This is a genomic window from Brevibacillus centrosporus (assembly GCF_003710815.1).
GTDB lineage: Bacteria > Bacillota > Bacilli > Brevibacillales > Brevibacillaceae > Brevibacillus > Brevibacillus centrosporus.
In genome coordinates this window covers 1-57,671 of record NZ_RHHP01000037.1, presented here as the reverse complement: position 1 = coordinate 57,671, position 57,671 = coordinate 1, and the positions used below count along the sequence as shown (strand labels likewise).

55 protein-coding genes and 2 pseudogenes (1 of these 57 running past the window's edge) are annotated in these 57,671 nt (G+C 49.7%); 9 read left to right on the top strand and 48 right to left on the bottom strand.

Annotated elements, in window-relative coordinates; genetic code table 11:
* The 3 genes and pseudogenes from tnpB to EDM55_RS24420 all read right to left on the bottom strand — a co-directional run.
* Positions 1–732 carry the 5' portion of an IS200/IS605 family element RNA-guided endonuclease TnpB gene (gene tnpB, locus EDM55_RS24430; protein ID WP_174769261.1) on the bottom strand. It extends 369 nt beyond the left edge of the window, so 732 of the gene's 1,101 nt are visible here — the first part of the coding sequence; its start codon is at positions 730–732; the stop codon falls past the left edge of the window.
* Positions 733–851: 119 nt separating this feature from the next.
* Complete coding sequence (locus EDM55_RS24425) at positions 852–1,145, bottom strand: DUF4180 domain-containing protein (RefSeq protein ID WP_122961590.1); 294 nt, start codon at positions 1,143–1,145, stop codon at positions 852–854.
* Between the two features lie 27 nt (positions 1,146–1,172).
* A pseudogene (locus EDM55_RS24420) lies at positions 1,173–1,358 on the bottom strand (response regulator transcription factor); the annotation flags it as partial.
* Positions 1,359–1,508: 150 nt separating this feature from the next.
* On the opposite strand from EDM55_RS24420, the gene EDM55_RS24415 reads away from it, so the two are divergent.
* On the top strand, positions 1,509–1,940 hold the full coding sequence (locus EDM55_RS24415; protein WP_246070837.1) for an SDR family oxidoreductase: 432 nt from the start codon (positions 1,509–1,511) through the stop codon (positions 1,938–1,940).
* Between the two features lie 79 nt (positions 1,941–2,019).
* Here the strand turns inward: EDM55_RS24415 and EDM55_RS24410 are convergent, their stop codons facing one another.
* The 45 genes from EDM55_RS24410 to EDM55_RS24190 all read right to left on the bottom strand — a co-directional run bounded on the left by EDM55_RS24410 (position 2,020) and on the right by EDM55_RS24190 (position 51,175).
* The gene (locus EDM55_RS24410; RefSeq protein ID WP_246070838.1) at positions 2,020–3,168 is read right to left on the bottom strand and encodes a Gfo/Idh/MocA family protein; all 1,149 of its coding nucleotides are present in this window, start codon (positions 3,166–3,168) and stop codon (positions 2,020–2,022) included.
* A gap of 10 nt (positions 3,169–3,178) precedes the next feature.
* Positions 3,179–4,009, bottom strand: a complete 831-nt coding sequence (locus EDM55_RS24405) for a sugar phosphate isomerase/epimerase family protein (protein WP_122961589.1) — start codon at positions 4,007–4,009, stop codon at positions 3,179–3,181.
* Positions 4,010–4,238: 229 nt separating this feature from the next.
* The gene (locus EDM55_RS24400) at positions 4,239–5,408 is read right to left on the bottom strand and encodes an MFS transporter (protein WP_122961588.1); all 1,170 of its coding nucleotides are present in this window, start codon (positions 5,406–5,408) and stop codon (positions 4,239–4,241) included.
* Positions 5,409–5,414: 6 nt separating this feature from the next.
* On the bottom strand, positions 5,415–6,434 hold the full coding sequence (locus EDM55_RS24395; RefSeq protein ID WP_122961587.1) for a LacI family DNA-binding transcriptional regulator: 1,020 nt from the start codon (positions 6,432–6,434) through the stop codon (positions 5,415–5,417).
* 177 nt (positions 6,435–6,611) lie between these two features.
* Positions 6,612–7,610, bottom strand: coding sequence for a sugar ABC transporter substrate-binding protein (locus tag EDM55_RS24390; RefSeq protein WP_122961586.1), 999 nt, complete (start codon positions 7,608–7,610; stop codon positions 6,612–6,614).
* A gap of 70 nt (positions 7,611–7,680) precedes the next feature.
* Positions 7,681–8,718 (bottom strand): inositol 2-dehydrogenase, encoded by a 1,038-nt coding sequence (iolG, locus tag EDM55_RS24385; RefSeq protein WP_122961585.1) that lies wholly within the window; start codon positions 8,716–8,718, stop codon positions 7,681–7,683.
* Between the two features lie 34 nt (positions 8,719–8,752).
* Positions 8,753–9,751 (bottom strand): ABC transporter permease, encoded by a 999-nt coding sequence (locus tag EDM55_RS24380; RefSeq protein WP_092267257.1) that lies wholly within the window; start codon positions 9,749–9,751, stop codon positions 8,753–8,755.
* 1 nt (position 9,752) lies between these two features.
* On the bottom strand, positions 9,753–11,243 hold the full coding sequence (locus tag EDM55_RS24375; RefSeq protein WP_092267259.1) for a sugar ABC transporter ATP-binding protein: 1,491 nt from the start codon (positions 11,241–11,243) through the stop codon (positions 9,753–9,755).
* Between the two features lie 153 nt (positions 11,244–11,396).
* Positions 11,397–12,275: a class II fructose-1,6-bisphosphate aldolase gene (gene fba / locus EDM55_RS24370; protein ID WP_122961584.1), complete on the bottom strand. Its 879-nt coding sequence runs from the start codon at positions 12,273–12,275 to the stop codon at positions 11,397–11,399.
* Positions 12,276–12,289: 14 nt separating this feature from the next.
* Positions 12,290–13,750 (bottom strand): CoA-acylating methylmalonate-semialdehyde dehydrogenase, encoded by a 1,461-nt coding sequence (locus tag EDM55_RS24365; protein ID WP_092267262.1) that lies wholly within the window; start codon positions 13,748–13,750, stop codon positions 12,290–12,292.
* 49 nt (positions 13,751–13,799) lie between these two features.
* Positions 13,800–14,801 carry a 5-dehydro-2-deoxygluconokinase gene (gene iolC, locus EDM55_RS24360; protein ID WP_092267264.1) on the bottom strand — a complete coding sequence of 334 codons (1,002 nt, stop codon included), beginning with the start codon at positions 14,799–14,801 and terminating at the stop codon, positions 13,800–13,802.
* Positions 14,802–14,805: 4 nt separating this feature from the next.
* Positions 14,806–15,615, bottom strand: a complete 810-nt coding sequence (gene iolB, locus EDM55_RS24355) for a 5-deoxy-glucuronate isomerase (protein ID WP_092267266.1) — start codon at positions 15,613–15,615, stop codon at positions 14,806–14,808.
* A 32-nt stretch (positions 15,616–15,647) separates the two neighbouring features.
* Positions 15,648–16,547 (bottom strand): myo-inosose-2 dehydratase, encoded by a 900-nt coding sequence (gene iolE / locus EDM55_RS24350; protein ID WP_122961583.1) that lies wholly within the window; start codon positions 16,545–16,547, stop codon positions 15,648–15,650.
* Positions 16,548–16,561: 14 nt separating this feature from the next.
* Positions 16,562–17,569, bottom strand: coding sequence for an inositol 2-dehydrogenase (gene iolG / locus EDM55_RS24345; RefSeq protein ID WP_092267269.1), 1,008 nt, complete (start codon positions 17,567–17,569; stop codon positions 16,562–16,564).
* Positions 17,570–17,620: 51 nt separating this feature from the next.
* Entirely contained in the window at positions 17,621–19,489 is a 1,869-nt protein-coding gene (iolD, locus tag EDM55_RS24340) for a 3D-(3,5/4)-trihydroxycyclohexane-1,2-dione acylhydrolase (decyclizing) (RefSeq protein WP_122961582.1), read from the bottom strand.
* A 247-nt stretch (positions 19,490–19,736) separates the two neighbouring features.
* Positions 19,737–20,120, bottom strand: a complete 384-nt coding sequence (locus EDM55_RS24335; RefSeq protein WP_092267272.1) for a Rid family detoxifying hydrolase — start codon at positions 20,118–20,120, stop codon at positions 19,737–19,739.
* Positions 20,121–20,152: 32 nt separating this feature from the next.
* Positions 20,153–21,424 carry an MFS transporter gene (locus tag EDM55_RS24330; protein ID WP_122961581.1) on the bottom strand — a complete coding sequence of 424 codons (1,272 nt, stop codon included), beginning with the start codon at positions 21,422–21,424 and terminating at the stop codon, positions 20,153–20,155.
* 19 nt (positions 21,425–21,443) lie between these two features.
* The gene (locus tag EDM55_RS24325; protein WP_122961580.1) at positions 21,444–22,100 is read right to left on the bottom strand and encodes a carboxymuconolactone decarboxylase family protein; all 657 of its coding nucleotides are present in this window, start codon (positions 22,098–22,100) and stop codon (positions 21,444–21,446) included.
* A gap of 22 nt (positions 22,101–22,122) precedes the next feature.
* Positions 22,123–23,310 carry a MalY/PatB family protein gene (locus EDM55_RS24320; protein WP_092267277.1) on the bottom strand — a complete coding sequence of 396 codons (1,188 nt, stop codon included), beginning with the start codon at positions 23,308–23,310 and terminating at the stop codon, positions 22,123–22,125.
* 364 nt (positions 23,311–23,674) lie between these two features.
* A complete protein-coding gene (locus EDM55_RS24315; protein ID WP_092267494.1) occupies positions 23,675–24,361 on the bottom strand; it encodes a helix-turn-helix transcriptional regulator in 687 nt (228 codons plus the stop codon).
* Positions 24,362–24,483: 122 nt separating this feature from the next.
* A complete protein-coding gene (locus EDM55_RS24310; protein WP_122961579.1) occupies positions 24,484–26,511 on the bottom strand; it encodes a dipeptide ABC transporter ATP-binding protein in 2,028 nt (675 codons plus the stop codon).
* Between the two features lie 54 nt (positions 26,512–26,565).
* Positions 26,566–27,459 (bottom strand): ABC transporter permease, encoded by an 894-nt coding sequence (locus tag EDM55_RS24305; protein WP_246070840.1) that lies wholly within the window; start codon positions 27,457–27,459, stop codon positions 26,566–26,568.
* 34 nt (positions 27,460–27,493) lie between these two features.
* The gene (locus tag EDM55_RS24300; RefSeq protein ID WP_122961577.1) at positions 27,494–28,672 is read right to left on the bottom strand and encodes an amidohydrolase family protein; all 1,179 of its coding nucleotides are present in this window, start codon (positions 28,670–28,672) and stop codon (positions 27,494–27,496) included.
* Positions 28,673–28,687: 15 nt separating this feature from the next.
* A complete protein-coding gene (locus tag EDM55_RS24295; protein ID WP_122961576.1) occupies positions 28,688–29,614 on the bottom strand; it encodes an ABC transporter permease in 927 nt (308 codons plus the stop codon).
* Positions 29,615–29,651: 37 nt separating this feature from the next.
* Positions 29,652–31,304 carry an ABC transporter substrate-binding protein gene (locus EDM55_RS24290; protein ID WP_122961575.1) on the bottom strand — a complete coding sequence of 551 codons (1,653 nt, stop codon included), beginning with the start codon at positions 31,302–31,304 and terminating at the stop codon, positions 29,652–29,654.
* A 298-nt stretch (positions 31,305–31,602) separates the two neighbouring features.
* Entirely contained in the window at positions 31,603–32,055 is a 453-nt protein-coding gene (locus tag EDM55_RS24285) for a GNAT family N-acetyltransferase (protein ID WP_092267287.1), read from the bottom strand.
* A gap of 68 nt (positions 32,056–32,123) precedes the next feature.
* Positions 32,124–33,425: an FtsW/RodA/SpoVE family cell cycle protein gene (locus EDM55_RS24280; RefSeq protein ID WP_170184326.1), complete on the bottom strand. Its 1,302-nt coding sequence runs from the start codon at positions 33,423–33,425 to the stop codon at positions 32,124–32,126.
* Positions 33,422–33,757, bottom strand: a complete 336-nt coding sequence (locus tag EDM55_RS24275; protein ID WP_092267291.1) for a PadR family transcriptional regulator — start codon at positions 33,755–33,757, stop codon at positions 33,422–33,424. The genes EDM55_RS24280 and EDM55_RS24275 overlap by 4 nt, the downstream gene beginning before the upstream one ends.
* 163 nt (positions 33,758–33,920) lie before the next feature.
* The gene (locus EDM55_RS24270; protein ID WP_122961573.1) at positions 33,921–34,706 is read right to left on the bottom strand and encodes an inositol monophosphatase family protein; all 786 of its coding nucleotides are present in this window, start codon (positions 34,704–34,706) and stop codon (positions 33,921–33,923) included.
* A 16-nt stretch (positions 34,707–34,722) separates the two neighbouring features.
* Positions 34,723–35,844 (bottom strand): ABC transporter ATP-binding protein, encoded by a 1,122-nt coding sequence (locus EDM55_RS24265; RefSeq protein ID WP_122961572.1) that lies wholly within the window; start codon positions 35,842–35,844, stop codon positions 34,723–34,725.
* On the bottom strand, positions 35,844–37,544 hold the full coding sequence (locus EDM55_RS24260) for an ABC transporter permease (protein ID WP_218033683.1): 1,701 nt from the start codon (positions 37,542–37,544) through the stop codon (positions 35,844–35,846). The genes EDM55_RS24265 and EDM55_RS24260 overlap by 1 nt, the downstream gene beginning before the upstream one ends.
* Before the next feature lie 63 nt (positions 37,545–37,607).
* Positions 37,608–38,723 (bottom strand): ABC transporter substrate-binding protein, encoded by a 1,116-nt coding sequence (locus tag EDM55_RS24255; RefSeq protein ID WP_218033684.1) that lies wholly within the window; start codon positions 38,721–38,723, stop codon positions 37,608–37,610.
* A 38-nt stretch (positions 38,724–38,761) separates the two neighbouring features.
* A complete protein-coding gene (locus tag EDM55_RS24250; protein ID WP_122961571.1) occupies positions 38,762–39,577 on the bottom strand; it encodes a Cof-type HAD-IIB family hydrolase in 816 nt (271 codons plus the stop codon).
* Between the two features lie 7 nt (positions 39,578–39,584).
* Positions 39,585–40,586, bottom strand: a complete 1,002-nt coding sequence (locus EDM55_RS24245) for a LacI family DNA-binding transcriptional regulator (RefSeq protein WP_170184327.1) — start codon at positions 40,584–40,586, stop codon at positions 39,585–39,587.
* A gap of 176 nt (positions 40,587–40,762) precedes the next feature.
* Positions 40,763–41,209 carry a HEAT repeat domain-containing protein gene (locus tag EDM55_RS24240; protein WP_122961569.1) on the bottom strand — a complete coding sequence of 149 codons (447 nt, stop codon included), beginning with the start codon at positions 41,207–41,209 and terminating at the stop codon, positions 40,763–40,765.
* A gap of 60 nt (positions 41,210–41,269) precedes the next feature.
* Entirely contained in the window at positions 41,270–42,145 is an 876-nt protein-coding gene (locus EDM55_RS24235) for a radical SAM/SPASM domain-containing protein (RefSeq protein WP_092267497.1), read from the bottom strand.
* Between the two features lie 175 nt (positions 42,146–42,320).
* Positions 42,321–42,668 carry a hypothetical protein gene (locus tag EDM55_RS24230; protein ID WP_092267301.1) on the bottom strand — a complete coding sequence of 116 codons (348 nt, stop codon included), beginning with the start codon at positions 42,666–42,668 and terminating at the stop codon, positions 42,321–42,323.
* Positions 42,625–45,039 (bottom strand): hypothetical protein, encoded by a 2,415-nt coding sequence (locus EDM55_RS24225; protein WP_122961568.1) that lies wholly within the window; start codon positions 45,037–45,039, stop codon positions 42,625–42,627. The genes EDM55_RS24230 and EDM55_RS24225 overlap by 44 nt, the downstream gene beginning before the upstream one ends.
* A gap of 176 nt (positions 45,040–45,215) precedes the next feature.
* A complete protein-coding gene (locus tag EDM55_RS24220) occupies positions 45,216–45,764 on the bottom strand; it encodes an NADPH-dependent FMN reductase (protein ID WP_122961567.1) in 549 nt (182 codons plus the stop codon).
* 161 nt (positions 45,765–45,925) lie between these two features.
* Positions 45,926–47,281 carry an MFS transporter gene (locus EDM55_RS24215; RefSeq protein ID WP_122961566.1) on the bottom strand — a complete coding sequence of 452 codons (1,356 nt, stop codon included), beginning with the start codon at positions 47,279–47,281 and terminating at the stop codon, positions 45,926–45,928.
* Positions 47,282–47,314: 33 nt separating this feature from the next.
* The gene (locus EDM55_RS31495; RefSeq protein WP_373863269.1) at positions 47,315–47,626 is read right to left on the bottom strand and encodes a RidA family protein; all 312 of its coding nucleotides are present in this window, start codon (positions 47,624–47,626) and stop codon (positions 47,315–47,317) included.
* Positions 47,627–48,049: a Rieske (2Fe-2S) protein gene (locus EDM55_RS24205; RefSeq protein WP_170184328.1), complete on the bottom strand. Its 423-nt coding sequence runs from the start codon at positions 48,047–48,049 to the stop codon at positions 47,627–47,629.
* Positions 48,050–48,069: 20 nt separating this feature from the next.
* A complete protein-coding gene (locus EDM55_RS24200) occupies positions 48,070–49,170 on the bottom strand; it encodes an amidohydrolase family protein (protein WP_092267311.1) in 1,101 nt (366 codons plus the stop codon).
* A 287-nt stretch (positions 49,171–49,457) separates the two neighbouring features.
* Positions 49,458–50,126 carry a TetR/AcrR family transcriptional regulator gene (locus tag EDM55_RS24195; RefSeq protein WP_122961564.1) on the bottom strand — a complete coding sequence of 223 codons (669 nt, stop codon included), beginning with the start codon at positions 50,124–50,126 and terminating at the stop codon, positions 49,458–49,460.
* A 188-nt stretch (positions 50,127–50,314) separates the two neighbouring features.
* Complete coding sequence (locus EDM55_RS24190; protein ID WP_259676106.1) at positions 50,315–51,175, bottom strand: sigma-54 interaction domain-containing protein; 861 nt, start codon at positions 51,173–51,175, stop codon at positions 50,315–50,317.
* On the opposite strand from EDM55_RS24190, the gene EDM55_RS24185 reads away from it, so the two are divergent.
* From EDM55_RS24185 to EDM55_RS24160, 8 genes and pseudogenes are all read left to right on the top strand, one after another.
* Positions 51,105–51,347, top strand: a complete 243-nt coding sequence (locus EDM55_RS24185) for a DUF3311 domain-containing protein (protein ID WP_122961592.1) — start codon at positions 51,105–51,107, stop codon at positions 51,345–51,347. The two genes, EDM55_RS24190 and EDM55_RS24185, sit on opposite strands and share 71 nt — an antisense overlap.
* A pseudogene (locus tag EDM55_RS31330) lies at positions 51,344–52,192 on the top strand (sodium:solute symporter family transporter); the annotation flags it as partial. The gene EDM55_RS24185 and the pseudogene EDM55_RS31330, both read left to right, overlap by 4 nt.
* Before the next feature lie 67 nt (positions 52,193–52,259).
* Entirely contained in the window at positions 52,260–52,517 is a 258-nt protein-coding gene (locus tag EDM55_RS31325) for a sodium:solute symporter family transporter (RefSeq protein ID WP_311133302.1), read from the top strand.
* Between the two features lie 2 nt (positions 52,518–52,519).
* Positions 52,520–52,666 carry a hypothetical protein gene (locus EDM55_RS31320; RefSeq protein WP_258957618.1) on the top strand — a complete coding sequence of 49 codons (147 nt, stop codon included), beginning with the start codon at positions 52,520–52,522 and terminating at the stop codon, positions 52,664–52,666.
* Positions 52,667–52,799: 133 nt separating this feature from the next.
* Entirely contained in the window at positions 52,800–53,915 is a 1,116-nt protein-coding gene (locus tag EDM55_RS24175) for a M20 metallopeptidase family protein (protein ID WP_122961563.1), read from the top strand.
* 147 nt (positions 53,916–54,062) lie between these two features.
* On the top strand, positions 54,063–55,382 hold the full coding sequence (locus tag EDM55_RS24170) for a spore germination protein (protein WP_170184330.1): 1,320 nt from the start codon (positions 54,063–54,065) through the stop codon (positions 55,380–55,382).
* Positions 55,383–55,385: 3 nt separating this feature from the next.
* Positions 55,386–56,450, top strand: a complete 1,065-nt coding sequence (locus EDM55_RS24165) for a GerAB/ArcD/ProY family transporter (RefSeq protein WP_122961561.1) — start codon at positions 55,386–55,388, stop codon at positions 56,448–56,450.
* Positions 56,447–57,517, top strand: coding sequence for a Ger(x)C family spore germination protein (locus EDM55_RS24160; protein ID WP_122961560.1), 1,071 nt, complete (start codon positions 56,447–56,449; stop codon positions 57,515–57,517). The genes EDM55_RS24165 and EDM55_RS24160 overlap by 4 nt, the downstream gene beginning before the upstream one ends.
* Positions 57,518–57,671: the final 154 nt, after the last annotated feature.

The window sequence follows — 57,671 nt, the reverse complement described above, 5'->3', positions numbered from 1 at the left end:
GTTGGCTATTTTTTCGTGAATCTTCGCAACCTTTTGTTTAGCACGATGCCAGTTTGAGCCTCCTGGTTTACGGCGAGACAAGATGCGTTGCCAACGAGCTAGTTGCTTCTCATATTTTCGTAGGGGCTTCGGATTGGCAATGACTTCACCGTTGGAGCACACCGCAAACGATTTGATGCCGAGATCAATACCGATCGCATTGTTGATTTGCGGAAGGCTTTGGATGTCCACTTCACAGAGGATGGAGACAAAGAATTTGCCCGTCCCGTTGCGTCTAACGGTAGCTGAAAGGATACGTCCTTCTATGTCGCGGGATTTGGCAAAACGGATCCATCCAAGTTTCGGCAACTTGAGTTGGTTACCATCAATGGCAATGTTGCCGTTTGTATATTTCGTCGTGTACGACTGCACAGGGTTTTTCCGACTTTTGAAGCGTGGTAGATTGTTTAGCTTCCGAAAGAAACGATCAAAGGCATCGGCTACGTGTCTCACGGAAGACTGCAACGCGATGCTATCCACTTCTTTCAGCCAACCAAAGGTTTGTTTTAACGCAGGCAATTGAGTGGCACAGGTGTTATAGGATAAGCCTTTTTCCGTTTCTTCATAAGTCTCTTGCCACTTTGCTAAGAAATGGTTGAAGACAAAGCGAGAGCATCCCAACATCTTTTGAATGAGTACGGCTTGCTCCAAAGTAGGAAAGATGCGAAAACGAAAGGCTTTGTGGTGCAACACGAGAAGCGTCACCTCCGATTTGGAAAGATTCCCCTTCATGATAGCACACTTGTTCGCATTCATGCACGACAAAAAGCATTCATCTCCCCCTGGCTTCGCTGAAGAGGGAATCTTCACGGCTAGATAATAAAGTCGTGTAAGCTTTTGCTGTTATAGCTGCCAAACTCTCCTACGATCGCCAGCTTTACCTGGTAGTTCGTATATTTTTGCAGGATTTCCCCAGCCAGCTTCGTCTTGAGCTCGAAGAAGTCGTCCACAATCTGTTCCTTTTTTAAAATGATCTTATCGCAGCCCTCGTTGTACTGGACGCTCACCATCAAGTCCAGCGCATCTTGAACATTTTGGATCACCATCTCCTCACTCACCACGACTGCTACCTTTGAGTCGTTTCTTTGATCGACTCTGATTTCCATGGAAGGCTCCTCCCTGTGCTGGCTTGCCTAGATCCACCCTCTGCGATACATTTCCCCGATCGCGTGCGAGCGGTTTTGCGCACCCAGCTTCTTGATGGCCGATTTGATGTACTGCTTCACTGTAAACTCACTGATGCTCATCGAGTCCGCCATCTCCATTGTATTTTCACCCCAAGCTATTCTGCGCATAACCTCCAGTTCCCTTTTGCTCAGTACCTGCAACTGGACCTTAGCAGATCGGTACAACAAGCAAGGTCTGGATGGTGGATGTAATGCCGACACCACCCTCTATCCCAGAGCCGATTCATGGTACACCGGCGACAAAGGGCAAGCCTCGCAGCTTTTTGATCTATCTCGGCGGCTTTGGCGTCTACCGCAACATCTGTTTGGACGTCGCAAGCAAAGGATACGAGGGCTTCTCGGACTCAAGCACGTGCTCAAGGTCATGGAGCAGCAGCAATCCGGTTCATCGTCAATACCTCCTCGGCTGCCGGAATCGAGAGGTGCCCTCATCTCGGCGTCTATGCTGCGAGCAAGCATGGCGTAGTCGGCTTGACGCGTACGGCAGCAGTTGAGTATGGCCCGAAAGGCATCCGAATCAATGCCATCTGTCCTGGAGGTGTCGTGACGAATATGACCAAAGGGATGGACATGATCAATCCCGAGCAGAACGGACCTGCCCGCCGCCCGGCTTCCCCGGATGAGATCGCCAATGTCGTCCGATTCCTGGCCTCTGATGAAGCCAGCTACATGAATGGCGCGATTATTCCGGTCGATGGCGGATTGACGAGCTAAGTCGAAAAGGAAACGGGCATGATCGCCACGCTACGGAAAGCGCACGCCATCATGCCCGTCATCCATCGTCCCTCCCTGATCACATGGACTGCACTGACGCCCACTGCCTCGACAGGATCGACTGCTCCACTGCCTCTAATACGTATTGATTGCGCAGGCCGTCCTCGAAGCTCGGACTAGGACTGACGCCTGTCGAAATCCCTTGCATGAAGTTGACCATCAGGTTGATAAACGTATGCTCATAGCCGATGCTGTGACCCGTTGGCCAGTAAGCGCTCGTGTAGGGATGGTGCTCTCCTGTGCAGTGAATCGTCCGGAAGCCTTGCAAGGCGGGCTCATCATCCTGAAAATAAACCTGCAGGCTGTTCATGTTCTCCAAATCCCAGCGGATCGAGCCCTTCTCCCCGTTTATTTCAAAACGGTTGCCAGCGCGGTTTCCCCCGGCAAATCGGGTAGCTTCGAAAACGCCCATCGCTCCGTTATGGAAACGGGCAAGGAAGGAGCATGCATCATCAACGGTGACCTCGCCCATCTCCGTGCTGTTTTCCCCGAGTGGCCGCTGCTTTACAATCATATCCCACATCCCTACGACTTCGCTGAATTCTCCGACCAGGAACCGCGCTAAGTCAATAATGTGGGAGCCGATATCTCCCAGCGTGCCTGTGCCTGTCACGTCCTTTTGCAGACGCCAGGTAAGGGGGGTATTCGGATCCATCAACCAATCCTGTATGTACTGCGCGCGAATGTGACGGATTTGTCCGATTCTCCCTTCCTCGATCAGCTTTTTGGCAAATTGAACAGCAGGAGCGAATCGGTAGTTATGGCACACCATGTGCACGACCCCTGCTTTTTGTACGGCATCAAGCATCTGCCTGCCCTGCTCTGTCGTCATCGCCAGCGGCTTCTCACTAATGACGTGCTTGCCTGCCTCTGCGGCCGCGATCGCGATATCCGCATGCATGTGATTAGGAGTCACGATGTCGATCACGTCGATGTCGTCACGCTCGATCAGTCTTCGCCAATCGGTTTCATACGTAGCAAAGCCCAGTATCTGTGCCTCGCGCTTGACTGCGTCTTCATCCCTTCCCGCAATTCCTTGCAGGATCGGAACAACCTCCGTATCAAAGAAAAAGGGCACGCCCCGGTACGCATTGCTATGCACCTTCCCCATGAACCTGTAGCCCACCATGCCCACACGCACGGTTTTCTTCCCTGCCTGTCTCATCATCTGCCGCCCCCTATTTTGGTGAATGCATTTGTCTTAGCACGGCTTCCGTCGCCGCCCTCGCTTTGATCGCCAGCTCCAACGGCTCCCACGCATAATACTCTTCGCGAAACAACTCCACACTGGCTATTTTGTCATACCCCGTTGCCAAGAGCGTCTCAATAAACGCTGCAAGCCCGATGACTCCGAGCCCAGGCAATACGCGGTCTGCATCCGTAAGCTGATCCTTCGGCACATCGTCAGCATCATTGATATGGAAGAGAAAGATTTTTTCTTTATCGACTCCTCTCAAATCCTCCAGCCGCGAGCATTCATAAAAATGAAAGGTATCCACAGAAAGACCGACGTTCTCTCTGTCTACCTCCTTCACGATTTCATAGGCTTGAGCCAGCTCGTTTACCGTACAATTTTGAAAGCCGAGAAACTCCAGGGCCAGACCTAGCTGGTACTTCGCCGCTACCTCCGACATCCTGCACAGCACCCGAACTGTCTCCTCGTGAATCTGCTGCCGGCTGACTCCGGGAACATTTGTACTTGGGCAAATGACCAGATATGGAATTCGGAGGGCTCGCGCCATTCTTCCCATTTCGTGGAGCGTCTCCAGCATCTGCTCCTCTTCTTTTTCCGAGAGAAAGGAAAACATCGTCAGCGCATTGAGGGAATAAGGCTCTAACGGACTGCGGTCAAAATAAGCCCTCAGCTCCCCCAAGGAATGGGCTTGTTCGTATTCTTTTAATTTGGCAAACGGGACCTCGTAGTAATGAAATCCCGCTTCTTCTGCGACCTGCAAATCCATTTCCAGTGGGGCGCGCGTACTTTGTCCATTCAGTCCAAGTCTCATCATTAGGCAGAACCTCTTTTCTCATGGATTCGTCGACCAGATGATCATAAGAAGAACAGGGTAATCGGTTAACCAAATATAAATAAAATTTGAGGCCGAATGTCGTGACGTGTGTAGGGTAACCGCTTTCCTTATCTATCTCTAATGTTATTTTACTATTCTTAATTATTCAACATATTTTCTTGAACCAGCCCATACAAAAAAGCCCAGTATTTGACGTCACAGCCAATACTCAAGCTTTTTGTGCCAGATTCTTCTTCGTTTTTTGAAAGACCAGCGTAAGAGCCGCTCCCAGTACACTAATGCCCGCCGCCAGTACGAACCCACTCGAGAGACCGAGCGAATTGCTGATCACTCCTGCAGTAAGAGGCCCAACAAACATCCCCACCGCGTAAACAGCTTGGTAAAAGCCCATAGCCGTTGCCCGCTGACCGTGCGCTACGTTTTGGATGGACATTGCGGACAGCAAAGGAAAGGTCAGCCCCAAAGCAAAGCCATTCAAAGCTTGTGTCAGACAAAGCCACTCGATCCGTTCAAGAAAAGGAATCAGAAACGTGAAAAGTCCGCTCCCGATAAAGCCAACCAGCAGCGTCCTCCACTCCCCCAGCCGCACCGCCAGCACTCTGACCGACAAGAACGCAGCCAGCGCATGCGGGATCATAAAGGACAAGACGAGATAGGTCAGCTCCCTCTCCGTTCCTCCCAAGCTCTGTGCGTAGGCAGGGGTAAATCCGAACATCGTGGCAAACAGCACCATATGGGCGAAAATCGATAGAACGGATGCCTTCAGAAGCAGCGGTTCTTTGACCACTATCGAAATATCCGCCAATCGCATGGAAGTTTGCGTACCTCCCTGTTCCTTCCCATCACGGATGAAAAGCGTCAGAAGCACCCCAGCCGCCCCGAGAAGAGCTGAGAACCAAAACGGACTCTTGATCCCCCATTGATCCACCAACAGAGCGCTCAGACTCATCCCGCACAGCTGCGCCGTTACGGTCACCAGCTGCAGATTGCTCATCGCCTGCGCGCTTTTGCCTTGATAATAGCTCGCATACATAACCGTGAAAATCACCCAAGTAGACGCAGTAACCCCGGAGAGAGCACGAAAAAGCAGCGTCCATTCCAGCTGCTCGGTGAGGGCAAATCCAGCACTGCTGATGAGCAGAGCAAGCATTCCAAACGTCAGGAATGGCCGCCGAATCCGCAGATAATCAGAGAGAATCCCGAGCGGCAAACGTACGATCACCTGCATCAAGCCATAGCTGCCCAAAACAATGCCCATAAAGCTATAGGACGCCTGCATGGTATCGAGATAAGCAGGCAGTATGGGCACATACAAAAACAAAGAGAACCAGAAGAGAAACGCCACCCACAGAAACAGCCTCTGCTTGTGCTTTTCCATTTCTTGCTATAGCGGCCGGGTAGAGTCGCGTTTGATCAATTCCGGTGGCAAAATGATGCGGCTGCTCATCCGATCTTTATCCTGCATCCGATTCAACAGCAGCTCCATTGCATTGCGAGCCATCTCTGCCATCGGATGGGCCACAGTTGTCAGTCGCGGATCCACAATGGTGGACAGCAGCGTATTATCAAACCCCACGATGGACACATCTTCCGGCAGCTTCTTTTTGTGCTCTCTGGCCGCCTGCACCACACCGATGGCCAGGACATCGTTCGTCGCAAAAATGGCGGTGGGACCGCTTTTGCCTTCAAAAAACTTCGCGCTGGACGCTCGACCGGACTCGACGGAGGAATCGCAAATCACGAGATGCTCTTCGTGAAAGGGAACCTGTGCCTCCGCCATCGCCTGGCGTATGCCCCGTAGCCGTTCGATACTGCTCCATCGCAGCTCCAAGGTACCCGCTTTCCAGTTTTCAGCCAGAACCCCGATCGATTTATGTCCCAGCTCAAGCAAGTGCTTTCCTACGATATATCCGCCAAAAAAGTCATCCGTCGATACACTGTCCATCGTGCGTGTCGGAAAATCCTGCGCCACCATGACGACCGGAAACTTTTCTTCAATCAATTCCTTTAAAATTTCATCATTGATAAATCCAGATGCCAAAATAAAGCCGTCCACCCGCTTCTGACGCAGCAGCTCAATGTACTTGGATTCCTTTTCGATATTGTGATCGGTACTGCACATCACGACACTAAAGCCGTTCTCCTGAGCCCGATCCTCGACATAGCGGGCGATCTCCGCAAAAAATGGGTTCGCCAAATCCGGAATGAACAAACCGATGGTAAACGTCTGCTTACCGGTCAGAGCTGATGCGACAACGCTAGGCTGGTATTTCATTTTCTCCATGATGGCAATGACACGCTGCTTGGTTTTGTCGCTGATCCGCCCTGAGTCATTGATTACTTTGGAGACGGTTGCTATGGAAACCTGCGCTTCCCGTGCCACATCGTATATCGTCGGTTTCATAAAAACACATCCCATTTTCATAAATTTCACTTAATTCATTATACATTAAGCGCTTAACCGTGCAAGGCACGAAAAGCTCCACCATGGCCCCCTGATTGACGGGCAATCGCCAGCTTTAGCTGCTCTGTAAAAAAACAGGGTAAGAGTTAATCGATACTCTTACCCTCCCTCTGTTTTCTATTTGGAAAGACCGTTCAGGAACTCGATTTTCTTTTGCGCATTATCTTTCCCAATAAATTCTGCACCCGAGTCGATGCGTTTTTCGATTTGCTCGCCTTTGATCATCTTCACGGCGTTCTCAACGCCTTTGTATCCCATGTCATACGGGCTTTGGGCTACCGAGCCGAACAGCTTTCCTGCAATGACCTGCTCGAGCGCATCGATGTTTCCGTCGGTACCGATGATTTTTACAGCTGCACCTTTTGCTTCGATCGCACGGAGAGCTCCCAGCGCCATGTCATCGTTGGCGGAAAACAAGCCTTTCACATCCGGGTTTGTTTGGAGAATATTCTCCATGACAGACATCGCCTTTTCCTTGTCACTGTCAGCTGGCTGCTCTGCAACCACGTTCATGCCAGCAGCGATCAGCGCCTCTTTCGCCCCTTTGATCCGATCATCTGTCGCATTGTTACCCAGAGCACCTGCAATCAAAGCCACTTTGTCGCCCTTCGTCAGCTGCTTGGCCAGCTCCTCCCCGCCAAGCTTGCCTGCTGTGTAGTTATCCGTTCCGATGAAGGTCGCTTTTCCATCCCAGTTCGCGTCCGTATCGACGAGCAGAACGGGAATATTCGCTGCCTTGTATTTGTCAAACACAGGGATCGCGGTATCAGGCTGGGACGGAGACACAACCAAGGCTTGCGGTTTTTGGTTGAGTGCATCCTCCATCATGTTGATCTGCTCCATGACTTGTGATTCGGCTGCCGGACCGATGACCTTGCCGTCCACCCCGAGATCCTCGAATGCTTTTTTCGCGCCTGCCTCTACGTACTTCCAGTATTGACTGCTCAAGGTCTTCAGAACGACAGTCACTTTTGGCTTTTGACCGCTGTCCGGCGCTGCTGCCTGTGGTGCAGCTTCCTGCTTCGGTTGGTTGGTTGGAGCCGCGTTTCCTCCGCACCCTGCCACAACTGCCATTAACGTACACAAAATGATAGAATGTACAGCCAGCTTTTTCATTAAAGCTTTCCCCCTCTTATTTTGTAAGCTATTAAATGCTACCCGCTGTTAGGGATAGCGCTTAACCTAGTTACACAACGGAGCTGTCCTCAGGTTTGGTAGGAGTATGTAATGACACAGCTGCACCTGCTTCAAACGATTGTCTGGCAGCAATGGCGATAGCAAGCGCCGCCCTGCCATCCTGCTGTGTAACGGAAGGCTTCTGCCCTTTGCGAAGACTCTCAATAAAATGCTCCATTTCCAGCAAATACGATTCACGAAAACGCTGTGGAAAGGCGGGAACGATACTGTGCGTCTTGCCCTGCGCATTGAGAATGTGCACATCATGGTACTTGTGCGAGCCGATCATCAAAGTGCCTTCTGTTCCGACTACTTCTCCGCGAATGTCGTAGCCGTAGCTGGCGTTGCGGCTCGCTTCGATGTCACCAGCTGCTCCCGAATCAAATGTGAGGTACGTGATCGCTTGATCCACATCGCCGAATTCCTGCATGAAATCATGAAGGAGAATCCGACCGTGCGCAGACACACTCTCCACTTCCGCATCCAGCAAGAATCGGGCGATGTCGTAATCGTGGATCGACAAGTCCAGAAAAATGCCGCCGCTGTGCCGGATAAATTCCGCAGGCGGTGAGCCAGGATCCCTGGAGATGCCCTTGTAGTAGATGGGCTTGCCAATGTCTCCTGCAAAAATCCTTCTCTTTGCCTCTGCATACGCGGGGTCGAATCGTCGCATGAAGCCGACCATGCAATGCACGCCTTGCCTTTCAATAACCTCGATCAATTCGTCAGCCAAATCCAGACGGGACGTAATCGGTTTTTCTACGAAAATATGCTTTCCATGCGTGGCCGCCAGCTTGATCATCTCGGCGTGCGTGCTGGTAGGGGTCGCGATGATCACCGCGTCAATCGCAGGATCTGCCATGACTTCCTCAGGAAATTGGCTAAAGGCAGCGACCCCGAGCTCCCTCGCGACCTTTTCTGCCTGCCCTGCTAGTGGATCGACGACTGAAGCCAGCTTTGCCCCTTTTACTTTCGCCGCCAGATTTTCTGCGTGCCAGTATCCCAATCTGCCCAGCCCCAGTACGGCACAACGGATTTTTTCCTTCACGTCTTTTTCCCCCTCGCCTGCCTGGAGTATTCGTTTATTTGTTCTTCTTGGCTCCCCTTTGACGCAGAACATCCACGTAAACAGCTGCGATAATCACGATACCGATGACCGTCATTTGAAAATCAGCCGGAACATTCAGTAAATTTAGCCCATTACGAAGCACGGCGATAATGAGAGCACCGATCAGCGTTCCCCAAACGGTACCGACTCCACCGAAGAAGCTCGCTCCACCAATGATGCACGCCGCGATCGCGTCCAGCTCATAACCCAGACCTGCGAGTGGAAAAGCGGAGTTCACACGACCTACCAGCACCAGCCCCGCTATCCCTGCCATCAGTCCGCTGATCGAGTAGACCAATACCAGGACTTTGTTGACATTGATTCCTGACAGCCTCGCCGCTTCCTTGTTACCACCGATCGCATAGATGTAGCGGCCTGTTGCCGTTTTGGTCAGGAAGTAATGAAAGCCGATGTACAGGACGAGCACGAGCAGAAAGCTGACCGGGATAGGGCCGACAAATTCGTTCCCTACAAACTGCACGGCAACAGGAAATCCAGAGATAGGTGCCGCCGCTGTGACGATCAGCGCGATCCCCCGAGCCACGTTCATCATCCCGAGCGTCGAAATAAACGGATGCGGCAGCTTCAGCTTGGTCAACAGAATCCCATTCAACCATCCGCACAGAAGCCCGACACCGATACAAACGAGAATGCCGACGATCGCTCCCAGCTTCATTTTGACGGCAAAAACGCCCATGATCATGATGGAGATGCCTAGTATGGAGCCGACAGACAGGTCAATCCCGGAGGTCAGGATCGGCAGCAGCATGCCCAGGGCCAGGATGGCGTTGATCGAGGATTGACGAGCTACGTTCATTAAATTATTGACGGTCGCAAAATTTTCCGAGAGGATAGATAAAATGGCACATAAAAGAAACAGTCCGATCAGAGGTCCAAACTTGCTGGAGAGCTTTTTCAGCGTCCCTTTTCGCTTCAGCTCCTCTTCCTTTTCCTGTAGCGCGATTTCTGACATGTTACATCCCTCCTGTAGCAGCCTTCATGATCCCTTCCTGGGTGGCGTGATCACGCAAAATGTCCGCTGTTATTTGCCCTTCATGCATGACGAGGATCCGGTCGCATATCCCTAGAATTTCCGGCAGCTCCGAGGAGATCACGATCACGATCGCCCCGTTTTTCACCAGCGTATTCAGCAGGCGATACACCTCGACTTTTGCCCCTACATCGATGCCGCGAGTCGGCTCATCAAAGATAAAAACTTTCGCGTGGGTAGACAGCCACTTCGCTATGACGACCTTTTGCTGATTGCCGCCGCTCAGCTTCCTCGCATGCTTCTGCACATCTCCGGGCTTGACCTGAAGCTCGGTTATGTACTCCTTGGCAATTTGCGTCAGCTGCTCCAGTTGAAGGAGGGAGCCTTTCCGAAAGTTTTTCAGGCTGGCGATCGTCATATTGAATTCGAGCGTCTGATCGAGAATCAGCCCTTCTGCCTTGCGATCTTCGGTAATAAACGCGAGCCCCGCTGCGATCGCATCCTGTGGTGATTGGATCCGAACTTCTTTCCCTTCCACGTACACCTTTCCTGATTTCACCTGATCGACTCCGAATATGCCACGAGCAATCTCCGTTCTACCAGCGCCTACCAGACCGGCAATCCCTAGTATTTGCCCCTGATAAGCTGCAAAGCTGACTTCCTTTTCCGAGCCCTGCAAGCAGATTCCTTCGACGCGAAAGCCCTCTGCCCCCAGCTGGAACTGTTCCTTTGGGTACTTCTGGTCCAGATTGCGCCCTACCATGTACTGGATCATTTCATCGGTACTGGTTTCTTTCACAGGAAGTGTGGCAATCTTGGCGCCGTCGCGCAAGATCGTGATGCGGTCGCCAATCTGCTTCAGCTCCTCCAGTCGATGAGAGATATACACGATGGCAATCCCTTGCTTGCGAAGCTCCATGATGGTCTCCAGAAGCTGGGCTGCCTCACTCGCACTTAGGCTGGACGTCGGCTCATCGAGAATGATCATTTTCGCGTTTATGGTAAACGCTTTCGCAATTTCAACCAGCTGCTGCTTGCCGATACCGAGATTGCACACCAGCTCCTCGACTGAAATGTCTTGTCCGAGCCTTTGCAAATATTCCTTTGCTTTCCTTTTCATTTCCTGATGATCAAGGAATCGGAATGGCGGACCTTTCCTGATTTCACGTCCCAGGAAAATATTTTCGTAAACAGACAGCTGTGGGATCAGATTCAGCTCCTGATAGATCGTGGCGATCCCCAGGTTCATCGCATCAACGGGACTTTGGATCTCGATCCTTTGATTTTCCCAATAGATCTCCCCTTCGTCCTTGGAATACGCTCCCGTCATGATCTTGATCAGGGTCGACTTTCCCGCCCCATTTTCCCCTAGCAGGACGTGCACCTCGCCAGGCTCGATATCCAGGCTGACGTTTTTCAAGACGGGAATGCCGGAGAATCCCTTCTGTATATGGCGAAGTTCAAGAAGACTCACTTCTTTATCCCCCCTTGCATGGCAATGGATCGTTTGTCCACCTAATTGATTCCATTTTTGTCAATGAAAGCGCTTAACCACCTTATTACCGATTATATTTACGCCCGGACGAAAAAGAAAGCGTTTTTTTCTAATTTTCCGATAAATTTCTCCTTACCTATTTTCCCTGCTTACTCTATTTATGCTGCCAAATTCCCTCATCTTTCTCTTTACGCTTTCCCTCACAGCATCTCTGCCAGGTCCGAGGTAGCGGCGTGGATCCCATTCACTCGGATTGGCCTTAAGGTACTCTCTCACGGCTGTCGTGCAGGCCATCTGGTTTTCCGTGTTCACATTGATTTTAGCGGTACCGAGCAGGATCGCTTTTTGAATATCCGCGTTCGGTATGCCTGTTCCCCCGTGTAAAACGAGTGGAACCCCAGTACGCTCCTGAATCTCTTGCATGCGCTCAAATCCCAGCTTGGGCTTCGCTTTATATGGACCGTGCACGGAGCCCAAGGCAGGAGCCAAAAAATCTACAGACGTCTCTCTCACCAGTCTTACGCACTCGTCCACAATGGCATACATCGCTTCCGCTTCCTCGACGACCAGGTCATCTTCCCGTCCGCTAATGCGCCCAAGCTCGGCCTCTACCGTAACGCCATGCTCGTGAGCGAGTGCTGCCACTCGCCCCGTCATGGCAATATTCTCGTCAAGCGGATGATGCGACCCATCGATCATGACAGAGGTAAAGCCGGCTTTGATCGCTTTTTGGCATGCTTCAAAAGAGGAACCGTGATCCAGATGCAGCGCTACCGGAACGGCAATCTCGTATTCTTCCATCAGTGCTTTTACCATCGCGACAACCAGTGTATACCCGCCCAGATATGAGATGTAGCTCTCACTCACGCCGAGAATGACGGGAGACTGCTCTTCCTGAGCGGCTAGTAGAATAGCCTGGGTAAATTCCAGATTGTTCACATTGAACTGACCGACAGCATAGCGATGCTCAAGGGCATGGCTCAGCATCTGCTTCATGGATTCAAGTGCCAAAAGGATCGCTCCCTTTACAAAAATCGAGAAGTAATCATTTTCTTGCGCGTATAGAACTCAACGCCGTCAGCGCCGTTGGCATGCAGATCGCCATAGAAGGATTTTTTCCAGCCTGAGAACGGGAAGAATGCCATCGGAGCAGGTACTCCTACGTTCACACCCAGCATCCCGGCATCCATATTTTCGCGGAATTCCCGAATCGCTTTGGCGCTGTCCGTATAGAGGCAGGCGCCGTTGGCAAAATCGGATTGATTCGCCAGCTCGATCGCTTCCTCCAATGTGTTCACCCGCGCGATTGATAGTACTGGTGCGAAGATCTCATCCTGCCAAATCTTCATCTCCGTGGAGACTCTATCAAAAATGGTGGGCCCGACAAAATAGCCTTTTCCCTCTGCTTCCGGATCACGGCGTCCGTCGCGCAGCAAAATCGCGCCCTCTTTTTCTCCCGTTTCGATGTATGTGACCGTGCGCTCTTTATGTGGTCCGCGAATGACCGGTCCCAGGAAAGTGTTCGGGTCCAATCCATTTCCAATGGTCAGATTGTTGGCTGCTTCCACGAGCTTTTGGACCAGCTCATCGCCAATTTCTCCGACCGCTACGACGACCGAGCACGCCATGCAACGCTCGCCTGCTGAACCGAAAGCCGCTCCGATGATTTGCTGAACCGCATTTTCGATATCGGCATCCGGCATGACGATCGAATGGTTTTTCGCACCCGCCAAAGCTTGAACACGCTTGCCATGAGCTGCACCGCTGCGATAGACATACTCGGCAACAGGCTGCGAGCCGACAAAGGAAATCGCTTTGACATCCTTGTGTTCCAAAAGGCCGTTTACGACTTCGTGCGCACCGTGGACGATATTGAGAACACCGTCAGGAAGGCCCGCTTCCTGCATCAGCTCCGCCAGTCGATTCGCCAAAAGAGGGGTGCGTTCAGAAGGCTTCAGGATAAACGTATTGCCGCATGCAATCGCTAATGGGAACATCCAACACGGCACCATCATCGGAAAATTGAACGGCGTAATCCCACCTACTACCCCAATCGGGTAACGGAACATGCCTGACTCGATGTTGGTCGCGATGTCTGGCAGTTGTTTGCCCATCATCAAGGTCGGCGCACCAGCGGCGAATTCGACACACTCGATCCCCCTCTGCACCTCTCCGTACGCCTCTGTATAGCTCTTGCCGTTTTCAAGCGTAATCAGCTTGGCCAGCTCTTCCCATTTCTCCACCAAAAGCTGCTGATAGCGGAACAAAATGCGGGCGCGGCGCGGCACCGCTACCTTGCTCCACACTTTGAAGGCTTCCCGCGAATTTTGGACAGCCAGCTCAAGATCTGCCGCATCGGACAACGGAACATGGGCCAGTATCTCTTCTGTAGCCGGGTTGTATACAGGTGCAAATGTGGTGGAGCTGGACTCTACCCAGACTCCCCCGATAAAATTTTTAAGGGTTTGAACGTTGGTCTCAGACATACAGCAAGCTCCTCTCCCTTTCCCTATTGCCTCGCAATTCTTTGATGAATCAAACAATTATACCCTTTTCACATTGGTCGATATAGTCCGTGATTTCCTGCACAGTCGGCATGGCCTCCGAGCAGCTGTGCCTAGAAATTACGATCGATGCGGCAGCACCGCCGAAGGACATGCAGCGATCGATCTCCCAGCCTTGCAGCAAGCCGTAAATAAAGCCAGCAGCGTAGGAATCTCCCGCTCCGAATGTTTTGAGCACTTTGGATGGGTACGCTTTTCCTTTGTAAGAGGCGTCCCGGGTATAGGCAATCGAGCCTTCCTTCCCGTGCTTGATGACGACGATTTTCGCATGATAGCCAAACCATTTTTGCGCGGTAATCCGATCGTCCCGCTCTAGATTTTGCTCGAAGCACTCCATCCTGTCGAACTCTTCCCGGGTCCCAATGATGACGTCGCATTTTTCGGCAGCCAGATTGTAGTAAATCGCCGTTTCCTCCGGTGATGCCCACGTGTAGGGACGATAGTCGATGTCAAACACGACAATGACGTTATGCTTGCGGGCGTATTCCAAGGCGATGAACACGGCTTCCCGCGACGGGCTTTTTGCCAGTGCCGTTCCTGAAATCAGCAGAACCTTGAATTGCTTGATGTACTCCTCGTTGACCTCACTTGGCTGCAGCAGCAAATCGGCTACGTTGTCGCGGTACATAAGAATACTGCAGTCGGTCGGGCTTTTGATCTCCGTAAAGGCAAGCCCCGTCATCGCACCAGTCTGATCCACGACGATGCTGCTCGTATCGATTTGATTTTCCTCGAGATAGCCCTGTATGTAGCGGCCCATCTGGTCATTGGCGACTTTGCCGATAAAGCCCGTCTTTTGCCCAAGCCGGCTCATCCCGATCGCGATATTGGCCGGAGAACCACCGACGTATTTGGTAAAGGACCTCGTCTCTTCCATCGGTCGGTTGAACTCGTTGGCATTCAAGTCGATGCAAAGTCTGCCGATCGCAGCAAAATCCTTGGCTTTTGTCCTGTCAAACAGAATTGGATTCATCGTCTTATCCCCTTTTCTGCATGAGCCATTCATGGTCTGCATCATTGTGAAACTTCCAGGTTCGCACAGGTCCAGCCATTACATTCAAATAATAGAGCTGATAGCCTGGAGGGGCCGAGCAGGGATGATACCCTCTGGGCACGAGGACAGCGTCACCATCCTGCAAGACAATCGTTTCATCCAACGTGCGATCATCCGAATAGACGCGCTGTATGGCAAAGCCCTGGGCAGGCTCAATGCGATGATAATAGGTTTCTTCCAGGTAGGACTCATGCGGCAAGTTGTCCTCGTCATGCTTGTGGGGCGGATAGCTGGACCAGTGCCCGTCCGGGGTAAACACTTCTACGACCAGGAGACTATCCGCGTCCTTTTGTTCCGGTAATATGTTGTGCACGAGCCTTTCGATGTTGCCGTACCCACGCACCTCGACGCCTACCTCCTCAGGAGTAATCAGGCGTGCAGGGTACCTTCCTTTTCCCGGCGCTTTGCAAACGGCTACCTCCAGCTTTGTTTCCGCCAAAACGGAGTACTGATCAAAGGCTGGAACGTACACGGAAAAGGGCGGCGTTTTTTCAAATACACTCTTCCGCTTGCCGATCCCCACAAAGGCTTCTTTGCTGGTCTGTACCGTAGCCACCCCTGCCAAAAGGACGAGACAAACCTCCATGCCCTCCGTATCCGCGCGCAGCTCTTGCCCTGCTTCAAGTGTATAGACCTCAAATCCGACATACGTCCAGCCCGCGCTTTGCGGCGTAACGCAGAGGACATTCCCGTCTTCACATGGCTCTCTTCTGCTCGGTACACGCAAATCCATCCGAATCATCTCCCTTCCTGATTCATGCTCTCTTACAAATTTCCCCAAGTGGACGCAATATACGTTTTTGCCCTTTCTGCATAGATGACAGGGTCTGCCAGCGTCGGGTCCTGCTCAGCTTCGAGGATGATCCAGCCCTGGTAGTGACGATCCCGGATTTCCCGAAAGATCGGGGCAAAATCGATGCAGCCATCGCCGGGTACGGTGAACAGGCCTTTCACGACCGCTTCCGTAAAGGAAATGTTGTTTTCTCTTTTCCAGTCGAGAACTTCTTGGCGAACGCTTTTGATGTGCATGTAGGCGATGCGGTCAAAATGCGTCTGCAACAGCTCGAGTGGATCTTCGCCTCCATAATAGGCGTGACCGGTATCATAGAGCAGACCGACCAGCAGAGGATCTGTGAGCTTTAGCAGCTTCTCTATTTCTCTCGGTCCTTCGACCACCGTACCTGCGTGGTAGTGGTAGACGAGCTGCAGCCCTTTGGAGTGGCTATAGGCGCCTGCCTGATTCAATCCCTCCACCAGATGCCCCCACTCTTCCTCGGTGAGCGGCTCTACCTGGACAGACGTGGCTTTGCGATAATCCTGAAAGGAATTGGTAATCTCGCAAACAACCACATGCTTGCAGCCCATCTCCTCCAGAAAATCCACATGGGCACGAAATGCCTGCATTTCCTGCTCGCGTACGCGCGGGTCTGTAAACAAGATTGACTTCCACTGACTGGTTAAGCGCATATCGTAAGCCCGCAAAACTTCCTGCAGAGCTTTGGTGTCTTTCGGGAACTTCCGGCAGTTCTCCGTCCCGTGAAAGCCGAGCCTCTGCATATCCGCGAGAACCTGCTCTCCCGTGTAGTGATCGCCGACCGTCCATACATCCTCGTTTACCCAGTTGATCGCAGAAATCCCCAATTGAAATGGATACTCGTGGCTCATCCTATCTCTCCCTCTCACAGCTCCGAAAGCTTCACTGGACGTCTCTCGCGATAGGATTTGTCGCATGCCCTGGCGATCAGCTCCGCCGCAAGCCCGTCGTATCCGTTTACCGCCACAGGTTTGTCTTCGAGAATGCATTCGATAAACTCGTTTGTTTCTTCTACATAGGCTTGGTTGTACCGGTCCAAAAAGAAATAGTGAGGCTTATCCCGGTAGATTCCTTCGCTCGTCATCAGCTCTGCCGAGTTGGGGAATTCATTTTGAACCGAGATCGCGCCACCCGAGCCAAACACTTCTACGCGCTGGTCGTAGCCATAGACGGCGCGGCGGCTGTTGTCGATGACCCCGAGTGCGCCATTGCTGAATTTCAATGTCACGAGTGCCGTATCGATATCTCCGCATTCCTCGAAAACTGGATCAACCAGCACCGCTCCCTGCACGTACACCTCTTCTACCTCTGCCCCTGTCAGGTAACGAGCCATGTCAAAATCGTGGATGCTCATGTCCATGAACAATCCGCCCGAATGGAGAATGTATGGTTTCGGTGGTGCGTCAGGGTCGCGTGACGTGATTTTAACGATGTGCGTATCCCCGATCTTCCCTGCGCGAATGGCCTGGGCGACATGCTTGAAATTACGGTCAAATCGCCGATTAAAGCCGGTTTGGAACTTCACGCCCGCGGCCTCTACTACGCGCAGCGCTTCTCGTGTCTGCTCTGGATCAAAGCTGACGGGCTTTTCGCAGAAAATATGCTTCTTTGCTTTTGCTGCCTCTATGATGAGCTGCGCATGCGTAGTGGTAGGTGAACAAATAAATATCGCGTCTACCTCGGGATCCTGTATCAGCTCGAGCGGCTCCGAGATCACTTTGGAAATACCGAGCTTCGCCGCCCATTCCTCCATTTGAGCGGCAAACGGGTCCGCGATCCCTGCGATTTGTACCTGGCCGTTTCGCACCAGATTTTCCGCATGCAGCTTCCCGATCCGGCCAGCTCCGATGATTCCGATTCGCACTTTTCTCATAGTGAGTACCTCCGTTGTTTAGGTTAAGCGCTTACTTTATCAACAAAAAAATTACATCCTGCCCTTCACTTGATCGATCTTACTCTGCATCTCGGCGTAAGCCCTTTGCACTTTTTCGCTCGTAGAGACTTCTGCCACCCCTACCTGCCACCACGATTCGTACCCATGTGTGTTGGTCCCCGGCAGAACCTTGATATCGATCAGCGTGGAGCCTTTTTCTTTTTTCACGGCTTTTAGCGCTTCCTGCAGCTCCGCAAGCGTGCTTGCCCGATACGTTTTCACTCCGAGCGCTCCCGCATAAGCGGCAAAGTCGATGGAGAGGAAATCACCGTTCAATCGCCCTGTCTCAGCCGAACGCTTGCGGAACTCGTTGCCGAAACCTTCGCTGCCGTTTTCTCTCTGCAGGTTGTGGATGCACTGGAATCCGTGATTGTCGAAGAGCAGCACGTTGATTTTTTGGCCTTCCTGTATGCTGGTCAAAAGCTCTGAATGCAGCATCACGAAGCTGCCATCGCCTACCAGGGCGTATACCTCCTGTTCGGGATTTGCGAGCTTGATGCCGAGCGCTCCTGCTACTTCATACCCCATGCAGGAAAAGCCGTACTCCATGTGATACGTCCTCGGCAGCTTGCTTCTCCACAATCGATGAAGATCCCCTGGCAAGCTCCCTGCAGCACAAACGATCACATCGCCCTCCCCCAGCGCGCGATTGATTTCTCCCAGCACGCGCGTCTGGGAGAGACCTTCCGAGCGCTCCTCGCTGTACAGCCGATCGACTTCCTCCTCCCATTCCTTGCGCAGAGCCTGTATTTGTGCATCCTCATAACTGGATTTGTACTCTTTTTGCGTCAGCTCCGCTTGCAGGGAGTTAAGCGCTTTCTTCGCATCCGCCAAAACGGCCGTCGCATCGAGCTTGATCGCATCGATCGGACTTACGTTTATCGCCAGAAACTCGACTTCCTCGTGCTGAAAAGCATACTTGGAAGCCGTCGTAAAATCGCTGAATCGCGTACCGACCCCGATGATCAAGTCCGCTTCCTTTGCGACCCGATTGGCTGCCAAACTGCCAGTTACCCCGATGGCCCCCAGATTCAACGGATGATCCCAAGGAACGGCGCTCTTGCCAGCCTGTGTCTCCACCACCGGGATCTGAAAGGCTTCTGCAAACGCAATCACATCCTGGGTCGCCAGCGAATAGTGGACACCGCCGCCCACTACGAGCAGTGGCTTTTCCTTTCGCAAAATCAGCTCCAGCGCACGTGCTTTTGTACTGTCCGTCAGCTCGCGGCGCTCGATCAGATGGATGCGCTTTCTAAAAAAGGAAGCCGGATAATCGTACGCTTCCGCCTGGACATCCTGCGGCAGGCACAGCGTCACCGCACCCGTTTCTACGGGGTCCGTCAGCACTCTCATCGCATTTACCGCTGCCGTCATCAGCTGCTCAGGACGACTGATCCGATCCCAATATTTACTGACGGGCCGAAAAGCGTCATTAGCCGATAGGGTGTAGTCCCCGGGAATTTCGATTTGCTGCAGCACGGGATCAGGCTGGCGGCTGGCGAAAATATCCCCCGGCAAAAGCAGCACTGGAATGCGGTTCACCGTCGCTGTCGCTGCTGCCGTCACCATATTTAAAGCCCCCGGTCCAATCGATGTCGTGCACGCGAAGATTTGCAGCCGATTCTTTTGCTTGGCAAAGGCAGCAGCTGCATGCACCATCCCCTGCTCATTCTTTCCCTGAATGAAGGGCAGACCGTCTTTGTCCTGCTCCAGAGCCTGACCTATGCCGGTAACGTTGCCGTGCCCAAAGATGCCCATCACGCCTTTGACGAACTTGATTTCTTTCCCATCTATTTCGACGTACTGATTGTCTAAAAACTTCAGTAAGGCTTGTGCTAAGGTTAAGCGGATCGTACGCAAGCTCCTTACCTCCTTCGTTTTAGGCTAAAGTTAAGTTAAGCGCTTTACTAAACAGAATTATACAAGGAGCCCCTATTAAATGCTACAAAATTCTAATAATTTTTAACATTTTATTTATTCATCACCAGGCAGCAGCACACTTTGGTGGGAGAGACTTTCTCACTTCTGCCCTCCCACCTTTCCCCAAATAAAAAATGGAGGACGGTTCGCCTCCATTTCCATTCCTTGCTCTCCATTTGTGTATTCCTTATGCCCAGTTAGCAACCGCTTCGATTTCTACCTTTGCCCCTTTTGGCAGTTTGGACACTTCCACCACAGCTCTGGCAGGGATTGCTCCCTCCTGAAAGAAGGACGCATATATTTTGTTGATCCCGTCAAAGCAATCCATATCGGTGACGTAGATCGTCGTTTTCACGAGATTTTCAAAGCTAAGGTCTGCTTCTTTTAAAATCGCACCAACGTTTTTCAGAGATTGCTCGGTCTGCTCGTAAATGTCCTGAGATACCATTTCATTGGTCTTGGGATCGATGGGAAGCTGTCCGGATATGTACAAGAACGCCCCCCTTGCCGCGACTGCCTGTACGTATGGACCTACTGCCTTTGGTGCTTCCGTGGTTGCTATTCTTTTCATCAGAATGGCTCCTTTTCTTCCTACCGTTTTATTCACATCACACTGGACATTTGATTTTCCTTTGGCTGTGCCGGTTTCTGGTAAAAGGATCGCAATGTCGGGGAGAAAATCAGCATCAAGACTACGAGAATGACAAAGCTGCCGCCTGTTGTCAGCATGTTCATCTTGGGTGGGATCATCTGGCTTAGGGATCCGTACAAGAAGTTGCCGAATGCCATCGCGCCGGAAGCAAGGATGAAGTTGACACTCGCCACCCGTCCGCGGTATTCGTCGCTCGTCCTCTGCAAGAGAAAGGACAGGTTGATTGCCATGAAAACGGCCTGGGAAGCTCCTACTGTGAGACCGACGATAAACGCAAGCACAGGCGTATAGGTGAAGCCGAGAGCAAACAGCGAGAGTCCGCTTGCCACTGCCATCGTCAAGTAGAGGATTCCCTGTCCCCGTGGTGTCGAAATGGAAGCGGTGCTCAAGTTTCCAATAATCGCTCCAAGCCCGATCAGCATCATGAGCGTACCGTAGATCCCACCGTCTGCTGCCAAGTCATCGCGAATGAACTGCGGCAAAAGCGACGTATAGGCCATCGTCAGCAGACAGTGCAGCCCGACCATGACAATCAAAAGATTCAATATGGGTGTCTGGCGAATATAGCGGATGCCCTCCAGAATCGGGTGAAACAAATTACCGGACAGAGGTGCGGCACTGTAGGTGCGAATCGCTGGACGAAACGAAATCGCCTGGGACTGCACACATGCCGCTGTGTACAACAAAAAGCACAAGGTAAAAACAGCTGCCGGCCCTACCCACACGAGCAGCGGACTGGCTAATGCGGATCCCAGGAAACCCGCTCCATGCTGCACACTTCCTTGCAGGGCAGTGGCATTAAACAGCGATTGTTTCGGGATCAGATCCGGCATGATCGCGTTGGTGCAAGTCATTTGCAGGTTGAAGAAAACACCCAAGAAAAACGCGCTGGTAATGACGACAAACGGGTTGATGACTCCTAGTCCACTCAGGATCGCCAAGCACCCGGTATTGCAGGCATTGCACAAGAGAGCAATCGACAGCAGCCTTTTCCGATCAAAGCGGTCAACCATCACACCAATGACAGGCCCGAACAGGACTCCTGGGATCATGGTGGCAAATACAGCTGCTCCAACGAGCGCAGTCGAATGGGAGAGCGAAAAAATCAGCCAGCTGGCGGCGACGGTAAACGCGTATTGACCGGAATTGGCCATCGCTGTACTCAGCCACAAAAAACGGAAATCGCGAATCCCCAGCGAAGCAAACATTTTAGGAGTTGTCATCTCGCATCCCCTTTAGGGCCTATTCATCGTACGCCACGAGTGCATTGATGCTATGTGCGAGCGCTGCCCCCGCTTTCAACGCGGTTGCAACCAGAATGGTCTCTGCCAGCTCTTCTTTTGTCATTCCCAATTTTTTCGCCTTTTTGGTATGCGCATCGATGCAGTACGCACATCCTGTGACATGTGCGACAGCAACTGCAATGCATTCTTTCTCTTTTTCACCTAATTTCCCCGCCTTCATCGCTTGGCTGGAAAACTGTACATACGCCCGGAACAGCTCTGCGTTTTCTTTGCGGAACTCATTGTAGTGCGTCATGCTTGCCAGTGTGTAAAGATCGTCCTCGCCCGTTTCGTCGTAGGATGCAAGGGCATTGGCTCCATGGGCCATCGCCGAGCCTGCCTTCAGCGCCGTTGCGACCAAAATCGCCTCTGCCATCTCTTCCTTCGTCGCTTCCAGGCGCTTACCTTTTTTGACGTGAGCATCAATGCAATACGGGCAGCCGGTTACGTGTGCGACTGCCACAGCAATCAGCTCTTTCAGCTTGACGGGCAGCACTCCCTCCGCCATCGCCTGTTGATTAAAGGTGTTGAATGCCTGAAACGTGGTCGGTGCCAATTTTCCTAACTCTGCGAGTCTGCGACTGTTCGAACGTTTGTACAAGCTATCGTTGCTCATGAGTATTCCTCCACTCCTCTTTTTAATTGGCGACACTTCGGCAGCTGCTTACCGCCTTCGCAATTCGCTCCAGTCCTTCTTCGATCAACGAACGCGGGCAGGCCATATTCAACCGGATAAACTGCTCTCCACCCGGACCGAAGACATGCCCCTGATTCACGGCTACCTTCGCCTGCTTCCCCATAAATTCCTGAAGGCCTTTTGTGTCCATGCCCAGCTCTCGGCAGTCCAGCCAGACGAGGTAGGTGCCTTCCGGTTGAATCACCTTGATTCCTTTGATATGGGTCTCGATATACTCCGTTAAAAAGTCGAGGTTGCCCTGCAAATACACGAGCAGCTGATCCAGCCATTCGTCGCCATGCCGGTACGCCGCCTCAGTCGCGACGACCCCGAACGTATTGGTCATTCTCAGTACCAGCGTGCTCATCATTTTTTGGAAAGCTTCGCGATACTCTTGATTCGGGATAATGATGTTGGAGGTTTGCATGCCTGCCATGTTAAAGGTTTTGCTCGGAGCTGTGCAGATGATGCTGTTTTGGGCAAACTCCTCGGAAATAGCTGCAAACGGGATGTGCTTGTGCCCTTTCAATATCAGGTCGCCATGAATCTCGTCAGAAATGACCATGACGTTATTTTCGAGGCAAATATTCCCGAGCTCCGTCAGCTCCTCCTTCGTCCACACTCTACCACCAGGATTGTGCGGGTTGCACAGGATGAGCAGTTTGACGCTCGGGTCCATCTTCTGGCGCAGATCCTCGAAATCCATAAAATAGCGTCCCTCTTCGTATTTCAGAGGATTGTGGACGACCTCCCGTCCGTTATCGGCGACCACGCTGGTAAACGGATGGTAGACAGGCGGCTGGATGATGACCTTGTCTCCCGGCTGGGTAAAGACTTGAACCAGATAGCTCAAGGCGGGCACTACGCCCGGACAGTGACAAATCCATTCCTTTTGCACGGACCATTGATGTCTTCTCTCCATCCATCCGATCACGGCCTCATAGTAGCTCTCCGGCCTTTCCGTGTAGCCGAAAATCCCGTGCTCTACGCGCGCTCTCAGGGCATCTGTGACCGGAGCCGGAACTTGAAAATCCATGTCGGCCACCCAAAGCGGCAGAAGATCTTTATCGCCAAAAATCCGATCTACTTCGTCCCATTTGACCGAGGCGGTATTCAATCGATTGATTACTTTGTCAAAATCGTAGCGCATTCGGCGCCCTCCTCTTTTCTACTCCGCTTTTCTACGAAAGGTTACGAACAGCCCCGCGAACAAAACAAGAACCATACCGCTAGCTACCCATCCTGCAACCGACCCACTTCCAAAAGTACTCGCAAAGAACGCGGCTAAAGATGCTGCATCATGAATACAAGTGGGCATGCGTGATCACCTCCTTTAATAATAATTTATTTCCATGATAAAATATTATCAAACAATAGTCAATCAACCTTTTTAAATTTTCAGACACTTACGAAAACGACCCTTTTCCAGCCAGTGAACTTCCTCTCCTTACTCCATGCGGATGGATGTTTCTCTGATCTAGTTAGGGTCCCTGCGATCCTGTCTGGCTGTCGCTTTACTGATCAATTTTACTGTTGTACCTGTACACCGTCGCTTCGGATGTCTTCAGATGCTTGGCGACCTCAGCAACAGCGCCTTTGATTAAAAATACACCCTTTTCAGACAAGCGTTGTACGACTCTCATCTTCTCTTCGGGCGACATTCTGTCTGGTGGAACCTCTACCTCAGAAAGCGTTTTCATGATGATCGAAGTAGTAAGATCTTCAATCGAGGTGTGCAGATCTTCAATCGGTTTCACAACCGCATCCAGACACTTCCCTTCCAGATTTAAACCGCCAGGAGCCGCGATACTTACCCCTTGAATCAGTTCCTCCAGATGATTTCGCGTCTCTACCAGCGAGCTGACATCCATATTGATGCAAAGCATACCAGCTACATTGCCCGACTCGTCCTTAATGAAAAACGTGGAAGAACGGACTACCTTGCCATCCTTTGTCTTACCGGAGTAGTTGATCAGAAAGTCTTTTTCCAGATACGATTTTTCCTTCAGAATTTGCAAAGCCAAATCCGTCAAAGACCCTCCGACTTTCCTGCTGCTTACATGACTGTTTTTGATCGCTACAATGGAGCTTTCAATATTGCTGACATCATGAAGAACTACTTCGCAATGGCTCCCTAGCACACTTCCCAAAAATTCTACCAGGGGCACGTAGTTGCTGAGCTTTGATTCCAAACCTTTCACCTCGTGAGAATAATTTATTTCAATAATAATTTGTTTTCTATGTGAGGTCAATCATCCTGCCTTTTCAAGCAAAGGAAAGGAAGCCCCCAGTTGCATACCGAGGGCAGCTAGGTGTATGCCTTCTACATGGCGAAGTGACAGGAAACCCAATGTCCCTTGCCCACTTCTTTTAGCTCTGGTATCTCGGACTTGCAGCGTTCTGTCGCCGCAGGACAACGCGTCCGAAAACGGCAGCCCGAAGGAGGATTGGCAGGAGAGGGAATCTCCCCTTCCAGCTTGATCGAGCTCCGCCTCCTCTCCGGGTTCGGCACAGGAATCGCGGAGAGGAGTGCTTTTGTGTACGGATGCGTGGGGTGAGTGAACAGCTCGTCGGTCGGAGCTACCTCCACGAGCTTTCCTAAGTACATCACTCCGATTCGGTCGGAGATATGCCGGACAACATCGAGACCGTGGGCAATAAACAGGTAGGTCAGGCCCAGCTTGCTCTGCAGGTCGCAAAGCAAATTAATGACCTGCGATTGAACAGAGACGTCCAGCGCCGACACGGCTTCGTCGCCCACAATGAATTTGGGCTGTAAGGCAATGGCTCGGGCGATACCGATTCTTTGGCGCTGTCCCCCTGAGAATTCATGAGGGTAGCGCTTATACCAGGCCGGGTCCAGACCAACCCACTCCAGCAGCTCCTGCACGCGATATTTCAGGTCTTGCCCTTGCAAAGAGCCATGTGCGCGCAGCGGTTCCTCGATAATATCGCCGATTGTCCAGCGTGGATTCAGCGAGCCATACGGGTCCTGAAAAATAATTTGCATCTCTCTGCGCGCCTCACGCATCTCCTTCCCATTCATCTGAAATAGATCGCGGTCTTCAAATAAAACGCGCCCGCTTGTCGCCTGTTGCAGGCGAAGCAAGGTACGGCCGAGGGTGGTCTTGCCGCAGCCCGATTCCCCGACAAGCCCAAAGGTCTCTCCTTGGAAAATTTGAAAAGTCACGCCATCGACCGCCTTGATTTGCCCGGTTACGCGGTTCAGGATTCCTTTTTTAATCGGGAAGTACTTCTTCAAATCCTGGACGTCGATCAGCACTTTTCTGTTAGGATCCTCTTGAGTACCTGCCTCCGCTCGTTGTTTCTCTCCGCTTGCCGGCTTTGCCTGAAAGAGAAGCCCGTCTTTGTCTCTTTCCGCGATTTCCTTTGCATGCCAGCAGGCTACCTGCCGCCCGTCCAGCTCTGCCAGCATGGGCTCGTGGGACTCGCAATGCAGGGTTGCATGCGGACAGCGAGGCTGGAAGCGACAGCCAGAGGGAAGATTCGTCAGGCTGGGAATCGTCCCCTTGATGGAGTGCAATCTGCCTCCTCTTTCTACATCAATAGAAGGAATCGATTGCAGCAAGCCCTGGGTATACGGATGATAGGGCTGCTCAAACAGCTGATGGACAGTGGCTTGCTCCACGACCCTCCCTGTGTACATCACGATGATCCGGTCTGCCATTTCCGCCGCTACTCCCAAATCATGCGTTATCAACAAAATGGACATTTGAAACTCGTCTTTTAGCTCCCGCAGCAGGTCGAGTATTTGCGATTGAATCGTGACATCCAGCGCCGTCGTCGGTTCATCCGCAATCAGCAGCTCAGGATTGCACGCCAAGGCGATGGCAATCATGGCTCTTTGGCGCATGCCGCCCGACAGCTCGTGCGGATACTGGTTCATCCGAATCTTTGGCTCAGGAATCCCGACGCGCTGGAGCAAATAGACGGCACGCTTCCAGGCGTCCTCCTTGCTCACGGGCTCATGGCGGAGAATGACCTCCATAATCTGAAAGCCAATCGTGAAAACCGGGTCCAGGGCTGTCATTGGCTCCTGAAAAATCATCGCAATCTTCTTCCCGCGTATTTTGCGGATTTCCTCTTGCTGCATTTGTGCGATATCCTGCTGGGCAAACCGTATCGTGCCGTCCGCGATTTGCCCGTTTGCGTGCTCGATCAGACGCATAATCGACAGCGAAGTGATGGTCTTACCGCTCCCCGATTCGCCTACCAGACAGACGATTTCTCCTTTTTTGATGTGAAAGGATACTTCGTTTATCGCGGTCAACAAGCCGGTTTTCGTCATAAAGTCAACAGTCAGGTCCCTCACATCTAAAAGTTCTTCCACGCGGCTTCTTCCTTTCCGAAAAGATCAGATCGAACGACCGGCTTTTACATGCATTCATCTCTTATGGCTGATTTTAGGGTCAAAGATGTCCCGCAGCTCATCCCCAATCAAGTTGACCGACAGAACGAGGAGCGTGATCGCTAGCCCCGGAAAAGTCGCAATCCACCACGCTACGGTGAGATAGTCCCGACCATCGGAGAGAAGCTGCCCCCAGCCTGGAATTTCTCCTTGCGAGCCCAGACCAAGAAAGCTCAGACCGGAGCTGACCAGAATGGAAACTCCTACTCCTACTGTCCCTACAACCAGCAGCGGAGAGAGGGAGTTCGGAAGAATATGCCGGAACAAAATGTGGGTGTGAGAAGTCCCTACTGCCTGTGCTGCATCGATAAATGTACGGCTTTTGACGCTGAGTACCTGACTGCGCATAATGCGGGCATAACTCGGCACAGATGAAATACTGACGGCTATGATAACATTCATCGTACTGGGGCCCAGAACAGCTGCAATCGTCAATGCCAGCAATATACCCGGGAGCGTCATCAGAATGTCAATGAAACGCATGAGCAGCATTTCGGTCACTCCGCCTGCGTACCCCGCAATCAATCCGATGGCTCCCCCAATCACGGCCCCAACCAAAACGGATGCGATCCCGACAATGAGCGATTCGCGGCTGCCGTAGACAACCAGACTGAAGACGTCTCTGCCATAATGATCGGTTCCGAACAAATGCTGGATGCCAGGTCCCTGCAGGAGAGCGGTACTGTCCATTTCAGTCGGTGTCGAAGTAGCGATCAAACTGGGAAAGATGGCACAAAGAACCGTGAATGCCACGACCATGCTGGCAAAAATGACAGGCAGCTTTTTGACGTAGCTGAGTTTAGGGGCATGCCTGACCTTTGTCTTTTGTACGGTGCCTTTTACGGACGCAGGGGTGATTTGAGAAGACACGTTCCTTCCTCCCTTCTCATGAAATAGGACTGCCTTACAGCTGGGCAAAATCAGGAACGGTTCCTGCTCGCATGACCCAATCGACATTCCATAGGTCCGAAATATTGCTGAGGGGATTGCCGTCGACTGCGATGATGTCTGCTCGCATTCCCGGCGCAAGCGTTCCCACCGTTTGATCGATCCCACAGGCTTCAGCTGCGACGATCGTTGCGCTTTCGATGATCTCCTCGTTGGAGAGGCCCACCATCTGAAGGGCTTCCAGTCCTCCGACGTACTTGTCATGCGGAACCAGATTGATTCCCGCATCTGTCCCCGCGATAAATTTCATCCCCAACGCCTTCATCCGACTGATGTTTTGCAAACGTTCCTCCAGCCATTGACCGCTCATTCTTCCCCACCCCACATTAGTCGTCAAGCAGATGTGAATTCCTTTTTCCACGATTTTCTCTGCCGCTTCCTCCGAGTAGTCGTAGCCACTGGAAGTGACCCACGAACAGTGCTCGATCGTATCAACGCCGACATCGACAGCATCCTTGATCCCTACCGCTCCATGGGCATGGACGGCAATTTTTTTGTCCAGCCGATGTGATTCATACGTAGCGGTTTCCAGCTCTTTGCGATCAAACTGGTTGTACCAGGGCGCTGAACCTTTCGTCATGAACCCGCCTGTATGCATGATCTTGATGAAATCTGCGCCTGCTTTCACATGATCGCGAACGGCTCTCTTGACCGCTACGGTATCGTCGCATTCGCAGCCCATAAACCAGCAGTGCCCACCGGTGCTGGTGATGGGACGATTGCTTACAAGCAGGTTTGGACCGACAGCTGTTCCTTCCTCGATCGCCTCTTTCACGACCAGGTCCAGGAAGCTTCTCGCTCCCATTTCCCTGGCAGTCGTTACTCCAGAGCGCAGGAGCAGCCTCGCATTGTACAGCATGAGCACCAGAAGCTGTTCGTCGGTACTTTTTTTCATACGTGTCACGGGATCTGCACTCCCGTCGAATCCCAGATGGACGTGACAGTCAATCATTCCAGGCATCAGTGTCCGTTCGCCGAAATCGATCACCTTCACATTGGGATCGATATGTGCGCCTACGACATCTGCTGACCCTACGGACACGATTGACTCCCCATCTACCAATACAGCACCATTCTTGATGACTTCCCCTTTTCTTCCGCTGAGAACGCGTTCTGCTTTCAACAAATATTTCATGGATGGCTCATCTCCCTAATTGGATGTTCGGACTCTCGGATCAATCACCGAGTAGGAAACATCGACGAGAATATTGACGACGACGTAGACGATTGCCGTAAACAGTACCGCTCCTTCCACGGTGGGAAAGTCTTTGTTCATGATGGCATCGACGATCAACCGCCCCAACCCTTGTCTGGCAAAAACCGTTTCGATAATCACCGCTCCTGCGAGCAGCTCACCGATTTGCACGCCAACCATCGTGACGGCAGGAATCAGTGCATTTCGCAAAGCATGCTGGTACATGACGATCCTCTCTGACAGCCCCTTCGAGCGCAGTGTCATAATGAACTGTTCATTGATGACCTCCAGCATACTGTTGCGGACCATCCGGACAATAAAGCCTGCGCCCACCAAGCCGAGGGCACAAGCAGGGAGCACCAGCCTGCTGAAGCCGCCTGATCCGGTCGCGGGAAACCAGTTCAGGTGGACGGAGAATATGAGTATCAATAAGATCCCTGACCAGAAAGTAGGCATCGAAATCCCCAGTAAACTGATGATCCGAATGACAAAGTCTGCCCAGCCATTTCGATGAATGGCGGAGATGACCCCCAGTACCGCTCCCAGTACGACGGCAATTAATGTGCTCGCCAAGGTCAGCATCAGGGTAGAGACGAACTGCTCTCCAATCATCCCCATCACAGGCTCACTTCTGACAAAGGATTGCCCAAAGTTCCCAGTGGCGATATGTCCCAAAAACGTGAAGTATTGCATGATTAATGGCTGATCCAGTCCGAATTGCTGGCGCAGGTTGTTCATCGTCTCCTCGTCTGCCGGAGCACCCGCGAGCATGAGCGCGATCGGGTCGCCAGGCAGGAGGCGGAGAATGAAAAACACCAGTGTAGCTACACCGAATAGGACCGGGATGGCAGCGAGAATCCTCCGCACTAGAAAACCAATCATGGAAACCGCCTCCTACTTCTCCTCCTGCGTGGTTCTACTATTGTGTTTTCGCGACATCGTAGAACAAGGGGTACGCGCGCGAGTCAAACTGAATGCCTGTGAATTCCTTTTGCGCCGCAACGGTATAAGGAAATACATAAGTTGGCAGGGTCAATGCATTTTCGATCAGATACTCCTGTACTTTGGCGTAAATGTCAGAGCGAACCTTCAGATCCGTACTCTTTAAGCCGTCCATTAATAGCTGGTCGATTTCCTGGTTTTCCAAGTGTCCGAGATTAAAGGCGAATTTTTGGGGAGTAGGTGTGTTGATAGAGTGGTAAATGGAGCGCAAGACATCTGGGTCTCCCTGTACGAGACTTGTCCCAGTCATGTCATACTGCCCATTCATGATAGCACTGACGACGGCGTTGGTCGCTTGGAGATCGATTTTTACGGAGATTCCTATTTGCTTGAGCTGCTGCTGCATCATCGTACCGATATCATGGCGTTTTTCCCGGTTTGGCGTTCCAATCAGATAGTTCATCACCAGTGGCTGACCGTTTTTCATCCGGGTGCCGTTCGCATCCCGCTCGGTCCAGCCAGCCTCGTCGAGCAGCTGATTTGCTTTTGCCGTATCAGGCTTCCAGGAGTTTTCTACCTTTGGATCATAGCCTGCAGTGGAAGGTGTCAATGGCCCCCATGCCCTTTGGTAGGTGCCCATGTACAAGGTTTTTACGATGGTGTCCATGTCGATCGCCAGCATGACTGCTGTACGTACCTTGACATCATCCCACGGCTGTTTGGTTGTATTGAGCATAAGCGTGTAGGGGGAGCCAGGCGATTGAGCTTCTAGCATCTGGATGTTGCTGTCGTTCTTGAAAGCAACAATGTTTTGCGGAGGAATGGTTTCCGCTGCGGCGATCTGACCGCTTTGTACAGAGCCGACTCTCGTGGAATCCTCAGGGATGATGCGGTAGATCAATTTGTCCAGGTAGGCTGCCCCTGTGTGGCCTGCGGTTTCGGGAGCCCAGTTGTAATCAGGATTTTTATTTAAGGCGATCTCACTCTTCTGGATCCATTTCTCAAAAACAAAGGGTCCTGTTCCTACTGGGTTTTGTCCAAACTTGTCACCGAACTTCTTCACGGCAGTCGGAGATGCCATTCCTAAAAATGCCTGGCTCAATGCTTCCATGAATGGCGCATGAGGCTGTTTGAAATTTACGCGGATGGTGTACTCGTCAATCACTTCCGAGGAATCATAGGGGCCGATCAGGGAGACGGCAAAGCGTGATTTTGTCTTTGGATCTACGATGCGATCAAAATTGAATTTCACAGCTTCCGCATTAAAGGGAGTTCCATCGTGGAATTTTACATCTTTTCGCAGGTGAAACGTAAACTGCTTGGCGTCAGGGCTGATCTCCCACGAGGTAGCCAGCCACGGCTTAAAGCTGTGATCGGCTGTCTCTACCACGAGGCTGTCAAATATCTGGCGGAACACCCGGTAGCCGGCAGCGCTCGGCTCTACACCAGGGTCTAAAACAGTGGGCTCACTAGCAAGACCGAAAATAAATTCTCCGCCGCTTGCCTTTGCCTCCGTACCGGGCGTACCTGATGCTGGGGCAGGCGCAGCGCTCTCCTTTCCACAGCCGGCCAAGAGAGAAGTCACGAGCAAAAGCGAGCAGACTACCTGTTTCGTTCGGGTCAATCGCATATTCTGTATGCCCCCTTAGACTAGACCTTTTCACACGAATGAGAAGAAATTCTTCGCACGGCACGACAGTCGCTAAGACTTGCTACAGGTGATCACCCCGCTATTTCTATGTAATTTTCGTTTCTCTCCACTGATTTGATAATGATTTATTATCATGATAAATTATGTTTATATACTAGTCAATATATTCTTAATATTTTGTTTATTTAGTCTTTTCCTATACCCCATAGAAAACTTGCTGGCTAATAAAAAAGACCAAATGCGAATCTGCGCATTTGATCCTGCCTAGCCTAGCCCATCAAAGCTTCAACTTCATCCCTTCATGAGTCGCCTGAAAGCCTAAGCGTTCATAAAAGCGATGGGCATCCTCTCTCTTTTTATCTGTTGTCAGCTGAACAAGGTGGCATCCACGCGCTTTTGCACGATCGATGGCCCATCCAATGAGCTGGCTGCCGATTCCTCTGCCTCTTACCGACGATGCTGTCCGCACTCCTTCTATCGTAGCTCTCCAGCTCCCCTGGTGCGTCAAATAAGGAGTAAACGTAATCTGCTGCACCCCCACAATTTCTTCCCCGAGGCAAGCAACCACTAACTCGTTATTTTGGTCGGAGCTGATCGCTTCAAAGGCCTTTACATAGCTTTCCGGAAGAGGCGTTTCGTAGCGCTCCCTCGTTTTTCCGAGCTCATCGTCGGCCAGCATTTGTACAATTTGATCCAAATCGTTTGCAGTGGCGATTCTAAAGGTAACCATACCAGCCCTCCAAGCCGTCTCGTTTTCTATTCATCTTACCCTATGAAAGGAAGATTTTGGACAAGAATCTATCGGCTAGCCGCAAGTACCGTGATATCCTTTCTCCGATACACACTCAGGATGATCCCAAACACCGCCATTTGAAGGACAAATTGTGTGCCGCCATAGCTGATAAACGGCAGGCTGACAGAGAAGATTGGAACGATGCCCAGCGCCATCAGAATGCTCCAGAAGAATGGCACGAAAAAGACAGCCATCAAGCCCCGGATCAGCAAGCTGCCAAAGCGGTCCTTTACTTGGCCCATCGCTCTTTGGATACGATACAGCAGCAGAATCCCGATCAAGAGCACGGCTCCTCCTACGATCCAGCCAAAGCTGTAAACCAAATAGGCGAATACGAAGTCAGACTCCGTCACCGGCAGCTCTGCCAGCTGCGCGCCAAACCCATGCCCCCACCAGCCTGCAGAACGAATCGCTTCCATCGATTGGACCGTTTGGTAGCCTGCGCCGAGAGGATCCTTGTAGGGATCGAGAAAAATGAGCAGTCTACTAATGGCGTATGGCTTTGCAAACAGCAAACCGATTGCTGCCAAAAACAGTGCCATGATCAAGCCCACGAATGACCACTTATACATGCGCCTCATTTGCGAAGAAAACAGCAGCACACCGAACCCGATAACATACAGCAGACCAATAAACATTCTAGAAGCACTCATGTAGATGAGCAGAGGGACTAGAACCACCACCAAGGCTTTTGAAAAATCTCGCCAGCTCTCCCATCTCCACTGGCTAAACAGACCGGCTACGGACAGAACGAGCAAAATTGGACTCAGGCTGAGAAAATCGAAGCGAAAGAGCCCTAAGTCTAAATATTGCAAGGAACCGTTCACTTGTTCACTCGTCATCAGTGAGATCAGCATCACCAGAAGTGTGGTCATGTACAACTGCTTGCAGTAGGGCAGGAGCTTGCGGTAATCAGCAAAAAGGATCCCCGCTAGCACAGCCGCTCCCAAAACGACGGACAGAATTTGACGCTGGAACTGAGAATCCACTAAGGATTGGCTGTCTAGCAAAGAATAGAGGGTAAGCAGCCCAATACCGACCAAAGCGGCTACCATTCCTACTAAACTCCACTCGATCCTCGGTTTATGAGTTTGATGAAGCTGCTTCCCAATCAGATGTGAATCTCCCATTTGCAAAATAGCTCTATCCACCGCGTCCTTTTCACTCATGCCTTCACTCTGGTAATCCGCGATCCGATCTGCAAAATGCCCCTCCAGCTCTTGTGAAATGGCTTCATGCACTTCTTTGCTTTTGATCTGCGAGCAAACCTGGCGTATGTACTCGTCAATTTGGGGATGCCGCTTCATGACTGTCCCTCCCATAGCAACCGATCTACAGCCGTGCGAAACGATACCCATTCCTCTTTCTTGTCTTTCAAATGTCCCATACCTGCTTCGGTAATCTGATAGTATTTGCGCTTTCTTTCTCCCTCTGCTTCTTGCCAATAGGATTGGACGATGCCTGCTGCCTCCAACGTGTGCAGGATTGGGTAAAGGGTACCTTCCTTTAAGGAAAAAACGCCATTGGAATTTCGCTCAAGCTCTTTAATCAGCTCATACCCGTACATTGCTTTTTTCTCCAGCATGGTAAGCACGAGAATGGCCGTGCTCCCCTTCATTAACTCTTTGTTGATGCGCATGGAGCCTCTCCTTTCGCCATATACCTAGATTTATGATACATCGAATATCTAGGTATAATCATACGAACATCCCGGAGAAAAAACAAGTATGACGAAAAAAATCACCGCTCCGTTTTTACGAAGGGTGATTTTCGACAAGACTGCTTGCAAGGTGATGGGAGCATTACTCTGCCAGTAGACCTAGCAAAGACTCATGAAGGTACCCGTTGCTCGCGACGACGCCTTTGGTCGCTAGGTCAAAAGGTGCGCCGCTTGCGCTCGTGACATGTCCTCCTGCTTCCTGCACGATCAACGTCCCTGCAGCCGTATCCCATATATTTAGTCCTGGCTCCCAAAACGCGTCCAATCGCCCCGCCGCTACATAGACCAGATGCAATGCTGCCGAACCTAATACGCGGACATTCAGACAGAGGGGCCCCAGCTTTTGCAGCTGACGCAACACTTGCGCGCGATGCTGATGGATATCTGAGGGAATACCGGTAGCCACCGTACTTTCATTTAGCTTAGATAGAGTCGACACCTGTAGCTGCTTCTGATGGAGATACGCTCCCTTGTTCTTCTCTGCCCAGAAAAGCTCTTTCGTAGTCGGATCGTAGACGACACCGATGATCAGCTCTCCACGGTATGCCAAACCAATCGATACCGTATACCCCGGAAGCCCTTTGATAAAATTGTTCGTCCCGTCGATCGGGTCTACCAGCCAGACGTACTCGGCGTTTTCCAAAGAAACTACCTGGCCCTGGTACACTCCTTCCTCTCCCAGAATTTGATGCTCGGGAAAGGCTTGGGTAAGCCGCGAGCGAATCATCTTTTCTGCTTCCTGATCTACCTCGGTCACGAGATCATAGGGCGAAGATTTCTCTGTTATGATGACGCTGCTCCCTTGACGTTCCTTGATCATTTTTCCTGTTTCCACAGCTGTTTCCAAAGCTACCTGCAAGAATCCCATATGATCCTCCTTCCGATTAGCTTCTGGCCGGGATGATGCGAACCGCTTCCTGGTTCAAACGAAGCTTGACGTCTGTGCCTGCTTCTCTCCAGCCGTGCTGATGATGGGCGTAATCTACGAAAGTGACATCTTGATTGCCTAGGACGGCTTCGTATTCCACGTACGTCCCCAAATAAGTAGCTCGCGTTAATCGCGCTGTAAACTCGCCCTCCTCATCGAGTGTAAAGAATTCGGGGCGAACCACACAGTCAACCGCGTCTGCGACCTGCACCGGAATGTTCCTATCGACTTTTACGAGAATGCGGTTGTTTTCCAGCGAGACGATCCAGGCGTCTTTTTCCCGGCCCTCGATCTTCCCTGTGAGAAAGTTCGCTTTCCCCATAAAATCGGCCACAAAATGATTGACTGGCTTCGTATAAATCTCATGCGGAGAACCTACCTGCTGAATGACGCCTTTGGTCATGATCACGACTTGATCGGAAATCGCCATCGCCTCCGCCTGATCATGAGTCACGTACAAGCTGGTAATTCCCAATCGCTGCTGCAATTTGCGCAGCTCATCCCGCATGTATTCTCTCAGCTTGGCATCCAGATTGGAGAGCGGTTCGTCAAAAAGCAGCACCTTGGGCTCGGTCACGACAGCTCTGGCGAGAGCTACCCGCTGCTGCTGTCCACCCGACAGCTGAGAGGGAAGCCGATCTTTGAATTCCTCTAAGTGCATCAGCGCAAGCACACGGTTGACCCTCGTCTTCAATTCCTCTTTCGGCACCTTTTTGATTTGCAGCCCGTACGCCACATTCTCATAAATGGTCAAGTGAGGAAAGAGTGCATAGCTCTGAAAGACCATGCCGATGTCTCTTTTATTTGGTGGTGTAAAGGTCACATCTGACTGACCAAAACGGATTTGCCCGGACGTCGGAATGTCAAATCCGGCGAGCATTCGCAGCGTTGTTGTCTTGCCGCAGCCCGATGGTCCGAGAAGTGTGACGAGCTTCCCCGGCTGTATGTCGAGTGAGAAATGCTTGACTGCGTAGTTCTCCTCTCCAGCTGCGGATAGATAGGTTTTGACTAAATCTCGCATGCTTACCGAGGAGGAGTTCGTGGAAAGTGTCTCTTCCATTCTCTCTGCCAATGCCATTAATGCGCCCCCCTTTTCGAGCTTCCCAAACGATTGACGATTAGCTCCAGGAAGCCAATCACGATCAGGATGATAAAGATTAGGATCAAGCAATACGCGGCAGCTACCCCAAGGCGACTCGACTCTACCTGAGACAGGATGGAAACCGTCATCAGATTCCAGTTCACCGAGACCAGGAAAATGACAGCGCTGATCGACGTCATTGACCGGACAAAGGAGTAAACCAGCCCCGAAAACATAGCGGATTTCATCAAAGGCAGGGATACGCGCCAAAACGTGGTTAAGCTGTTCGCGCCCAAGCTCGTCGATGCCTCCTCGATAGACGCATCCACCTGTCTCAGGCTGTTGGACCCGGCTTCTATACCGACTGTCATATTTCGGAAGGTAAAAGCAATAATCAAAATCGCAGCTGTTCCGGTCAAAAGCAGTGGCTTTTCGTTAAAGGCGAGAACATAGCCAATCCCCACAACTGTGCCCGGTACAGCAAAGGTCAAGATCGTGGAAAATTCCATCAGCTTCTTGCCCACAAAGTTTTTGCGGATGATCAGATAGGCGATCAGCATGCCGAGCAAAGCGGTGATTGGCGTTGATGCCGTTGCCATGATCAACGAGTTTTTTACAGAATCCAGGCCGAGTGTGAAAATGTACTTGAAATGATCCAGCGTCAGCGTGTAATTGACTCCCCACACCTTCACGAATGCTCCCCAAGCGACGGTTCCGTAAAATAGCAGGACACTCCCTGTAAGCAAGCTGCAAAAGGCGAACAACGGCCAAACAATCCGCTTGTCACCGATTCCTTTCGAGGCTTGAGAAGGCTTGCCCGTGACCGTCACGAACGATTTTTTCGAAAGCCAATATTTCTGGATCATGTAGGCGAGCAGGGACGGAAACAAGATCGCGACTGCCATGAAAGCCCCTGCCTTCAAATCATACATGCCCGTAATTTCCAAGTAAGCTTGAACCGCCAGGGTAGAATAATCCCCTGCAATGACCATCGGATTGCCGAAGTCTTCTATCGATTTGATAAAGACAAGCAGAAGCGAGCTGAAAATGGCAGGCAGAGCCAGTGGAAACGTCACTGTCCGAAACACTTCCCACCTCGAAGCACCTAGGCTGAGACTCGCATCCTCTAAAGCACCATCGATCGATTCGAGCACGCCCCGCAGGTTGAGGTACGCCATCGGGAAGAAGCCTAGCGTCTGGATCACGACCAGACTCGTCAATCCGTAAATATCAGAATCCTCGATGCCGAGAAGACCGCTCGAGATCATCCCGTTTCTACCAAAGAGCAGGATCATGGAAAGCGCCATGACAAAGGGCGGTGAAATAATCGGCAGCATCGCGATCAGGTGGAAGAACTTCTTTCCTCGCATCTGCGTACGCGTCACGGCAAAGGCAAATACAAATCCGATCGCCGTACCGAAAACCGCGGAAAGAATCCCCAGCTGCAGGCTGTTCCATAAAATTTGAAAGAAATGGGCGTTCAACACTTCTGCCACCTTGTCAAATTGAAAGCCTGTTTCATCATATACGGTCAGCTTCAATACCTGGAGGATGGGATACACGGAAAACAAAAACAGCGAGATGAACAGCAAAATGATGATCCCGAGCAGCCACGGCTCCTTGCTCAGCATTTTCAGTCGCGTTCGTTGCGTTTTCAGCTGATGTTGGAAGGCAATACCTGTGTTTCCTCTTTGCAACGATACCCCTCCTTCTTTAAAAGGAGGACTCCCTTTTGCAGAAGCCCTCCTGACCTGATCAAACTACTTGACCCCTTCCTTGCCGCGAACCTGACTCTCAAATTTTTTCACCAGGGCATCGCGATTCTCTCCGGCCCAAACCGCATCGTAATTGATGACTTTCAGGTCAGTCAGCTTGGTAGCGCCTTCTGGAACGGTCGCATCTGGATTCACTGGCAAACGGAACGATTTCGACGTTTCATAGAGATCCTGCGCCTCTTTGGTGATCGCCCAATCGATAAATTTCTTCGCGTTTTCCACTTCATCTGCGGGGCCGTTTTTGATCAGCGCAACCGCGCCCACTTCATAGCCGGTTCCTTCTTTGGGAAAGGACAGCGTCAAAGGATATCCTTCGTTTTTCGGTGCCAAAATATCATGGGCGAACGAGATTCCTACTCCTGTCTCACCCAGTCCGGCTTGCTTGGCAGGAGCTGATCCCGACTTCGTATACTGACGAATGTTTTCATTCAGCTTTTTAAAGTAATTAAACGCCTTGTCTTCGCCCATGATTTGGACCAGCGTCGCCAATACCGTATAAGAAGTACCCGAGGAGCCCGGATGAGCCATCGTGACGTTCCCTTTATACTCAGGCTTCAACAGATCATCCCAGCTTTCCGGTGCGGGAATTCCCGATTTTTTCAACCAGTCGGAATTGACGGCAAAGCCTAGAGCTCCTACGTAAACAGGCGACCAGTAGCCGTCCTTGTCCTGAAAGTTTTCGGGAATTTTATCGGCATTCTGGGGCTTGTACTTTTCAAGCAACCCTTCTTTCGCTGCTGCAATAAACGTGTCCGACGGTCCACCATACCAGATGCTCGCTTGAGGATTGCCCTTCTCAGCCTGGAGTCTCACCAAGGTTTCTCCGGCAGACAAACGTACAAATTTCGCTTCAATTCCTGTCGCTTTTTTAAACTCGTCAATGTACACGACAGCTTCCTGTTCCGGATACGCCGTGTAGATCGTCAAATTTTTTGATGCAGGTGCTGCGGGTGCTGCGGGTGCTGCCGATGCTGGAGTCGATGCCACCTGTGAGGTGCCTCCTGCCTCTTGCTTGGGTGCCTGTGTTCCAGATGAACATCCTACCAATCCAAGCGTCGTTGCCATCATGAGAGACCCTACGGTACTTACCCACTTTTTCATGAACACGTTCCCCCTGTAACCGTTTTCAATTCGGTTTATTAAGATGAGCGCTCTGTCTTCTCTATCTGTTTTAGTAAATCGTCTATGATTTTGGCGATGGCATGCTGTTCATAATGTACCGTGATTTCATCGGCTATTTTTTTCAGCTTTGGATGAGCGTTTTCGACTGCGACCCCTTTGTCAGCTGTTTGAATCATCGTCACGTCGTTCAGATTGTCCCCAACAGCAATCGTATAGATCGGAAAGGGATACAAGCTAACCAGCTTTTTCAGTGCCGTTCCCTTTGAAACACCCTCCGGTAAAATCTCCAGGTAGTTCACCTCCGAATAAACAAAGTCCAGAGGTAATCCGCTAGCTACTGTCGCTAGCTCAAACTGCTTCAATCGCTCTGGGTTGTCTGAGATGATCAGCAGCTTGGTGACTTCTTCATCCAGACTGGCGTGCTCCAAGGCTCCACAAATCACGCTGTCCTTTTTCTCATGCTCAGTCACAATCTTATTGACCCAAGGCGTGTACACTTTGCCCTGCTGGTACAACAACAGCCCGACATCCTCCTGCAACAGATCGAGATAGCACTGCCATACATGCCGGGGAAGCCGCAACCCTTGTTCATAGAGAGCTGTCAGGGTAACCGGACAGTAAATCTTCGCACCATTGTACAGAATCATCGGAGTATTCAGTCTTATTTTCTCGATGAAGGGCCGTACAGATGCCTCCATCCGCCCCGTTGCCAGCGTGAACATTCCCCCCGCGTCTTGAAACCGTTTAATTGCTGCTCGGTTTTCCTCGCTAATTTGTTGATCTGCCGTCAAAAGTGTGCCGTCCATATCGGTAACAATCATGATCGTGCGCAAAGTTCTGTCATACCTCCCTGCAGGTGTTTCTCTGTATCAGCTCGGGCTCGAAAAAGACGGATTGCGCCTGATAGGTTTCTTCCCGGATCATCCGGTCGATGATGCGTGCTGCCTCTTCCCCCATTTGCTTTCGAGGTTGAGCGATCGTCGTCAGCTTGATCCAATGCAGACTTGCCACCTCCAGATTGTCAAAGCCCACTACCGACATTTTCTCCGGTACGGGAATCCCCTGGATAGCCAGCCATTCTAAAGCACCGATCGCCAGCAAATCGTTGGCAGCAAAAATCGCCGTCAGGTCTTTGTTCTGCTCACAAATTCTAGACATGGCTTCCCGTCCGTGGGCAATCGTTCTCCCGCCTCGCGTAATCGCATTCGGATTGGGCGTCAATCCATGAGCATGCATCGTATCCACATACCCTTGATAGCGCAGCTCAGCCAAAAAGGACAACTCCGGCATGCCGATAAATCCAATATGACGATGTCCCAGCCCGATCAGATGCTCCATGGCCATGCAAGCTCCTTTGTAATGATCGACATCCACAAACGGTGCGGCCAAGCCCTCAGGGGAGCGACGGCGCAGGAATACGACCGGAATCTGCAATCGCTGAAACTGCTCAAGCAATTTTTCGTCCATGAAGTTCGGCGTCACGATCAGCCCGTCCATCTGCCGCTCTTTTGCACTCGATAAAAAGAGCTTTTCTTTGTCCGGATTCCGCATGGTGTTGCCGTACACCACCTGATACCCTACCTCGGTAAGCACTTCCTCTACTCCATTGGCGATCTCGGAAAAGAAGGGGTCGGCAATATCCGGGATCATCAGGCCGATCGTGTTCGTCTTTTTATGAATCAATCCTCGTGCCAGAGCGTTCGGCGTGTAGTTCAGCCGCTTCATCACCTCCAAGATCTCTTTTTTGGTCTGTTCTTTAATATCAGGATGATTATTGAGGGCTCGCGATACCGTGGATACAGAAATCCCTAGCTCTTTTGCTACATCTTTGATAGTTGCCATTTGGTCTACTCCCATGACTGATTTTTTCTGGTAAGGTTTCCGGGAACGTTTTCGGTAACGTTACCGAAATACTAACACCCCAAATGTTACCAAGTCAATTATTTTTTAAATTTACAGAATAATCGGCAAAAAAAGGGTGGAAAGAATGCGCTTGGCATCCCTCCACCCTCTCGTCTTTATTCCATCGAAGCCCACGTACTTTCCAGCCACTTCTCAAAATCCGTTCCTTTTTCACCCTCGTAGGCATCATAGATATCGGTTCTCATTTTTTGCAGCTTCTCTTTAAAATCTTCAAACGTATGCCCCTTTGGCAAGCTTTTCTTGATCCGAACCAAGCTTTTTGTCGTGCCTTTAATTAAATCTCCTTTTTTCTGTGGCGGCAGCTCAACATCCTCGCCAAAGTTCTGGAGCTTTTGAAAGGCTGCCTCTTGAACCTTGTAAACGGAATCGTTGATCAACAACCGTTTTAATAGATTGATAGTTTGGGGATCTCTCCATCTGCCCAGCTCTTCCACTGCTTCCAAACGCTCCCGCCAATTAGAAGTTCGGTTCGCAGACTTTTTCAGATCCTCAAAATGAGGGGGAAACCCGTTTGTTATTTCACTCGTTTGCAAATTGCTCATTCTCCTTTAGTACCTCTTCTCTACCAGTATTCCCCACTCTCCTGTGAGCAACACTACTTTTTACGCTCCAAAACGCTGACGATACCCACATCTTCTACACATCTCCTCGACTGCCTCTCTACGTGAAAAGCCGTCGATGAGATTCGTTGCCCGCTCGCCATTGATAATATCAGAAAAGGATGCTTGATTGATATTCCCCAGATCGATGACCCCTTCGCCATCGAGACAGCATGGCACGACCGTCCCGTTCTCAAGGATCGCCGCCTGCGTGCGAAGCCCATGACAGAAGCCTTTACCGTCATCCTCAGGGGCAGTCAGGCTTGGCCATTGGAACTCAATGTCCTGATTCAAATAAACGGTTTCGGCGATTCTGACACCGCTGCCCGGCACGACCTTCTCTTCAATCCTGTAATCCAAGCCAAACTCTTTTTCAATGATCTCCAGTGTCTCGCGGTTTCTGCTCTTTTGCAAGTTCGTAGCGTTGTCCTGCGTCAAATTCCAGAGGCGGAACGAGAAAATGACTTTATATTCTTCTGCAGCACGAACAAAGGAGAGGATTTCCCGCAGGTATCCTTCGCGGTTCGTAGAGCCTTCATGACCGTCGAAGCTGTGCAAGGAAAAGTTCATTTGCCGCAGCGCCGGTTTACCCAGCAGCTTGTGACGATTCTTTGCGATCAGCGTTCCATTCGTCGTGATATTGACCTTGAAGCCTTTCTCATGAGCGATATCCAGCAGCTCGTCGATTTTCGGATGCAAGAGCGGCTCGCCTTTGACATGCAAGTAAATGTAGTTGGTGTGCGACTTGATCTCATCCAGTCTTTTCGCAAAGTCCTCGACCTTGATGAAGCTCTTCGCGCGCTCAGTCGGCGGGCAAAAGCTGCAGGAGAGATTGCAGACGCTGGTAATTTCTATATAAACCTTTTTGAACGTTTTCAAGATTTTGTCCCCATTCCGGCTGCCTGTGACAGGAGGTTGTTGGTTTACGATCATAACCTTCATAGTATCATAGGAGCCGTTTTACGGGTAACGGTGCTTTTTGGAGAGATGCAGCGATGAAATCATAACCGCAGATCTGAGCTGCGGTTCCGCTACACTAGACAATTTTCTGCTTTCAGCCAAAGTTGTTGAATATACTTCCATCGGGATTGGTTTGTACGTATCCACCACCGTCTTCTGCCTGAAGATCATGGGAGGTATTTCCATCCCCATCTCTCCAATATCCGTCGACATGCATCCCATCTGCACGCTCGTACCCGTTTACCCAATGCGGATGAACGAAATGCTGTTCGGGATTGATGGTGTGATCGAATGACGGTACACCAGCGGTAAATAGCTGGTGAAACGGATTGGAAGACGCAATGACCTCCCCTTCCATCAACGGAGGAGTCGCACTGTTGCCTAAAGTAGAAAAGGGATCATTTTCCTGAAAGTTTTGGCACCGCAACGGATTCTGGAACATGGTAGGTGACCTCCTGTTTAAAGATTTGCATATGCTCGTCCGCTAGAGACAGGGAGCCTTGAACGGTTTCAACCAAGGCTTCTTTCTTCGTCAGTACACTATCATCAATCGGCAGCTGTTTAAACGTATAATACTCAGCCATTCTGCCGAGCAGCTTCTGCTTCACGGATGGGTCGCCGAGTACACCCTGGTAAGGCACGGCAAGCTCTTGAAAAAAGGAAGTAACGGACTGATTCATCTCGGATACGTAATACGGCACAAGTGTAGACATGAAATGCTCATAGGCATCCAACGCTTTTCTCATAAAGAAGTCGAGGCGAAGATTTTCATTGGACTGTTTCAGTTCTTCTATGCGCTTCATGTCAGCTGCATTCATATACGTATTGATACCCATAAAAACCCCAGGCAAAACCAAACTGATTCCACCTGTGAGAGGTGCCAGCGCCAGTCCGATTCCCCCTACCGCCAATGCTGCATTTCTACCGCGCTTGGTCTTCTCCTTAATGAACTCATCCATATCTTTTTTCAAAATTATAAAGGATGAAACAGCAGACAGAGCATTCTCAACCTCACTAAGGGAATGTCTAATCTGTGCGGATAAGCTGGTCAAATTTCGCTGCAGCTGGCGATAGGGCTGCTGCTGAACCGGAAAAGGAAACAGCGCGCGATCCTCCCGTTCCCAAAAAGCAGGCAGATAGATTGAAACGGTATCTAATCTCCTTTTTTGACTTTGAATCGCATAGTACAAAAAGTTGATCATCTCCAGATTTCGAAAATCCCTATTTGCATTAGTCGCAGTAATCTCCCGTATCCCTTCCTGAATGGCAAATAACTGGCCAAACAAATCATAGCTTAGATAGTCATTGGAGTGACGAGCGTAGCTTAAATACAATTGCTCCACAGGCACAGTTTGTACAAGCGGTGCTTTCGCGTGCAGATATGTTTTTTGAATCAGTTCTCCAACTGACGTTGTCGGAACACTTACTCGTTTCTTCTCTTTTTTCGTACAGATCTGGATTGCCGTAAATAAAGAGTCCTCTTCTCTCTCTACGACAGAAATCTCCTGAATATCCTCGTTCGTAATTACTCTATGCTTTTCGCTAGTAGAAAAGAAAGTAACGCCGCTTGCACCATGGATAAACCAAAACGGTTGACCAGAATCATCATATCCAATTGCATGTTCACTCGGATTGGAAAATGGAAGCGCCAAAGCTGCAAAATCATACTGGCCTTCTGCTTGGAGCATACATATTTGTGCTATTCCCTCAAAATCGTGCTTCACAATAAGCTTGTCTACATCTACGATACCGACGCTGTTGTGAAGAGATACTGCTTCTGAAAGTGCCAGGGAGCTTCTGCTAAAAAATTGCACACCATTTTTCGTAGATAAGATAGCAACCTGCTCTTGTTCATAAGGAATCCCCAACCAGGTACCGTTTAACAAATAGGTCCCAACCAACAAACGATGCTGGTCAGAGTAAAGGTTTTTCGTAAAAAATGCCTCCGTCCTTTTCTCTTCCACAACGAAAACAAATGGCTTTTCCCCGAGGACGATGGCCAGCTGATCTTGCTTATTGTAATACCAGCTGTCTTGCGTTTTCGAAAACGTCTTGATCACTTGGAGCGAGTTTTCATTCACCAGCGATAGTTTATCTTCGGAATGTGCCAGGGTAAGCGGGATCGGTTTGCCGCTTAGCTCTAAATAGACAGGATAAAGCTCTGCATCATTTCCCACTACATCAAACACACTTCTCCCTTTGTGCCCTGCGAGTTTGGTGACGATTTCTTTTTGTGGAAGAAACAATTCAAAACTTGAACAAGCTTGTTCATCTATTGCAAATTGCCCGTTTATTTTGAGTACAGATGAACTCACTTCCTCAACCGTACGGATTCTGCGCATGGGCAGCTCGTATTTTTTGCTGGGGTACCCTTGCTCCGACGAAAGCAGAATCATCGTGTCCGTTACCTTGATCTTTCCTGGAAGAAAGGCCGTCTCCGATTCTTTTTTATACAAACAAAAATCGTCAGCGTCCCATTGGAAGCATTCCCTTGGCAACAAGGCATACATTTTCGTGAATTCGTTAAAATCAACCGTAAATGAAAAGCGTAAAGCATGATAAGGAGCTGTGTTCGACAATGTCATAAAGTAGCTGGATGGAGAAACCTTCACCCCTAATGACTGCGCATCATAGGTAACCGTACGTTCACTTCCAAAGATGCCACCCGTATCATGTGCGTAAACCGTCCCTTGATTCGAGATGTACAACGTGTGAGTTCCTACTATCGAGCGATCACTAAAGTCAAATCCACCCGTCCGTTCATAAATGCTATACTCCCCTGAACGAAGCCTTTTCCTTACGTCCTCAATCATCTGTTCCTCCAGTGAATCTTTGATGAATAATTATCCTTCTATTGTACTAGGATACATTGCCTATTTTAAAAAACAACCCAGACTTCATCTTGTACATCTCTCCCGCAAAAAAGAGCAAGGTGGCGGGAGCTCTTTGCCCCTGCTTCCTTGCTCTTGGGAAATCGCCATTCCCTGTGTTATCTAAGCGTCTTCAACGCCCCGCTCCAAGCTACCACCTGATCCAGCATGCCACCCAGATTGGTTAGGTGAAGACTCGACGGCTTGAATACCGAAAAGTTCTCGAAATCCGTAAACAAGGATAAGGTAGGATGTGTTCGGACGTCCGCCACCAAAAGCTCACCCAATATTCCCCGCAAATGCTCGGCAGCTCGTGCACCGCCTGTAGAACCGTAGCTTACGATGCCGGCCGCTTTGTTGAACCATGGATCGCGTGCCGAGTCCAGCGCATTTTTCAAGGCACCGGTGATGCTGTGATTGTACTCCTGAACAATGAAGACAAATCCGTCCAGACTTTCAATTTTTCCCTTCCACGCAGCAAGTCCAGGCTCTTGTCCGGTTCCTTCGCCAAAGAAAGGCAGTTTGTACTCCGTAATATCCACCACTTCGTACGCAGCATCGCCGCGGCCTTCCGCAATTTGCTTGACCCATTGGCCAACCTGCGGGCTCACGCGCCCTTGCCGAGTGCTTCCCAGGATAATGCCGATCTTCAGCTGTTGGTTTGCCATCCTCATACCTCCAGATGTAAAGTTATTAGCTTACTTTACGTTATTTACATCAGGGTCATTTTAGAATGGCTGCATGAATTTTTATTCTTAGCCAGTATATATACACTTCGTACCCATCATTCCATAGACTTTATTATCATGCATTTGTTTCATTCAACACCTTAAACAATGACACGTCCCTCTTTTGAACTGCCTGAACCTCCTTTACTTGCCTCACTCAGGTTAAGATTGCTCGTTTCCGGTGCCCAGGCGATCGAAATCATCATCCCGATGATGAGTACAGCGACCAAACATAGCATAGTGATATTCATTCCAAGCGAAACCATTCCTATAGGCAGTAAGAATGTAGAGATGGCGGATCCAATTCTGCTAAAAGAGATACAGTAGCCTATGCCTAATCCGCGAATTTGAGTAGGGAACAGCTCTGAGATGTAGAGCGAACACAAGTTAGAAATAGCAGATAGGCAAAACGTAAAGACAGCAAAAAAGATCATGCTTCCATTTGAACCACTAGGGGACAAGGTCAATAAAAATAAAGAGACGGCAAGCAAAGCGAAGAAAGATATTAAAAATCCTCTACGGGAAAACTTAATCGTAAACCAGATGCCTACGATGGAACCAACGATCAGAAACGAGTTCAGAAGATTTTCTACAAAAAAACCATCGGAGAACCCAATTTTTTCAACGATGGTGGGAAGAAACGTATAGATGGCGAAATAAGGGATGACGATACAAACAAAGAATAATGATCCAAACCACGTTCGTTTCCGATATTTTTCTTGAAATAATGAGCGAAACGTATACTGCTCCCCTTCTTCATCGATGGACGTCTCGTCGATCACTGCAGCTGGATGGATATATTTCTGGAGGATATACAGCGCTTCGTCTTTTCTGCCTTTTTGGATTAACCATCGGGGAGATTCAGGAGTACCCAGCCGCAGCAAAAGTACGAGAATCGATGGAATCGCAGTACTTACAAGCATCCACCTCCACGCATCCTCACCGTAGTTTGCCAAATAATGACCAACGAAGCTGGAAACGACATAACCTACTGTCCACACAACACTTAGAGACGAGATTAATGCCCCTCTATGTTTTTTCGGAACAAATTCTACTAGCAGTGTTGTCCCTACGGAATAATCTCCGCCGAGAGCGATCCCTATGATTATTCTCAATATTAATAAAGAGAGTGGGTCATTTACAAAATATTGGAGGATGGAAGCGATAGCGACGATAACAAAAGTGGCAGCAAATATTTTATTTCTACCTACGCGATCGGATAGCCCCCCGAGAAATATGCTCCCGATGAAGATTCCAAAGAGCACAGATGCCCCCAACAGTCCTTGCCATAGAGGACCCAGCTGCATATCCGTGTTTAAAGCAGTAAGAGCCATAGCAATAATCCCGATGGCGTATCCTTCTACAAAATTCGCGCCAAAAGTAAGTCCAGTAATTTTCAAATGAAATGCGTTTAATGGTGCATTGTCGATCGTAATTTTATTCGCAGTTTCAGTCATACCGGTCCTCTTTTCATGTGTGATTGAATTCGCTTAGCAAAAAGCAATACATTCGATTTCAACACATACTCCTTCAAGGGGAAATTGCCCGATACCGATGCTACATCTAGCAGGAGGCTCCGTCCCAAAGAAACTAGCGTAAGCCGTATCGTATTTATGAAAATCATTCATATCGTTCAGAAAGGCGTTTACTTTCAAAATGTTATTTAGGGATGAACCAGCTTTGTCCAATATCTCTGAGATATATTGCAATACCAATATCGTTTGTTTCTCCATCTGGTTCGGAAATAGCACGCTGCCTGTTTTTGCATGGTTTCCTCTCCTCCAATCTCTTTGATTGGCCAGCTAGACAAAATACCTCACTTCTTTTTCACTGACCTTCTCTGGTCTTTTATGAAAATAAATCACGACCGTATCATCTTCAACGGTTACCTCGTACTTTTTTATCGATACTTTGCATGGGTCAAACAGTGACTTTCCTGTCGTCAAATGAAATTCCCAGCTATGCAGAGGACAGCGGATAATCTCCTGGTCGTGGCCATACGTATACTCTCCCCGCTTGCATGGCAGCATCGTTCCGGTCACAGTACCGTATACCATAGGGGCCCCTTGATGAGGACAAGCATTTCGATACGCGTAAAGCTTTCCCTCTACGTTCATAACAGCAATTTCCACGCCATTAATTTCGATTAGCTTTCGCTGGCTAGGCTTCAATTGATCAGTAGAACAGACCTCTACCTTGTATGCACTGATTCTTCCTGTTTCCACACTATCAACCCCCATCTTCTCTAAAAGCGATACGATTCCAGTGCGTTGTCATAAAAAATTTTCCGTTTTAATTCCTGCGGAAAGTGCACGAAAGCTCTTTCGTCAAACTCTCCGTCCCAATGGGGATAATCGCTGCAAAATAATAGCATTTCCTCAGCTTTGACCATTTGGATTAATGAGATAAGATCCGCAGGTTTAAAGGGTTCCTCGATTGGTTGAGTCCCGAGGCGAATATGACTTCTGATATACTCACTAGGCAACTTTTTTAACCATGGCACACTTTCCCGGAGTGCTTTCCAATTCTTATCCATTCTCCACATAACTGAGGGTAACCAGGAGAAACCGTATTCAATAAAGATCACTTTTAGTTTAGGGAATTTCTCGAATACGCCTTCGCACACTAAGCTAGCTATTTGTCTTTGAGCTACCAACGCCAACGTAGTATGCCATTCCATGTAAGTAGAGGCCGGTCCAATAAACTGGCTAGGGGAATATTCACCAGATCCTTCCGTGTCCGGATGAAGGACAATGGGTAATCCATAGTGCTCAGCAGCCTCATAAATATCCCAGAAATGTCGGCTTCCCATAGGAATGTTCACATTCTGCAAATTGAGGCCAACAATTTCAGGACGGTGAGCCACTCGTTGCATTTCGCTTATCGTAGCCTTTGGATCGAGCGGGGCACAAACCATTGTCATGCGGTATCTCGGATCAGCCTTTATCCATTTATCGTACATCCACTCGTTACAAGCTGTGCTGTAAGCGATAGTGAGATCGATATTATGATAAGCACTCATGCTTCCGTGGCCCACATTGAGGATTCCATACGTGGTGTTGTATCTTTCAAACAAATCCTTAACCAAAAACTGCGGATCAGTCCCTGGATAATCGCCACTAGGCGTAATCGCATCTGTTCGGAGCGGATTGCTTGCATGAGAATAGCGAACATGCGGGAATTGAAAGGAGCCGATGTTTAAAACAGAGTCCTTTTTGAATTTCCCTATGTTCATCATTTTTTGCCAGGACAAATCTAAATAGGGCACCAGCTCATCCAGATCACCCAAGAAGTTATGAACATCGCAATCAATCAATTGATTCCTATCTGTTGCATGGTCGTTCAATGCAAAACACCTCTCTCTAGTCTTTTTCGAATTTCTCTATCCCCACTCGCAAGTAACCGTTGTCTCCCAATGGTTTTTTATTTCCTTCCGACACCTCTCACCTCCGTTTTACATACAAAACCATTTTTTACCTTGAATCTGTGGACTCATTATAAAACGAATCAGATTTTTCAGTCAATACACGTTTTTATAAAAAACTAAATTTTATAAAAAACATGTTTTTTTATAAAATCAACTATATCTATGCACAAAAAAAAGAGTAGATCTTGTCTACTCTTCACGGAAACTCACTTTCCCCCAAATGTTAATGTAGTCATCCTGATATGATGCATAGCTCTTTCTACAGCCTCTTCTTCGGTATAAATACTCCTGTTATTGATAAAGGTCGTAAGCATTCCCTTCCATATCAGGACATTTATTTCATTGATTTCCTCTACAAAATCACTCTTTAGCAATCCTTCGTTAACCGCTTTCTGCAGAATAGCTTTGCTTCTGTTTGTTAAGCTCGGATCTAGGAGAGACGGGAGGATGTCTTCTGGTATGCCAATCAGATCGGTTTGATAGTGCGAGAAATATTTTTTCAGCATTTCATGAGGGTCTTTTCCTAAGTCTGCAACATAAAACGCATGATAAATATCCGGTTGCTTAAACGAATGTTCGCAAAAGCACTCCCAACTTAACAGGTATTTTTCTACGCTGTTATTCCCTTTACTGATGTAATCTTGAACATCGAGAAAATATGCCTGGATGAACTTGATGCACCCAAAAAACACCAGATGAGAAAGCTCATCAAAATACCTGTATAGCGCTGAACCATTAAATCCTGCAACGTCACCGACTTTTCTTGCCGTCACATTTTGTATGCCTTCTTCTTCTATAATTTTAATAGTGGCTTCCACAAAATACTTGAACATTCGGTTAATTTGCTTTTCTGATAAACTACGGCTTCGACTCATGAATAATCCCCATTCACCATTTATTCACCATTCTTTACTGCTTTGCGAGTAAAATATGTAAAACCAAGTATAGCATATGGGGTTCCCTTTTGCAGTTTTCCCTTACGCAAGTACATATCCCCATTACGTCAATGGCACAACCGGCCTGACTCCCAGTTGTGCCTTCCCCAATGCCACGCTTCCTTGCCTCACTCCATCGTCGTCAAATCCTTTTCCTCTACGACCTTCAGCTTGTATTTTTTGAAGCGCCGTGCGATATAGGCTTGCGTTACCCCAAGCCTCGCTGCTGCTTTTCTCGTGCTCTGCAGCTGTCTGTAGGTTTCCTCGATAATCTCCCTCTCGATTTGATTGAGGTATTCGGTCAAGGTCTGGTTGGCTGGCAAAGCATGCAGGGAAGATATTTGCCCCAACTGTTCATTGCGAATTTTATCTGGTAGATCCCGCAGATCAATTTCCTTGTTTTCAACGGTAATAACTAAGCGCTCCAGCAGATTTTCCAATTCCCGAATATTCCCCGGCCAGTCGTAGTTGTAGAAAACATCGGTGAGGTTGCCGGACAAGGTATGGTCCTTTTGATATTTGTTATTGTATTTCTTCAAATAAAAATCCAGCAGCGGGACGATATCTTCCCTGCGTTCCCTAAGCGGTGGGATGTTGAGCGGCAGGATGTTGAGCCGGTAAAATAAATCGGCACGAAACTGCCCGGTTCTGGTCAGCTCTAGCAGGTTGGTATTGGTGGCGGCGATGATGCGGACATCCGCCTTCTGTACCTGAGAGCCGCCGACGGGGATGTAGGTTTTGTTCTGCAAAAACTGAAGCAGCTTTGACTGCAGATGCAAAGGCAGCTCGCTGATTTCATCCAGGAACAGCACACCGTTTTCTGCCGCTGCGATGAGACCTGTCTTGCCGTTTTGATTCGCACCGGTAAAGGCACCTTTTTTATAGCCGAACAGCTCAGACTCGATCAGGGCTTCGGGAATGGCGGCGCAGTTCAGGTGGACAAACGGCTTGTCGCTACGATCACTGAGGTATAACTGGCTTGCCATCATCCCGTTCTTGGGATTCCTGGGCGGATTGGGGTTCGCCAACCGCATTGAACCGTTTGTGCTTGGTCTTCCCTTTCTGCCATTTTGGATCGTGCTGTGGGTCGTCCTATCCTCGCTGATTCTTTCTGTGATTTATAAAGTCCACTACTCCAAGGATGAGGAGGAAAACCAATGAATGCATCTATTTTTGTCATTCTCGGATTTCTATTGATCAGCATTTATTGGGCCATTGGCGCCAGCAAAGGCCAGCAAAAGAGCATTGAGCAATGGGCCTTGGGCGGCAGGGGCATGGGAACGATTATTACGTTTTTCCTGCTCGCAGGAGAATTTTTCACCACGTTCTCCCTGACGGGGTTGGTCGGTCTTCGGTACAACAGTGGTGTCTCCGCCATGTATTTCATGACCTATATTACGCTAGGCTGCGTGGTAGGATTTTGGCTCCTGCCTGCCATCCGCCGCTACGGCTCCAAGCACAACCTCATTTCTCAATCCGACTTCTATGCGAAAAAATACGACAGTCCCCTGCTAGGAAGATTGGTTACGTTAGTTGGGGTCGTCTCCATGATTCCGTTGATGATCATTTCGTTAAAAGGCCTAGGCATTCTCGTATCCGTCGCTTCGTACGGTAGTATTAGCCCTACCATGGCGATCTGGATCGGTACCATTGCCGTAGTCATCTATACCATGCTGTCCGGCTTGCACGGTTCATCACGGGTTGCCTTGATCAAGGACGTGCTGACGTTCGGGATTCTGGTGTTCCTCGGTATCTATCTTCCCTACCACTATCACGGCGGGATCGCCTCCATGCTGCAAGGTGTCAGCGCGGTCAAACCCCAGCTTCTCACTTTGCCGGGAGTTGGCATGAGTGTGACCTGGTTTATCTCTACTGTTGTACTTAGCACCGTGGGCTTCTTCATGTGGCCAAATGCGTTTTTGTCTACTTTCTCTGCCAAAAGCGACAAGGCGCTGCGCAGAAACTCCATGATGCTGCCCCTGTATTCGCTGATGCAGCTGTTCTCCATCATGGTAGCGGTTTACGGCGGTACTGAGCATTCCCGGATTAAAAGGTGCGGAAGGCGATCTGGGCTTGATCAAGCTTGCTTTGCAAACCTTCGATCCGTGGTTTGTCGGATTAATCGGTGCTGCCGGATTACTAGGCGCTCTGGTACCTTGCTCCGTTCTTTTGATCGCTGCCTCTTCGATGCTGACGAAAAACGTCTACGCGACTTTTGCGCCAGCTTCCTCTGATCTGCAGCTTGCCAAGGTGGCAAAGGGGATTACACTGCTTCTGGCTCTTGTCGTCCTGTACTTTACGCTAAATGCCTATTGCTGGCCATCTACGTAGGCATGACCAATATGACAACGGCGGCGCTCTTTCCAGCCATGCCTTCGTTCATTCAAGACATCAACATCGGCCTGCTCATTCTCATCCTGAATCTGGTTACGATGTTGATTGTCAGCTCGATTACCAAGCCAAAGGACGTCGCGATTTGAGAGGAGAAGAAGATTTTAGGAGATCACATCGAAATAGTAGAGGTCTCTACCGAAACAGTAACGGCACGAATCTTATTTGAGGGGGGCATCGCCTTTCGCGATCTTCCTCTACTACAAAGGAGGCAGGCTTACGATGGAAAAGAAAAATTTGGAATTAGCCGTGCAGCTGCGTCATGAATTGCACCAGCATCCGGAGGTTTCGAATCATGAGGTATGGACCAAGCAGCATTTAATCGATTTTCTAAAAACGCACACCCGTCTGGAAATTGTGGATCGAGAAAAATGGTTCTATGCGATCTATCGCGCAGGGGAAGGAAAGCCAAACATCGCCTTCCGCGCAGATTTTGACGCGCTTCCGATGGAGGAAGGAATCGATCTCCCCCATGCATCCATGATTCCGGGAGTCTCTCACAAATGTGGACACGATGGCCACTCCGCTACACTGGCCGGATTTGCTCTGGAGGTCGACCAAAAGGGCGCGGACAAAAACATCTTCTTCCTTTTCCAGCACGCAGAGGAAACGGGTGACGGCGCTGCCGAATGCGCTGTATTTATCGAGGAACATCACATCGAAGAAATCTTTGCCTACCATAACATGAGTGGCATGCCGCACAACTCGGTGAACGTGATCGATGGCACCGCCCATTGTGCGTCCAAAGGAATGACGATCCATATGGAGGGCTCACCTGCTCATGCCAGTCAGCCCGAAACGGGGAAAAATCCTTCTTTTGCAATCGCCAAGGTGATCGATGCGATCCCTGAGCTCATCTCGCCAAAGAATAATGAGGGCTTGGTTCTCTGCACGGTTGTTCAGGTCCATATCGGAGAACGGGCATTCGGCATCGCAGCAAGCAAAGGCGACCTGCTCTTGACTATCCGAGCGCTCTACGAGGTAGAGCTGGAGAAGCTACAGAAAAACCTGGAGACCCTGGCACAGGCACAAGCCGAAATCTACGGTCTGAAGGTCAGCTTCTCTTACAACGACGTATTCCCGGAAACCATCAATTACAAGGAAAGCTCGGACAAAATCAGAAGAGTCGTAAAGGAAAAAGGACTCACACTCGTGGAAATGAAAGAAGCCTTCCGCGGTTCGGAAGACTACGGACATTATACGAAGCTGACAAAAGGGGCCATGTGCTATATCGGAAATGGGGAAGATTATCCGCACGTTCATACGTACGAGTACGATTTCCGAGACGATATTATGGAGACGGCAGTAGAGGTTTTTAAAGGGCTAGCTACTATGTAGGTTCATCTGTTTCTACAAACTTTGTATATCGCCCATTTGTTAACTGCACTTTGCGGTCGACCAATGGGTTTTTTGCTGGAAAAGAATGCATATATTTTCTCTTTGTTCGGGAAAGCTATTTCTAAATTATTTCAAATGGAGAACCACATGGACAATCGTGAAATGCGGGATCATCACCTCATCCGTCAATTCGAAAACAACTCAGACTTTAAAAGCGAGTATTCGGAGATGTGTGGTGTGGAGGTCCTCATCTGCTATTTAGACACCTTAGTGGACACCGCCGCTTCCGTAGAGCTAAAAAAACTAATGGGAGAACTGAACGTATCCCCTGAGTCCTGGAAGCCACTTGATGCTGAGATCAATGTCGGCATCGATCAGCTGGAGAATGCCATTTTAACAGGGCGTTTGGTCATTCTTCATGCAACGGGCAGCCTTGTGCTCAAACCGAAAATGCGGCAGCTGGAGCGCTCGGTCACAAGTCCAGAAAGTGAAACCTCTATTCAAGGTTCTTCCGATGCATTTACGGAGAGCATCCTGTACAACATCGGAATTCTGCGAAAGCATCTGCGGTCATCACGCTTAAACATACAAGAGATGGACATGGGAGAAATATCGAGGCGAAAAATCGCTGTTTGTTACCTGCCTAATACTCCAGGCGAGTCCATCGCCAAGCGAATTCTCGCGTTATTACAAGCTCGAAAGAACCGGGAAATAAACAGCGTCCAGGATTTAGCAAAAGCTTTGGGACAACGATATTGGAGTCCAGTACCTCTATTTTTCACATCGGAGCTGCCGGAAGATACTTCTACTCTCTTGTTGAAAGGACGAGTTGTATTACTCCTGGATCAGCTGCCTTTTGCACTGGTCACTCCGACTATCATATCGGATTTATGGACCGTTGACTCAGACAAAAACATGTCGCAAACCATTGTTGTAACGCTATGTGCCTTGCGAATCATCGGCATCATCATCTCCTTGCTTGTCCCTGGTCTATACGTCGCGCTTGTCAGCATCAATCCAGAGCTGTTTCGAATCGAAATGGCTTTATCCGTAGCCAAGAGCAGAGAAGGCGTACCCTATCCCGCCATTATCGAAATGATATTGATGCTGATCGTCATTGAAATGATTGTATCCGCCAGCATTCGTCTCCCCAAAACAGTAGGTCCCACCATTACCATGGTAGGTGGGATTATCTTGGGTCAAGCCGCTGTTCAGGCGCAGCTCGTGAGCAACCTACTCCTTATCGTCCTGTCCGCAACCGTCATTTCCAACTACACCTTCGTTGGTACACAGAATGCCCTGATGATTCGCCTGTTCAAATACTGTAACGTCCTGCTAGGATCGATATTTGGTGTTCTAGGAATCCTTGCTGGATTAGTCGGAACTCTATTTTACTTTGCCAGCATTACCTCATTTCAAGTTCCATTTTTAGGCCTGGGAATGAGAGCAGAAGGGACTGATGAGTAAAAAATGAGATTGTCGGTAGTTTTCATCGCGATTCATCTCAGTGTGATTTTTTACTTATACCCTAGTGATATTATAGGAGTCTCCCATTTTGGGCACTGGCTATATATTATTACCGGATTCTTGTTGGAATTTCTGCTCCTGTTCCTTTACCTATCTGGCCTCTCTACTTTTCCCAAAGAGGACATTACCAGTATCGTAAACAGATGCGGTCCCTGGTGGGCTAGACTGCTTCTGCTCCCTCTCCTCGTCTATTTTTTCATGAGCTTTGTATTATTAATCCGCAGTCATGCCGAACTATTAACCATCATCTTCTTGCCGACGACACCGATCTGGGCCATACTGCTTCTCTTATTTATCATCCCTCTATTTGTTGCCATCCATGGCCATCGAACGATTCTGCGCGGCTCCTTTGCCTTGATGATCACCATCTTGCCGCTCATCTTATTTTCTTTGTTTTCCTGCTTTCAAAATATCAACATCCATTTCTTCTTTCCCATAGAACCCGTGCCCACTTTTTGGTATGACGAGCATTTTTTAAAAAGCTTGTTGGCTCATTCTCCCTTTTTAAGTTTAGGCATTTTTTCGAGATACTTGAGCTTTGCCGTCTCCCAGACACGGAAATACCTCTACGCAGCGATGCTGTTTTTGCTTCCCTTTTACTTGCTGGCCGTCTATATTCCCATACTGACATTTGCTCCCGATACAGCCCAGAAGCTGCGTTTTCCGATTCCCGTCGCACTGGATACTGTGAATTTGGAGTGGCTTTTTTTCGACCGGATCACTATGTTTTATGTGGTCGCAACTGTCTCTTTCATTTATGTGAACACGTCCGTTATGGTTTGGATCATGTCCACCCTCACAGTAAATTTATACACTTCCATATCTCGAACAAAAATATGCTGGGTGATTATTGGGGTCGCTTATGTCATTTGTATTTTGGTGCCTGATTGGGAAACCATTGACTGGCTCATTTCCTTGGATACGCCCTTACGCTTGTACTGCATTATCTTCATCCCCCTACTCATTTATGGAATTGGCTTTTATTACAGGAGGCGCAATCTCACATGAAGCAATTTACATTGGTTTTCCTGAGCCTGCTCCTTATTTTTCCGCTCGCAGGATGCTGGGACGCAAAATCGATTGATAAGCGCTTGCTTCCTGCCATCATGGGTGTGGAGCTGGACAAGGATAAAAAAACCTACATTGTGAGCCTGCGAATTCCCGATCCACAAAGCAAGGATTTTCATACGGTACACGCCAAATCCAAAACGATCAGCGATGCCCTGGATAAGATTCGCATGAATGAAGAGCGCAGTATCGACGTTTTGCATCTCACCCTCATCATAGTAAGTGAAGAGCTCGCGAAAAAAGGGATTGAAGAGTTAATTGAATATGCCATTCGATCGCGTGAGATTAAATCAAAGGCCCTTCTTGCCGTTGCCAAAGGAGACATCTACACGTTGCTGCAAAGCAGAAAGAATTTACGGAAAGAAAAGGGAATTGAAATGCTGGATTTATTTAGCCCCAATGCTGGCTGGACACCCAACGTTTCGCTGAACTACATATGGGAAGCTTACCGAGATATTCAAGCAAGTACGGTAGATATGGCTGTCCCTCTACTCAAGGAAGGTACAGAGACCCTTTTTGAAATGGAAGGCTCAGCTATCTTCCACAACGATAAGCAGGTAGGCACGATCTCAACAGACGAAACCTTTTTATATAATTTATTTCGGGATCGATTTACCAGCGGGATCGTGGAAATTACTCCCTCTGCTAGTCTTGAAATTGTCGATGCAAAAATAAGCCATCGAACATCCTGGGTCTCGGATCGACCTAAAATATTTAGCACCTTGCGTCTGAAAGCGATTGTCGTTGAGGCTAACGAGAAAACCAGATTGAACACCAACACCTTGAAGCTGGAGCTGGAGAAGCTCCTGGAAGATCGCTTTCAAAAGCTTTTTGGCACAGCACGCAGTAAAAAGGCTGACATTTTCATGACTGGTGTCATTTTCCGCAGCAAGCTCGCACCCGATCAGGTTGATTTATGGGAAGACCAGCTTTATGAAAAGCTGATCATGGATTTAAAGACGGATGTCATTATTCGAAACACAGGGAATGTACGTTTAGGACAGTAAATAGAAAAGGAGCCATTCCTGTAATGAATGAATTTGGGGTTTGAATAAAAAAAGCACCTTCTGTAAACTGGGAAACGTTCCGTCCAAAGAACAATTACCCGTACAGGAGGTACTCCACAATGAAGTATAAGCAATCGAAAAAGCAGAATCAACG

Excerpts from the sequence above, each read along its gene's own strand:
- EDM55_RS24270 (WP_122961573.1), bottom strand. The coding sequence starts at position 34,706 with ATGGGATTCTTGCAGGTAGCTTTGGAAACAGCTGTGGAAACAGGAAAA.
- iolE (WP_122961583.1), bottom strand. The coding sequence starts at position 16,547 with ATGAGCCACGAGTATCCATTTCAATTGGGGATTTCTGCGATCAACTGG.
- EDM55_RS24380 (WP_092267257.1), bottom strand. The coding sequence starts at position 9,751 with ATGTCAGAAATCGCGCTACAGGAAAAGGAAGAGGAGCTGAAGCGAAAA.
- EDM55_RS24160 (WP_122961560.1), top strand. The coding sequence starts at position 56,447 with ATGAAGCAATTTACATTGGTTTTCCTGAGCCTGCTCCTTATTTTTCCG.
- EDM55_RS24280 (WP_170184326.1), bottom strand. The coding sequence starts at position 33,425 with ATGAAGCGGCATCCCCAAATTGACGAGTACATACGCCAGGTTTGCTCG.
- EDM55_RS24405 (WP_122961589.1), bottom strand. The coding sequence starts at position 4,009 with ATGATGAGACTTGGACTGAATGGACAAAGTACGCGCGCCCCACTGGAA.
- EDM55_RS24240 (WP_122961569.1), bottom strand. The coding sequence starts at position 41,209 with ATGAGCAATTTGCAAACGAGTGAAATAACAAACGGGTTTCCCCCTCAT.
- EDM55_RS24325 (WP_122961580.1), bottom strand. The coding sequence starts at position 22,100 with ATGAGCAACGATAGCTTGTACAAACGTTCGAACAGTCGCAGACTCGCA.
- EDM55_RS24170 (WP_170184330.1), top strand. The coding sequence starts at position 54,063 with ATGGACAATCGTGAAATGCGGGATCATCACCTCATCCGTCAATTCGAA.
- EDM55_RS24165 (WP_122961561.1), top strand. The coding sequence starts at position 55,386 with ATGAGATTGTCGGTAGTTTTCATCGCGATTCATCTCAGTGTGATTTTT.
- iolB (WP_092267266.1), bottom strand. The coding sequence starts at position 15,615 with ATGGATTTGCGTGTACCGAGCAGAAGAGAGCCATGTGAAGACGGGAAT.
- EDM55_RS24335 (WP_092267272.1), bottom strand. The coding sequence starts at position 20,120 with ATGAAAAGAATAGCAACCACGGAAGCACCAAAGGCAGTAGGTCCATAC.
- EDM55_RS24230 (WP_092267301.1), bottom strand. The coding sequence starts at position 42,668 with ATGTTCCAGAATCCGTTGCGGTGCCAAAACTTTCAGGAAAATGATCCC.
- EDM55_RS24390 (WP_122961586.1), bottom strand. The coding sequence starts at position 7,610 with ATGAAAAAGCTGGCTGTACATTCTATCATTTTGTGTACGTTAATGGCA.
- EDM55_RS24265 (WP_122961572.1), bottom strand. The coding sequence starts at position 35,844 with ATGGCATTGGCAGAGAGAATGGAAGAGACACTTTCCACGAACTCCTCC.
- EDM55_RS24400 (WP_122961588.1), bottom strand. The coding sequence starts at position 5,408 with ATGGAAAAGCACAAGCAGAGGCTGTTTCTGTGGGTGGCGTTTCTCTTC.
- iolG (WP_092267269.1), bottom strand. The coding sequence starts at position 17,569 with ATGAGAAAAGTGCGAATCGGAATCATCGGAGCTGGCCGGATCGGGAAG.
- EDM55_RS24175 (WP_122961563.1), top strand. The coding sequence starts at position 52,800 with ATGGAAAAGAAAAATTTGGAATTAGCCGTGCAGCTGCGTCATGAATTG.
- EDM55_RS24195 (WP_122961564.1), bottom strand. The coding sequence starts at position 50,126 with ATGAGTCGAAGCCGTAGTTTATCAGAAAAGCAAATTAACCGAATGTTC.
- EDM55_RS31320 (WP_258957618.1), top strand. The coding sequence starts at position 52,520 with ATGACCAATATGACAACGGCGGCGCTCTTTCCAGCCATGCCTTCGTTC.
- EDM55_RS24290 (WP_122961575.1), bottom strand. The coding sequence starts at position 31,304 with ATGCGATTGACCCGAACGAAACAGGTAGTCTGCTCGCTTTTGCTCGTG.
- EDM55_RS24275 (WP_092267291.1), bottom strand. The coding sequence starts at position 33,757 with ATGCGCATCAACAAAGAGTTAATGAAGGGGAGCACGGCCATTCTCGTG.
- EDM55_RS24365 (WP_092267262.1), bottom strand. The coding sequence starts at position 13,750 with ATGTCTGAGACCAACGTTCAAACCCTTAAAAATTTTATCGGGGGAGTC.
- EDM55_RS24225 (WP_122961568.1), bottom strand. The coding sequence starts at position 45,039 with ATGATTGAGGACGTAAGGAAAAGGCTTCGTTCAGGGGAGTATAGCATT.
- EDM55_RS24295 (WP_122961576.1), bottom strand. The coding sequence starts at position 29,614 with ATGATTGGTTTTCTAGTGCGGAGGATTCTCGCTGCCATCCCGGTCCTA.
- EDM55_RS24330 (WP_122961581.1), bottom strand. The coding sequence starts at position 21,424 with ATGACAACTCCTAAAATGTTTGCTTCGCTGGGGATTCGCGATTTCCGT.
- EDM55_RS24255 (WP_218033684.1), bottom strand. The coding sequence starts at position 38,723 with ATGAAAAAGTGGGTAAGTACCGTAGGGTCTCTCATGATGGCAACGACG.
- EDM55_RS24395 (WP_122961587.1), bottom strand. The coding sequence starts at position 6,434 with ATGAAACCGACGATATACGATGTGGCACGGGAAGCGCAGGTTTCCATA.
- EDM55_RS24215 (WP_122961566.1), bottom strand. The coding sequence starts at position 47,281 with ATGACTGAAACTGCGAATAAAATTACGATCGACAATGCACCATTAAAC.
- EDM55_RS24220 (WP_122961567.1), bottom strand. The coding sequence starts at position 45,764 with ATGGCAAACCAACAGCTGAAGATCGGCATTATCCTGGGAAGCACTCGG.
- EDM55_RS24320 (WP_092267277.1), bottom strand. The coding sequence starts at position 23,310 with ATGCGCTACGATTTTGACAAAGTAATCAATCGATTGAATACCGCCTCG.
- EDM55_RS24300 (WP_122961577.1), bottom strand. The coding sequence starts at position 28,672 with ATGAAATATTTGTTGAAAGCAGAACGCGTTCTCAGCGGAAGAAAAGGG.
- EDM55_RS24425 (WP_122961590.1), bottom strand. The coding sequence starts at position 1,145 with ATGGAAATCAGAGTCGATCAAAGAAACGACTCAAAGGTAGCAGTCGTG.
- EDM55_RS24285 (WP_092267287.1), bottom strand. The coding sequence starts at position 32,055 with ATGGTTACCTTTAGAATCGCCACTGCAAACGATTTGGATCAAATTGTA.
- iolC (WP_092267264.1), bottom strand. The coding sequence starts at position 14,801 with ATGAATCCAATTCTGTTTGACAGGACAAAAGCCAAGGATTTTGCTGCG.
- EDM55_RS24245 (WP_170184327.1), bottom strand. The coding sequence starts at position 40,586 with ATGGCAACTATCAAAGATGTAGCAAAAGAGCTAGGGATTTCTGTATCC.
- EDM55_RS24410 (WP_246070838.1), bottom strand. The coding sequence starts at position 3,168 with ATGATGAGACAGGCAGGGAAGAAAACCGTGCGTGTGGGCATGGTGGGC.
- EDM55_RS24190 (WP_259676106.1), bottom strand. The coding sequence starts at position 51,175 with ATGATGGCAAGCCAGTTATACCTCAGTGATCGTAGCGACAAGCCGTTT.
- EDM55_RS24185 (WP_122961592.1), top strand. The coding sequence starts at position 51,105 with ATGGCGGCGCAGTTCAGGTGGACAAACGGCTTGTCGCTACGATCACTG.